Origin of the sequence: Campylobacter blaseri (assembly GCF_013201895.1) — a bacterium.
GTDB lineage: Bacteria > Campylobacterota > Campylobacteria > Campylobacterales > Campylobacteraceae > Campylobacter_B > Campylobacter_B blaseri.
In genome coordinates this window covers 1038088-1095758 of record NZ_CP053841.1, presented here as the reverse complement: position 1 = coordinate 1095758, position 57671 = coordinate 1038088, and the positions used below count along the sequence as shown (strand labels likewise).

Annotated in this window: 56 protein-coding genes and 1 other RNA gene (2 of these 57 only partly in view); 43 read left to right on the top strand and 14 right to left on the bottom strand. The window is 29.5% G+C overall.

Going from position 1 to position 57671, the window contains the following annotated elements; genetic code table 11:
• Both metE and CBLAS_RS05630 read left to right on the top strand, forming a co-directional pair.
• Nucleotides 1–2130, top strand: the 3' portion of a protein-coding gene (gene metE, locus CBLAS_RS05635; RefSeq protein WP_106871726.1) for a 5-methyltetrahydropteroyltriglutamate--homocysteine S-methyltransferase. It extends 135 nt beyond the left edge of the window; 2130 of the gene's 2265 nt are visible here — the last part of the coding sequence; its start codon lies beyond the left edge, outside the window; the stop codon is at nt 2128–2130.
• A gap of 10 nt (nt 2131–2140) precedes the next feature.
• A complete protein-coding gene (locus CBLAS_RS05630) occupies nt 2141–3058 on the top strand; it encodes a methylenetetrahydrofolate reductase (protein ID WP_106871724.1) in 918 nt (305 codons plus the stop codon).
• A 26-nt stretch (nt 3059–3084) separates the two neighbouring features.
• Here the strand turns inward: CBLAS_RS05630 and CBLAS_RS05625 are convergent, their stop codons facing one another.
• From CBLAS_RS05625 to CBLAS_RS05615, 3 genes are all read right to left on the bottom strand, one after another.
• Nucleotides 3085–4335, bottom strand: a complete 1251-nt coding sequence (locus CBLAS_RS05625) for an ArsS family sensor histidine kinase (protein WP_106871722.1) — start codon at nt 4333–4335, stop codon at nt 3085–3087.
• Entirely contained in the window at nt 4332–5024 is a 693-nt protein-coding gene (locus tag CBLAS_RS05620; protein ID WP_106871720.1) for a response regulator transcription factor, read from the bottom strand. The genes CBLAS_RS05625 and CBLAS_RS05620 overlap by 4 nt, the downstream gene beginning before the upstream one ends.
• A gap of 93 nt (nt 5025–5117) precedes the next feature.
• Nucleotides 5118–6536, bottom strand: coding sequence for a Do family serine endopeptidase (locus CBLAS_RS05615; RefSeq protein ID WP_106871718.1), 1419 nt, complete (start codon nt 6534–6536; stop codon nt 5118–5120).
• Nucleotides 6537–6707: 171 nt separating this feature from the next.
• On the opposite strand from CBLAS_RS05615, the gene CBLAS_RS05610 reads away from it, so the two are divergent.
• The 3 genes from CBLAS_RS05610 to CBLAS_RS05600 are packed head-to-tail and all read left to right on the top strand — an operon-like array spanning nt 6708 to nt 9583.
• Complete coding sequence (locus CBLAS_RS05610) at nt 6708–7568, top strand: DnaJ C-terminal domain-containing protein (protein ID WP_106871716.1); 861 nt, start codon at nt 6708–6710, stop codon at nt 7566–7568.
• Between the two features lie 12 nt (nt 7569–7580).
• The gene (locus CBLAS_RS05605) at nt 7581–7958 is read left to right on the top strand and encodes a heat shock protein transcriptional repressor HspR (RefSeq protein WP_106871714.1); all 378 of its coding nucleotides are present in this window, start codon (nt 7581–7583) and stop codon (nt 7956–7958) included.
• Nucleotides 7958–9583 (top strand): cation:proton antiporter, encoded by a 1626-nt coding sequence (locus CBLAS_RS05600; RefSeq protein ID WP_106871712.1) that lies wholly within the window; start codon nt 7958–7960, stop codon nt 9581–9583. The genes CBLAS_RS05605 and CBLAS_RS05600 overlap by 1 nt, the downstream gene beginning before the upstream one ends.
• Before the next feature lie 35 nt (nt 9584–9618).
• Here the strand turns inward: CBLAS_RS05600 and CBLAS_RS05595 are convergent, their stop codons facing one another.
• The gene (locus tag CBLAS_RS05595; RefSeq protein ID WP_106871710.1) at nt 9619–10266 is read right to left on the bottom strand and encodes a class I SAM-dependent methyltransferase; all 648 of its coding nucleotides are present in this window, start codon (nt 10264–10266) and stop codon (nt 9619–9621) included.
• 151 nt (nt 10267–10417) lie between these two features.
• Here CBLAS_RS05595 and CBLAS_RS05590 point away from each other — a divergent pair, with 151 nt between their 5' ends.
• From CBLAS_RS05590 to CBLAS_RS05580, 3 genes are read left to right on the top strand one after another with little or no spacing between them, the layout of a single operon-like run.
• Nucleotides 10418–11872 carry a potassium/proton antiporter gene (locus CBLAS_RS05590; RefSeq protein WP_106871708.1) on the top strand — a complete coding sequence of 485 codons (1455 nt, stop codon included), beginning with the start codon at nt 10418–10420 and terminating at the stop codon, nt 11870–11872.
• Nucleotides 11873–11913: 41 nt separating this feature from the next.
• Nucleotides 11914–13251 (top strand): sodium-dependent transporter, encoded by a 1338-nt coding sequence (locus tag CBLAS_RS05585; protein ID WP_106871706.1) that lies wholly within the window; start codon nt 11914–11916, stop codon nt 13249–13251.
• A gap of 4 nt (nt 13252–13255) precedes the next feature.
• The gene (locus tag CBLAS_RS05580) at nt 13256–14599 is read left to right on the top strand and encodes a sodium-dependent transporter (protein WP_106871704.1); all 1344 of its coding nucleotides are present in this window, start codon (nt 13256–13258) and stop codon (nt 14597–14599) included.
• Nucleotides 14600–14617: 18 nt separating this feature from the next.
• Here the strand turns inward: CBLAS_RS05580 and cysK are convergent, their stop codons facing one another.
• Nucleotides 14618–15532 (bottom strand): cysteine synthase A, encoded by a 915-nt coding sequence (gene cysK, locus CBLAS_RS05575; protein ID WP_106871702.1) that lies wholly within the window; start codon nt 15530–15532, stop codon nt 14618–14620.
• Nucleotides 15532–16809 carry an O-acetylhomoserine aminocarboxypropyltransferase/cysteine synthase family protein gene (locus CBLAS_RS05570; protein ID WP_106871701.1) on the bottom strand — a complete coding sequence of 426 codons (1278 nt, stop codon included), beginning with the start codon at nt 16807–16809 and terminating at the stop codon, nt 15532–15534. The genes cysK and CBLAS_RS05570 overlap by 1 nt, the downstream gene beginning before the upstream one ends.
• A 110-nt stretch (nt 16810–16919) precedes the next feature.
• Between CBLAS_RS05570 and CBLAS_RS05565 the strand changes: the two genes are divergently transcribed.
• The 14 genes from CBLAS_RS05565 (at nt 16920) to hemC (ending at nt 30154) form a co-directional block, all read left to right on the top strand.
• Nucleotides 16920–17615 (top strand): aspartate/glutamate racemase family protein, encoded by a 696-nt coding sequence (locus CBLAS_RS05565; protein WP_106871699.1) that lies wholly within the window; start codon nt 16920–16922, stop codon nt 17613–17615.
• A 114-nt stretch (nt 17616–17729) separates the two neighbouring features.
• Complete coding sequence (locus CBLAS_RS05560; RefSeq protein WP_106871697.1) at nt 17730–18065, top strand: hypothetical protein; 336 nt, start codon at nt 17730–17732, stop codon at nt 18063–18065.
• Nucleotides 18066–18188: 123 nt separating this feature from the next.
• Nucleotides 18189–19289 (top strand): chorismate-binding protein, encoded by a 1101-nt coding sequence (locus tag CBLAS_RS05555; protein WP_106871695.1) that lies wholly within the window; start codon nt 18189–18191, stop codon nt 19287–19289.
• Nucleotides 19286–20977, top strand: coding sequence for a 2-succinyl-5-enolpyruvyl-6-hydroxy-3-cyclohexene-1-carboxylic-acid synthase (menD, locus tag CBLAS_RS05550; protein WP_106871693.1), 1692 nt, complete (start codon nt 19286–19288; stop codon nt 20975–20977). The genes CBLAS_RS05555 and menD overlap by 4 nt, the downstream gene beginning before the upstream one ends.
• Nucleotides 20970–21791 carry a 1,4-dihydroxy-2-naphthoyl-CoA synthase gene (gene menB / locus CBLAS_RS05545; protein WP_106871691.1) on the top strand — a complete coding sequence of 274 codons (822 nt, stop codon included), beginning with the start codon at nt 20970–20972 and terminating at the stop codon, nt 21789–21791. Before menD ends, menB begins: the two co-directional genes overlap by 8 nt.
• 20 nt (nt 21792–21811) lie before the next feature.
• Nucleotides 21812–22867: an o-succinylbenzoate synthase gene (locus CBLAS_RS05540; RefSeq protein WP_106871689.1), complete on the top strand. Its 1056-nt coding sequence runs from the start codon at nt 21812–21814 to the stop codon at nt 22865–22867.
• Entirely contained in the window at nt 22851–23888 is a 1038-nt protein-coding gene (locus CBLAS_RS05535; RefSeq protein ID WP_106871687.1) for an AMP-binding protein, read from the top strand. Before CBLAS_RS05540 ends, CBLAS_RS05535 begins: the two co-directional genes overlap by 17 nt.
• 18 nt (nt 23889–23906) lie before the next feature.
• Nucleotides 23907–24548, top strand: coding sequence for an HAD family hydrolase (locus CBLAS_RS05530; protein WP_106871685.1), 642 nt, complete (start codon nt 23907–23909; stop codon nt 24546–24548).
• 60 nt (nt 24549–24608) lie between these two features.
• Nucleotides 24609–24860: a DUF2018 family protein gene (locus CBLAS_RS05525; protein WP_106871683.1), complete on the top strand. Its 252-nt coding sequence runs from the start codon at nt 24609–24611 to the stop codon at nt 24858–24860.
• Nucleotides 24861–24866: 6 nt separating this feature from the next.
• Complete coding sequence (locus CBLAS_RS05520) at nt 24867–25769, top strand: polyprenyl synthetase family protein (RefSeq protein WP_106871681.1); 903 nt, start codon at nt 24867–24869, stop codon at nt 25767–25769.
• The gene (hemA, locus tag CBLAS_RS05515) at nt 25769–27070 is read left to right on the top strand and encodes a glutamyl-tRNA reductase (RefSeq protein ID WP_106871679.1); all 1302 of its coding nucleotides are present in this window, start codon (nt 25769–25771) and stop codon (nt 27068–27070) included. Before CBLAS_RS05520 ends, hemA begins: the two co-directional genes overlap by 1 nt.
• Nucleotides 27060–28766: a proline--tRNA ligase gene (locus CBLAS_RS05510; protein ID WP_106871677.1), complete on the top strand. Its 1707-nt coding sequence runs from the start codon at nt 27060–27062 to the stop codon at nt 28764–28766. The genes hemA and CBLAS_RS05510 overlap by 11 nt, the downstream gene beginning before the upstream one ends.
• Entirely contained in the window at nt 28766–29215 is a 450-nt protein-coding gene (locus CBLAS_RS05505; RefSeq protein ID WP_106871675.1) for an FxsA family protein, read from the top strand. The genes CBLAS_RS05510 and CBLAS_RS05505 overlap by 1 nt, the downstream gene beginning before the upstream one ends.
• Nucleotides 29216–30154 (top strand): hydroxymethylbilane synthase, encoded by a 939-nt coding sequence (gene hemC / locus CBLAS_RS05500; RefSeq protein WP_106871673.1) that lies wholly within the window; start codon nt 29216–29218, stop codon nt 30152–30154. It abuts the gene before it with no gap.
• 248 nt (nt 30155–30402) lie between these two features.
• On the opposite strand, the gene CBLAS_RS05495 is transcribed toward hemC, so the two are convergent.
• Both CBLAS_RS05495 and CBLAS_RS05490 read right to left on the bottom strand, forming a co-directional pair.
• The gene (locus CBLAS_RS05495; protein WP_106871671.1) at nt 30403–30735 is read right to left on the bottom strand and encodes a hypothetical protein; all 333 of its coding nucleotides are present in this window, start codon (nt 30733–30735) and stop codon (nt 30403–30405) included.
• Between the two features lie 275 nt (nt 30736–31010).
• Nucleotides 31011–32054 carry a hypothetical protein gene (locus tag CBLAS_RS05490; protein ID WP_106871669.1) on the bottom strand — a complete coding sequence of 348 codons (1044 nt, stop codon included), beginning with the start codon at nt 32052–32054 and terminating at the stop codon, nt 31011–31013.
• A 137-nt stretch (nt 32055–32191) separates the two neighbouring features.
• Here CBLAS_RS05490 and CBLAS_RS05485 point away from each other — a divergent pair, with 137 nt between their 5' ends.
• The 3 genes from CBLAS_RS05485 (at nt 32192) to hemG (ending at nt 35490) form a co-directional block, all read left to right on the top strand.
• Complete coding sequence (locus tag CBLAS_RS05485; RefSeq protein ID WP_106871667.1) at nt 32192–33004, top strand: thiamine-phosphate kinase; 813 nt, start codon at nt 32192–32194, stop codon at nt 33002–33004.
• Nucleotides 32982–34091 (top strand): tRNA pseudouridine(13) synthase TruD, encoded by a 1110-nt coding sequence (gene truD, locus CBLAS_RS05480; RefSeq protein ID WP_106871665.1) that lies wholly within the window; start codon nt 32982–32984, stop codon nt 34089–34091. Before CBLAS_RS05485 ends, truD begins: the two co-directional genes overlap by 23 nt.
• A gap of 67 nt (nt 34092–34158) precedes the next feature.
• On the top strand, nt 34159–35490 hold the full coding sequence (hemG, locus tag CBLAS_RS05475) for a protoporphyrinogen oxidase (RefSeq protein WP_106871663.1): 1332 nt from the start codon (nt 34159–34161) through the stop codon (nt 35488–35490).
• Nucleotides 35491–35693: 203 nt separating this feature from the next.
• Here the strand turns inward: hemG and CBLAS_RS05470 are convergent, their stop codons facing one another.
• From CBLAS_RS05470 to CBLAS_RS05455, 4 genes are all read right to left on the bottom strand, one after another.
• Entirely contained in the window at nt 35694–36914 is a 1221-nt protein-coding gene (locus CBLAS_RS05470; protein ID WP_172658187.1) for an ankyrin repeat domain-containing protein, read from the bottom strand.
• A 67-nt stretch (nt 36915–36981) separates the two neighbouring features.
• Nucleotides 36982–38181: an ankyrin repeat domain-containing protein gene (locus CBLAS_RS05465; protein ID WP_172658186.1), complete on the bottom strand. Its 1200-nt coding sequence runs from the start codon at nt 38179–38181 to the stop codon at nt 36982–36984.
• Between the two features lie 3 nt (nt 38182–38184).
• Complete coding sequence (locus CBLAS_RS05460) at nt 38185–39423, bottom strand: ankyrin repeat domain-containing protein (RefSeq protein ID WP_133169636.1); 1239 nt, start codon at nt 39421–39423, stop codon at nt 38185–38187.
• The gene (locus CBLAS_RS05455) at nt 39420–39575 is read right to left on the bottom strand and encodes a hypothetical protein (protein WP_157940040.1); all 156 of its coding nucleotides are present in this window, start codon (nt 39573–39575) and stop codon (nt 39420–39422) included. Before CBLAS_RS05455 ends, CBLAS_RS05460 begins: the two co-directional genes overlap by 4 nt.
• A gap of 100 nt (nt 39576–39675) precedes the next feature.
• Between CBLAS_RS05455 and rnpB the strand changes: the two genes are divergently transcribed.
• Nucleotides 39676–39994, top strand: an RNA gene (rnpB, locus tag CBLAS_RS05450) — RNase P RNA component class A.
• Nucleotides 39995–40003: 9 nt separating this feature from the next.
• On the opposite strand, the gene CBLAS_RS05445 is transcribed toward rnpB, so the two are convergent.
• Complete coding sequence (locus CBLAS_RS05445; RefSeq protein ID WP_241517641.1) at nt 40004–40702, bottom strand: hypothetical protein; 699 nt, start codon at nt 40700–40702, stop codon at nt 40004–40006.
• A 114-nt stretch (nt 40703–40816) separates the two neighbouring features.
• Here CBLAS_RS05445 and CBLAS_RS05440 point away from each other — a divergent pair, with 114 nt between their 5' ends.
• Nucleotides 40817–43204 carry a molybdopterin-dependent oxidoreductase gene (locus tag CBLAS_RS05440; protein WP_106872704.1) on the top strand — a complete coding sequence of 796 codons (2388 nt, stop codon included), beginning with the start codon at nt 40817–40819 and terminating at the stop codon, nt 43202–43204.
• A 2-nt stretch (nt 43205–43206) separates the two neighbouring features.
• Nucleotides 43207–43743 (top strand): hypothetical protein, encoded by a 537-nt coding sequence (locus tag CBLAS_RS05435; protein ID WP_106872706.1) that lies wholly within the window; start codon nt 43207–43209, stop codon nt 43741–43743.
• 145 nt (nt 43744–43888) lie between these two features.
• Here CBLAS_RS05435 and CBLAS_RS05430 read toward each other — a convergent pair whose 3' ends face one another.
• Entirely contained in the window at nt 43889–45124 is a 1236-nt protein-coding gene (locus CBLAS_RS05430) for a glutamate-5-semialdehyde dehydrogenase (protein WP_106872708.1), read from the bottom strand.
• Nucleotides 45125–45202: 78 nt separating this feature from the next.
• On the opposite strand from CBLAS_RS05430, the gene CBLAS_RS05425 reads away from it, so the two are divergent.
• The 15 genes from CBLAS_RS05425 to CBLAS_RS05355 form a co-directional block, all read left to right on the top strand.
• The gene (locus CBLAS_RS05425; RefSeq protein WP_106872710.1) at nt 45203–46162 is read left to right on the top strand and encodes an NAD(P)-binding domain-containing protein; all 960 of its coding nucleotides are present in this window, start codon (nt 45203–45205) and stop codon (nt 46160–46162) included.
• Complete coding sequence (locus CBLAS_RS05420) at nt 46159–46848, top strand: tRNA1(Val) (adenine(37)-N6)-methyltransferase (RefSeq protein ID WP_106872712.1); 690 nt, start codon at nt 46159–46161, stop codon at nt 46846–46848. Before CBLAS_RS05425 ends, CBLAS_RS05420 begins: the two co-directional genes overlap by 4 nt.
• Nucleotides 46845–47216 (top strand): YkgJ family cysteine cluster protein, encoded by a 372-nt coding sequence (locus CBLAS_RS05415; RefSeq protein WP_420913002.1) that lies wholly within the window; start codon nt 46845–46847, stop codon nt 47214–47216. Before CBLAS_RS05420 ends, CBLAS_RS05415 begins: the two co-directional genes overlap by 4 nt.
• On the top strand, nt 47192–48445 hold the full coding sequence (locus tag CBLAS_RS05410) for a tetratricopeptide repeat protein (protein WP_133169629.1): 1254 nt from the start codon (nt 47192–47194) through the stop codon (nt 48443–48445). Before CBLAS_RS05415 ends, CBLAS_RS05410 begins: the two co-directional genes overlap by 25 nt.
• On the top strand, nt 48442–49227 hold the full coding sequence (trpC, locus tag CBLAS_RS05405) for an indole-3-glycerol phosphate synthase TrpC (protein WP_106872718.1): 786 nt from the start codon (nt 48442–48444) through the stop codon (nt 49225–49227). The genes CBLAS_RS05410 and trpC overlap by 4 nt, the downstream gene beginning before the upstream one ends.
• Nucleotide 49228: 1 nt before the next feature.
• Entirely contained in the window at nt 49229–49729 is a 501-nt protein-coding gene (locus CBLAS_RS05400) for an HIT family protein (protein ID WP_106872720.1), read from the top strand.
• Complete coding sequence (locus tag CBLAS_RS05395; protein ID WP_106872722.1) at nt 49713–50024, top strand: thiamine-binding protein; 312 nt, start codon at nt 49713–49715, stop codon at nt 50022–50024. The genes CBLAS_RS05400 and CBLAS_RS05395 overlap by 17 nt, the downstream gene beginning before the upstream one ends.
• Nucleotides 50011–51036: a bifunctional 3,4-dihydroxy-2-butanone 4-phosphate synthase/GTP cyclohydrolase II gene (locus CBLAS_RS05390; RefSeq protein ID WP_106872724.1), complete on the top strand. Its 1026-nt coding sequence runs from the start codon at nt 50011–50013 to the stop codon at nt 51034–51036. Before CBLAS_RS05395 ends, CBLAS_RS05390 begins: the two co-directional genes overlap by 14 nt.
• Nucleotides 51033–52199, top strand: coding sequence for a DNA polymerase Y family protein (locus tag CBLAS_RS05385; protein WP_106872726.1), 1167 nt, complete (start codon nt 51033–51035; stop codon nt 52197–52199). The genes CBLAS_RS05390 and CBLAS_RS05385 overlap by 4 nt, the downstream gene beginning before the upstream one ends.
• 9 nt (nt 52200–52208) lie before the next feature.
• The gene (locus CBLAS_RS05380) at nt 52209–52748 is read left to right on the top strand and encodes a hypothetical protein (protein ID WP_106872728.1); all 540 of its coding nucleotides are present in this window, start codon (nt 52209–52211) and stop codon (nt 52746–52748) included.
• Entirely contained in the window at nt 52748–53569 is an 822-nt protein-coding gene (gene lgt, locus CBLAS_RS05375) for a prolipoprotein diacylglyceryl transferase (protein WP_106872730.1), read from the top strand. The genes CBLAS_RS05380 and lgt overlap by 1 nt, the downstream gene beginning before the upstream one ends.
• Nucleotides 53570–53628: 59 nt before the next feature.
• Complete coding sequence (locus CBLAS_RS05370) at nt 53629–54312, top strand: fumarate reductase cytochrome b subunit (protein ID WP_106872732.1); 684 nt, start codon at nt 53629–53631, stop codon at nt 54310–54312.
• Nucleotides 54313–54324: 12 nt separating this feature from the next.
• Nucleotides 54325–56313, top strand: a complete 1989-nt coding sequence (locus tag CBLAS_RS05365; protein ID WP_106872734.1) for a fumarate reductase flavoprotein subunit — start codon at nt 54325–54327, stop codon at nt 56311–56313.
• Nucleotides 56306–57025: a fumarate reductase iron-sulfur subunit gene (locus CBLAS_RS05360; RefSeq protein WP_106872736.1), complete on the top strand. Its 720-nt coding sequence runs from the start codon at nt 56306–56308 to the stop codon at nt 57023–57025. Before CBLAS_RS05365 ends, CBLAS_RS05360 begins: the two co-directional genes overlap by 8 nt.
• 168 nt (nt 57026–57193) lie before the next feature.
• Nucleotides 57194–57671, top strand: the 5' end (the start) of a protein-coding gene (locus CBLAS_RS05355) for a dynamin family protein (RefSeq protein WP_106872738.1). Its footprint extends 1586 nt past the window's final position; 478 of the gene's 2064 nt are visible here — the first part of the coding sequence; its start codon is at nt 57194–57196; the stop codon falls past the right edge of the window.

The window sequence follows — 57671 nt, the reverse complement described above, 5'->3', positions numbered from 1 at the left end:
CATTGGAAATATCAAAAAGATGCACAAATTGATTTTATTTCCAGTAATGATTTTTCATTTTATGATTTAGTTTTAGATACCATTATAACTCTTGGTTGTATACCTGATAGATTTAAGGGATTAGATGGACTTGAGCTTTATTTTGCTTTAGCTAGAGGGCAAAAGGATATTAAAGCTCTTGAAATGACAAAATGGTTTAATACAAACTACCACTACATAGTGCCTGAGCTTAATAAAAATACAAAATTTAAGTTAAATTCTCAAAAAATTATTAATGAGTATAAAGAGGCAAAAGAAAATGGCATAAAAACTAAAATTAATCTAATAGGACCTATAACATTTTTAGCTCTATCAAAAACTAATGATGGTAGTTGTAGTTTTGAATTACTCAATGATATCTTGGTTGTTTATGAGGAGTTATTGGAGGAAATTTCTAAACTTGATGATGAGATTTTTGTTCAATTTGATGAGCCTATTTTTGTTACAGATTTTGGCGATAAAATAGTAGATAAAATTTTGCCTGTTTATGAAAAATTAAATAGTGTTTCAAAAAATATAAAAATTATATTTGCAACCTATTTTGAAGAGGCACTAAAAGCCGTTGATGAATTAGTTAAGAGTTCAATTTATGGCTTAGAGCTTGATTTTGTATATGGACAAAAAAATGAATTAGCTTTAGAAAAAATAGCTAAAACTGATTTAACACTATTTGCTGGTATTATAGATGGGAGAAATGTTTGGAAAAGTGACATTGATGAGAGATTAGAGTTTGTAAATAAAATTAGCACTATAATACCAAAAGATAGGCTAGTTTTGGGTACAAGTTGCTCTTTATTGCATGTTCCTTTTAGTTTAAAATATGAAGATAAATTAAATAAAGATATAAAAAGTTGGCTTAGTTTTGCATTGGAAAAACTTGAAGAAATTGCTATTATAACAAAACTTGCAAACAATCAAGAGCTAAATGAAACTGAAAATAAAATTTATCAAGAGAATAAAAACAGCTTAAAAACTAAATCAACTTCAACTCTGATTCATGATAAAAATGTTCAACAAAGGGTTAAAAGTATTAGCAAATTTCAGCGAGAAAAAGATTTTGCAGAGCGTATAAAAATTCAAAGACAAATTTTAAACTATGGTATTCTCCCTACTACGACAATTGGTTCTTTTCCTCAAACTTCTGAGCTAAGACAGGTAAGAAATGCTTACAAAAAAGGTTTGATTAGTAAAGAAGTATATGAAGATGATATTAAAGATTATATAGATAATTGTATAAAATTTCAAGAAGAATGTGGAATTGATGTTTTAGTCCATGGAGAACCTGAAAGAAATGATATGGTTGAGTATTTTGGTGAGCAACTTAAAGGATATGCATTTTCCAAAAATGGTTGGGTGCAAAGTTATGGAAGTCGTTGTGTAAAACCACCTTTGTTGTTTGGTGATGTAAGCAGACCAGAGCCAATGACGGTAAAATGGATAACTTATGCCCAAAACAAAACTAAAAAAATAGTAAAAGGTATGTTAACTGGTCCTGTTACTATATTAAACTGGTCTTTTGTGCGTAACGACATACCAAGAGGCGAAATTGCAAAACAATTAGCTCTTTGTATAAATGATGAAATAGCTGATTTACAAAACTCAGGTATAAAAATCATACAAGTAGATGAGGCAGCATTTAAAGAGGGCTATCCTCTAAGAGAAGTTAATGTAGCAGAGTATGAAAAATTCGCTGTTGATTGTTTCAAGCTTAGTGTTAGTAGTGCTAAAGCAAGTACACAAATACATACACATATGTGTTATTCTGAATTTAATGACATCATCAAAACAATAGAAGCAATGGATGCAGATGTTATCTCCATTGAAACTACTAGAAGTGGAAATGAGTTGCTTAAAATTTTTGCCAAAGTTGGCTACAAGCAAGAGGTTGGTCCTGGAGTTTATGATATACATAGTCCAAGAATTCCAAATACCAAAGAGATACTAAATCAAATAAAAGCTTTGCTTGAAGTGCTTCCAAAAGAGCGTTTGTGGATTAATCCTGATTGTGGATTAAAGACAAGAAAATGGGAAGAGGTTAAACCAAGTCTCATTAATTTGGTAAAAGCGACTAAATTAGCAAGAGAGTTATAGAAGAATTGTTATGCTAAAAGATAAAATTTTAAATAATGAACCAGGAATTTTACTCTATGGAATCACTCCTCCAAGGATGAATTTGCCAAACAGTGAATATGAAAGGATTGGCAAAATACATAAGCAAAGGTTTGAAGAAATCGGAGTTGATGGTATTATTATATATGATTTACAAGATGAAAAAAGTAGAAATAGTAGCGAAAGAATTTTTGATTTTGTGCAGACATTGGATCCGCAAAAGTACTATGAAGATTTTTTACACACCAGCATTGAGCCTATAATATATAAGGCTGTATCAAAATATGATACAGCCACTTTTTATGATTTTTTGCAAAAAGAAAAAGATTATATATATGTCTTTGTTGGCTCAAGCTCCTCAAAGGTAGTTCCTAAACTGACTTTGGATGAGGCTTATAGGCTAACTAAAAATTCTAACTTTAATTCGGTTTTGGGAGGTATTTGTATACCTGAAAGACATGTTATAAAAAAAGATGAACATATTAGAATGATAGAAAAAAGTAAAAATGGTTGTAAATTTTTTATATCTCAAGCTATTTATAATGTAGAAAATGCTAAAAAATTTATTGATGATTATGCTCAAACAAATTTTGCAAATATTCCGATAATTTTTACATTTATCCCTTGTGGAAGTAAAAAGACACTTGATTTTATAAAATGGCTTGGAATTTTTGTTGAAGATAGATTTGAAAAAAAATTAATAGATTCCAATGATATGATTCAAACATCTATAAATTTAAGTTTAGAATTTTTTAATTTTATTTACAAGTACTCTTTATCAAAAGGCATTAGTGTCGGTGCAAATGTTGAAAGCATTTCAAAACAAAGAGATGAAATACAGGCTTCATTAACTCTTTTAGATGAAATAAAAAAAATAATCAAACGCGCATCTTATTCATACAGAAGTTAGTTTGATTTCTGTATGAATTATAATATTTACTCATACTCTTTTTTTACAGTTATTTTTTCTAAATTTTCAAAACTAAATATATTTTTTTCATTTTCATATCGGTATGATAGTGTTAGGTTATGCGATTTTAATATGTTATCAACTATATATAGACCAAGTCCAAAGCTATTTTTTGCATTTTTTCCTTTTGAAAATGGCTCTATGTAAACGCTTAGCTCTTGTTCCATTGGTTTTCCCGGTGTTATAAAGTCTATTTTGTTTTTATCTACGACGATTTCTATTTTTTTATTGGCAGAATACTTCATTCCGTTATCAATAATATTTTTTATAGCCACTGAAAACATCTTTTCTTCAGCATAAATTTCAATATCATTTTCTATATTTACTTTTACATTTTTTCGTTCGATCATTGCTATTTCTATAGCTTTTTCAATAAGAGTACTAATTTTACATTTGCTCGTATCAGTTAGGGTTATACCAGCAGTAGCACGCTCAACTGCTGCAAACTCATTTATAAGATCCTCTAGTTTTTCAAAAACAGATATTAGCCTATCTCTATTTTTAGTTTGTTCTATCATTTCAACTGTAATCATACCTTTTGTAATTGGAGTTTTAAGCTCATGCATAATATTTCTTAAAAAGAGTTGTCTTGATTCGTTTAATTTTTTTATCTCCATAACTGCATTATAGAATGCCTCACCAACTTCGCTTATCTCATCATTTCCTGTGCTTATTTTTGCTATATCTAAATCCCCATTGGCAAATTTATTAATCTGCCTTTTTATTTTTCTTAAAGGTTTAATTTTGCGTATTATAAATAGATAGGTTAAAAGTATAATCAAAGCAACTAGTCCAAATATAAATTTGATTATATCATATCTATATGGCTGATATTCTGCATCTTTAAGAAGAAGTATGCTATCTAAATGACGAATTCTTAAATAATGACTTTTTTTATAAAACAATATAGCAGATGAACCTATATCGGCATTAATTTCCTCAACTATAGTAGCACCAGCAATGATTTCTTCTTTTTTATCTTTATCACTAACTTCAGGCATGTTAAAATTTCTTACTTGCATACTGTATTCACTATCGTCAATAAGATTTGCCATTTTGAAAAGAGTTGCACGAGAAACTATTGAGTATTTTGTATTTAACTCTTTTGTATAGTTTTGTTTGTCATAACTCATAAGCCATAAAAAAGCTAAAGATATGCTAGTTATGGCTAGTATAAAAATAAAAGTTATGGTGTAAAATATAGATGATTTTCTCATTGCATTAGCTTATATCCAACACCTCTTATAGCGTGAATATATTTTGGATTTTTTGGATTTTCTCCAAGCTTGTTTCTTATCCTTCCTATTATAACATCTATGCTTTTATTTGTTGAATCTTCGCTTATCGCATCACAATTATATATTAACTCTTCTCTTGATATTGCACCGCCCTCTTTTTTAATCAAATAGCTTAATATGTCATATTCAGCTACTGTTAAATTTAGAGGCTTGCCTTTTAAAGTGATAATATGTTCAAATTCATTTAAAACTAAATCTTTATTTTTATTATCTGCTTTAGAGTCTTTAGCTGTATTTTGTTCCATACCTTGATTTCTTCTTATTAGGCTTCTTATCCTAGCAAGAAGCTCTTGAGGATTATATGGTTTTGGTAAGTAATCATCAGCACCAAAATCAAAAGCATTTATCTTATCAGTTAAATCATGTCTTGCTGAAGATATTATGATAGGAACATTGTTTGTTTTTCTTATCTCTTTGCACACTTCAAGCCCGTCAAGCCCAGGAAGAGTAAGGTCTAAAATTACTAAATTATAATCTTCTAAATTTACTTTAGAAATTCCTAGAAACGGATCATCAGATACTGTTATTTGCATATCATATTGTTCTAAAAATTCAGTTAAAATTTCAGCAAGTTCTAAATCATCTTCTATCATTAAAATTTTTTTCATATCAATTCCTTAAATTTAGATGATTATATCAAATTGGTAGTTTTATTTCAATAAAAAAGAAGGGAGGCTACCTAGTTTGGTAGCCTAAAGGGTTTATTTTATAACAAGTCCTTGAGGAACTCCGCGCCTCATAACCCATACTAACATTTTTTCATCTTTATTTTCTTTTATAGCTTTATTTAGTTCAGCTATATTTGAAATCTCTTTATCACCAACTTGTATTATAATATCATTTATCATAAATCCCGCTTCATAGGCTTTGGAATTGACCTCAACATCAGTAACTATAACACCTTTTAACTCAGGATTCATATTATATTTTTGTCTAATATCGCTTGTTATCTCTTTTACACTTAATCCCTTAAGGGCATTGTTATAGCTTGAGCTTGTTGCACTAAAAGATTTGTCCATATTTGCAAGCTCTAGCTCTGTTTTAGCTGTTTTTCCACCTCTTTCATAGGTAATTTTTAACTTAGTTCCAGGTTTTAATGAGCCTATTAAATTTTTAAGCTCATTTGATGATTTAATATCTTTATCATTGGCTTTTATGATTAAATCACCTCTTTTTAGGCCCGCTTTATCCGCTGGTAAGCCACTTTCTACACTTACAACAAGTGCACCTTGTTCATTTTTATAAACAACTTTTTGATCATTTGTAAGATCTGATATCATAACACCTATATAACCTCTTTCTATTTTACCGTCAGTTATTAGTTTTTGTGCTATATCTTTTACCATGTTCGATGGTATGGCAAAGCCTATCCCATTGTTTCCACCACCTCTACTTAAAATGGCTGAGTTTATACCAACTAACGCACCACGACTATCAACTAACGCACCGCCTGAATTTCCAGGGTTTATTGAAGCGTCTGTTTGGATGAAATTTTCATATTGATTAAGCCCAATATTGCTTTTATTTAAAGCTGAAACTATACCTTGTGTGATTGTGCTTCCAACGCCAAAAGGATTTCCTATAGCAAAGACTATATCTCCTTCAAGAAGTATACTAGAATCGGCAAATTTAATCTCATCCAAACCCTTTTTTTCAATTTTAATTATAGCTATATCAGTTTTAGGGTCACTGCCTATTATTTTTGCTTCATACTCTTTGTTGCTATCAGCTAGAGTAACTGTAATTTTATCAGCATCTTCTACAACATGGTTGTTTGTAACTATATAACCATCTTTTGAGATTATTACACCTGAACCAAGAGAGCTAAGTTGTCTAGTTTTTTCTTGTGGAATTCCAAAATTAAATCCAAAGAACTGTTTAAAAAACGGGTCGTCAAAAAACTCGTTTATATTTCCTTGAGGGGTTTTTATATTTTTTGTAGTTGAGATATTAACAACCGATTTTTTAGCTTCACTAACTGAGCTATGATAAGATAATATAGTTCTATCACTAAACTCAGGGTTTATTCTTTTATAGTTATCATCTGCATTTTGAAAATTTATATTTGCAGAAAAAAGAGAAGTTGCAACAATTGCAGAAATAATAATTGATTTTTTCAATTTAAACTCCTTAGATGTATTTAAAAAAATTATAAGTCAAGCTACTTAATATTTTTTTAACAGAAATATAACTATAAAAAACTATAAGTTGATTGACATAGACTAAAGTTTTTGATATAATATAACTTAAAAATATTAATATAATAATTATAAAATTTAAGGAATTTAAAGATGAGTGATAGTCTATATGAAACTTTGGGTGTAAGCAAAGATGCAAGTACTGATGAGATAAAAAAAGCGTATAGAAGACTTGCAAGAAAATACCACCCAGATATCAACAAAGAACCAGAAGCAGAAGCTAAATTTAAAGAGATTAATGGTGCATATGAAATTTTAAGCGATGAAAACAAAAGAAGACAATACGATATGCACGGAGATAGCATGTTTGGTGGTCAAAATTTTGAAGACTTTGCTAGAAATACACAAAGTATGGGGGATTTAAACGATATCCTTAGGAGTATTTTTGGTGGTGGCTTTAGTAGCGGTGGCTTTAGTAGCGGAGGTTTCTCTACAGGATTTGGTGGATTTTCTGAAAATTTAGACATAAATGCAAGACTATCTATTGATTTTGATTTTGCAGTACTTGGCGGTGAAAAAGAGATAAATATAAGTGGCCAAAGAATTAAAATTAAAATTCCAGCTGGCATTAGAGATGGTGAAAAGTTGCGCATTAAAGGAAAAGGAAAAAAATCACAACAAAGTAGTGAAGTTGGTGATATAATGCTTAATATAGTTGTTGAGCCAAGTAGTGTTTATACAGCAGATGGAGATGATCTTTATAAAGATATTGATATACCTTTGAAAACCGCTTGGTTTGGTGGAACTATTGGTGTAGATACATATAAAAAAGATGTAAATATCAAAATCGTACCAAATACAAAAAATGGACAAAGAATTAGATTAAAAGGGTATGGGATTCAAAACAGAAAAACAAAAATCTATGGCGATTTGTATTTAAAAACGAATGTAGTACTTCCAGATATTAAAGAACTTGACAGTGAGCTAGTTAAAATTCTTAAAGAAAAATTATAAAAAGGATTAAAATTGAAAAATTATGAAGAACCCGTTTATTTGATAAGTGTAGTTGCTAAAGTTTTAGAAATTCATCCACAAACATTAAGACAATATGAAAGAGAGGGTCTTGTTGAACCTGGTAGAACCGAAGGTAGGATGAGACTATATTCTCAAAAAGATGTTGATAGAATTAAGATGATTTTAAGACTAACAAGAGATTTAGGTGTAAACTTAGCTGGTGTTGATGTGATTTTACAACTTAAAGAGCAGATAGAGGAGCATATAAGAGAGATTGACGAATTAAAGGAGGAGCTATCAAAATTAAATCAAAGCTCAACAAAAAGATCACTAGTAAAAAGAAGAACTAATTTTGATTTAATTTTTTATGATGACAGTAAGGCTAATTAGTGGAACTGTTTTTAGAAATTTTCTTAGTTATAACCGCCCTTGCTATTGTTTTAAATGTTATATTTAAACTATTTGATATACCAACTATTATAGGATATATCGTAACAGGTATAGCTATTTCTCATATGTATGATATGGGAAATAGAGAAGAGATAGCCCATGTTGCTGAGTTTGGTATAGTGTTTTTAATGTTTACTATAGGGCTTGAGTTTAGCTTTAAACATCTAATGAGTATGAAAAAAGAGGTTTTTATCAATGGTGGGTTACAGTTTTTAATAACCTCGGCTTTCATAACACTGCTTGTGCTTAGGGCATTTGATACTATGAGCTTAGAGATTAGTATAATTATAGCTTGCTCATTAGCCCTTTCTTCAACTGCCATTGTTCTTAAAATTTTAAATGATACTGGTAAAATAAGTCAAGCTTATGGAAAAAAGACACTTGGCATACTTTTATTTCAGGATTTAGCAGTTATTCCTATACTTTTAATGGTTGATTTTTTCGCATCATCTGGCGATGTAGAGATCGAGATACTTGTTTTAAAAACATTAGTTAGTGTTGTTATTGTTGTATCGTTGCTCTTTTTTATAGGAAAATATGTTTTTAATAGTTTTTTTCATACTATTTTAAAGACCGATTCTCATGAAATTTTTATAGCTTCTGTTTTGTTTATAGTTATAGGCTCTAGCTTTTTATCTCACTCTTTTGGATTTTCATACTCTCTTGGTGCATTTATAGCAGGAATGCTAATAGCAGAAACTAGCCATAAACATGCTATTGAAGCGGATTTGATTCCATTTAGAGATATTCTTTTAGGACTGTTTTTTATAACTATTGGTATGCAAATTGATTTTGAGATTATAGCTAACAATTGGGGGTTAGTTTTATTTTTACTAATAGGGGTTATGACTTTAAAAGCAGTTGTGGTTTATGTAATTATTAAATTTCAAGTAAGAAGAAGGATAGCCATTAAAACATCGCTATCTCTATGTCAGGTTGGTGAGTTTGCACTTGCTATTTTAGCTCTTATGGGCACAAAAGATTTATTAGATAGAGAAACTAGTGGGATTTTAATAGCTGTTATTGTTATATCTATGTTTTTAACCCCATTTATATTAAATAATTTAAATAGAATAGCTAACAAATTTGAAAACGAAATGCCAACTGAAAACGAAGATGTGTATATACAACCTCAAACTATAAAAGATCACTTTATAATAGCTGGATATGGTAGACTTGGGCAGATGATCGTCCAAGAGTTAAAGCAGAAAAATTTAAAATATGTTGTTCTTGAGAGTGATCTTAGCTTGGTTGAACTTGGAAGAAGTAGAGGAGAGAATGTGTATCTAGGAAATATAATAGATAAACAAACTCTAAAAGAAGCAGGCATTGATAATGCTTATTCTATTATTGTAGCAATAGCAAATGAGCAAAAACTTGAAATTGTTGCTGAGCTTTTAAAATCTATGAAACTTGGGATTGATATATTTATAAGGTACACAGGAAGCGAAAAGAAAGATTTATTTAAGAATTTTGATAACAACTTCCATTTTATAAAAGAAGAAAGAGCTATCGCTCAACTTATGTTAAGTAGGGCATTAAAAGAAAAAGATAAAATAAGTTAAGCTTGGAATAGTTGCTTAGCTGTTAAGCTAGGCAATTAACTTTTTAGTTTAAAAGTTGTGTATCTTTTTTTATCTGAAAATACTATTTCAAGGTCAAATTTATCAGCTATATACTGCATTGTTTGTAGTGAATAAAATGATATATGTGTTTTATCTCTTATATAGTACCAAGATTTAAAATCCTCATATGAATTTGGATGATATGATGTCATAATTGCTAAAATGCTATCTTTATCCATAAGGCTTTTAAATATTAAAAAAGCCTCAATTGGGTTTTTTATATGTTCTAAAACCTCTGTGGATGTGATTAGTGAGTATTTTTTACCTAAATAAACTTTTTTTGGAGAGTAAAATTTATCATATATATCTACATTAAAATTATGATATGTTTTTAAGATAGTAGCTAATACTGGGCTTGGACCACTTCCAAAATCAAAAGCAGTTTTACCCTCTTTATAAAAAGGAAATACAGCTTTGTTTAAAAAATCATAAAAATACTCAACATAGGATTTATCATAAAAAGAGTTATTGTGGTTATTGTATACATTTAACTCATTATCTAGGCTTAGCATCTCTTTTCTATCTTTAAATATAAAATTGCAGTTTTTACAGTGATAGCAGATTCCAAAATTCGTTTTTATAAAAAATAGCTTTTCACTGCCACAAACTATACAACTATCCATACTTTTCCATTTAAAATAATTTTATTTTAATAATAAAGCAAAATTTTTAATCCAATATAAATATTGTATTTGATAGACTACATATGATAAAAATATCAAGACTAAAATATCTGTATTAGTAGCATTTTATAGGCCATTACAAAGGAAAGTATTGACAACTCATTTTATTATAGTAGGCATACTCTTTATTGTTAGTGTTTTTTCAAGTAAACTATCTGATAAGTATGGAATTCCTGCTTTGTTGATATTTTTAATAGTAGGAATGCTTGCTGGAAGCGATGGAATTTTAAAACTTGATTTTGATAATGCAAAATTAGCAGGTGATTTAGGAACAGTGGCTTTAGTATTTATACTATTTGCTGGAGGGCTTGATACATCATATAAAGCAATTAAGCCCATAATGAAATCAGGGTTTATTTTGGCTACTTTAGGGGTTTTAATTACCGCTTTTGTTTTAAGTTTTTTTATATATTTTGTTTTAGATTTTACATTCTTAGAGAGCTTTTTACTAGCTTGTATTATAAGCTCAACCGATGCTGCTGCTGTTTTTGCCATACTTCGTTCAAAAGGAATTGTTTTAAAAAACAACATAGGCGAACTTTTAGAATTTGAAAGCGGTAGTAACGACCCTATGGCAATTTTTCTTACTATGACTGTAATTAGCATTATAGCTGCTCCTAAATTTCCTGAAACTTCTGATTTGATAAAAAGTTTGGCTTTGCAGTTTATTATAGGCGGGCTTTTGGGATATCTTTTTGGGGTTATTTTGCCAAGTTTAATAAACAAGATAAAGCTTAGTGCATGGGGATTGTATCCAGTTCTTATAATGGCTATGGTTATATTTTTATTTGGCATAACTGAGGAACTAGGTGGAAATGGCTATATAGCTGTTTATACAGCTGGAATTATTACAAATAAAAGAGAGTTTGTTCATAAAAGAAATTTAATAGGCTTTTTTGATGGAATTTCATGGCTTATGCAGGTTTTAATATTTTTAACATTAGGACTCTTAGTATTTCCAACACATCTTCCAGAAGTGGCACTAATAGGTGTTGTTATAGCTCTTTTTTTAATGTTTGTTGCAAGACCAGTTAGTGTTTTTATAGGACTTGCTTTTTCAAAATTTAACTATAAAGAGAAACTTTTTACATCTTGGGTTGGGCTTAGAGGAGTTGTTCCAATCATTCTTGCAACATATCCAATAGCAGAAGGCATAAACAATGCACATATGATGTTTAATATTGTTTTTGTTATGGTTTTGGTTTCTGTTATGTTTCAAGGAGGGACATTAGGATGGGCTGCTTCGTTTTTTGATATAAAAGATGAGAATTATAATCCAAATTTCCATCTTCCAAATAAGCCTATTTTTTATGGAGGCTTAAGGCAATTTACCATACCAAAAGGGTCTAAATTTATAGGACATAACCTTGCTGAAATGGATATAGATGATGATTTTTTAATACTTTTAATAAAAAGGGATAACGAGAGTTTTAAACCAGGTGGTTCATATATTTTTGAAGAAAATGATCTGCTATTAATACATTGTACAGATATTAATAAATATAATAACATTATATCTTTACTTAGAAAAAAAAAGTTAGCATAATATATGCTTATATTAGTAAAATTATTTTAAAAGGATTTTGTTTGAATAGTAAATTTTCTAAAATAGGGTTTATTTTAGCAGTTGTAGGAAGTGCTGTTGGGCTTGGAAATTCATGGAAATTTCCAACATTGGTTGGACAAAATGGGGGTTCTGCTTTTATACTTTTATATATCATTTTAACTATTTGTGTGGGTTTTACTATATTTTTAGCAGAGCTTTATATAGGTAAAGCTAGTGAAAAAGATCCTATAAATGCATATAAAACTCTTGCACCAAAATATAAAAAATCGTGGTCAATGGTTGGATTTACATCAATTGGTGCACTTTTAATAGTTTCATTTTATAGCATAATAATAGGCTGGATAGTAAAGTATTTTTATCTAAGTTTTTCAGCATTGCCAAAAGATATACAAACTAGCAAAGAAGTATTTGAAAATCTTTTATTTAATGACTATATAAGTCAAATTTTGTGCTTTACTATAACCTTTTTAATCTCATTTTTTATTGTTTCAAAAGGCATTATAAATGGTATAGAAAAATTAAATGTTTGGATTATGCCAACTCTATTTTTGATTTTATTTGGAATGCTTTGTTATTCTGCTAGTATGAGTGGATTTAATGATGCTTTTAAATTTCTATTTTTCCCAGATTTTTCAGCTATAACTACAAACTCAGTTTTGTATGCTCTTGGAATGGCATTTTTTAGTCTTTCCATTGGTGCTGGTTCTATTATAACTTACTCAGCAAGTTTGTCTGATGATACAAATTTTGTAACAAGTACGATTTCAATTATAATCATAAATGTAATCATAGGTTTAATGATGGGTTTAATAGTATTTACTTTTATATTTGAATTTGGAGCAGACCCTTCACAGCAAGGTCCGGGGCTTATATTTATCTCATTAACTACTCTTTTTTCAAATTTGGGAGTTTTGGGAAATATTTTAGCGGTTTTATTTTTTATATCGCTGTTTTTTGCTGGGCTTACAAGTGCAGTTTCTATGATAGAGCCATTTGCTTTTTATCTTATAAATCAATATGGTTTTAGTAGAAAAAAATCTTTAATTTTAATTGGAAGTGTTGTATATATCTTAGGAACTATTTGCATTTTATCTTACATTGGCTATACAAAAGAGTATTTTACATTTTTCGGAAAAAGCTTTTTTGATATACTTGATTATCTAGCTTCTAATATAATTATGCCGCTTGGTGGACTTTTTGCAGCAATTTTTGTTGGATATATTTTAAATAGAAGAGATTTGGAAGAGTTTTTTTACAAATATATGAGCAAAAAAATGTTTAAACTATGGTATTTTTTCTTAAGATATGTTTCAATAATCGCTGTTATAGTAATTATGTTTAATTTATTGGTAGGTTGATTTTATGAAAGAAAATTTTACAAAAATAGGCTTTATACTCTCAGTTGCAGGTGGTGCAGTTGGACTTGGTAATGCTTGGAAATTTCCAACACTTGTTGGACAAAATGGTGGTTTTGCATTTATAATTTTGTATTTGGCAATCACATTAACCATTGGTTTTGCTATATTTTTAGGCGAAATTTTAATGGGAAGGCTTAGTCAAAGTGATCCAGTAAATGCATATAGAACTTTAGCTGTGAAAAATAAGGAGAGATGGAAAAATGCTGGATTTTTAGCTATTGGCGGAATACTTGTTTTATCTTTTTATTTAGTCATTCTTGGCTGGGTTGCTAGATATGTTTATGTATCTTTTTTGCCACTTCCTGCTGACATAAATGAAGCAAAAGCATTTTTTGGAAATGTTGTATTAGGAGATATTAAAGGTAGTCTGTTTTTCTTTTTTATTGCTTTTATTTTAACGCTTTTTGTAGTATCAAGAGGGGTCAAAAGTGGGATTGAAAGACTAAATATCTATATGATGCCAACTCTGTTTGTAATGCTTTTAGCTATGCTTTTATTTTCTATGAGTATTAATGGTTTTGGTGATGCTTTTAAGTTTTTATTTTATATTGATTTTAGTAAAATTGGTATGCACTCTGTTTTAGATGCTTTGGGATTATCTTTTTTTACATTGTGCTTAGGAATTGGCTGTATATTAACATATGCTGCTTCACTTGATGATGATACAAATGTCATAACAAGCTCTTTTTATATCGTTATAATCAACATCTTAATTGGTATTATGATGGGGCTTATAGTTTTTACATTTATATTTGAGTTTGGAGCAGATCCTTCACAACAAGGGGCGGGGCTAGTCTTTTTCTCGCTTATAACTTTGTTTGCTAAATTTGGTATAGTTGGAAATATTTTGGCTTTTGTATTCTTTTTATCACTATTTTTTGCAGGAATTACCTCAGCTATCTCCATGATAGAGCCTTTTACATTTTATCTTGTAAATGAGTATAAAATTTCAAGGGTAAAAGCACTGAGTGTCATAGGGGTTTTTATTTTAATATTAAGTGTATCTTGTATAATATCTCTAAACCCAAGCTATGGACATTATATGACTTTTAGCAAAAAAAGCTTTTTTGATATACTAGACTACCTTACTTCAAATATAATGCTTCCAGTTGGTTCTATACTTAGTGCGATATTTGTTGGCTTTTTTATACCAAAAATTAAAGTTGAAAATTTCTTTAAACAATATGTAAAAAGTAAAAAAGTATTTGAAATTTGGTATTTTACACTTAGATTTATTGCCCCAATTGCAATAGTTGTGATAATGGTAAGGCAGATGTTTTTTAGTTAGCCAAGAAGGCTAACTAAATTATTCAAAAAGTCCTGTTGAAAGATATCTTTCACCACTATCGCACAATATTGTAACTATAGTTTTATCTTTATTTTCATCTTTAGAGGCTACTAAATTTGCAGCAAATACATTTGCCCCACTTGAAATTCCAACTAAAACTCCCTCATCTGTTGCAAGTTTTCTAGCTGTGTTAAATGCATCTTCATTGCTTACGGTTATAACTTCATCTATGGCATTTTTATCAAAGTTTTTAGGTATGAAATTTGCACCTATACCTTGAATTTTATGTGGACCAGCTTTTCCTTCACTTACTAAAGGAGAACTTGCAGGTTCAACTGCTATAATTTTTATATTTGGATTATGCTCTTTTAAAATTTTTCCAACACCACTTATAGTTCCACCAGTTCCAAACCCAGCTACAAAAATATCAACCTTGCCATCTGTATCTTTTAAAATCTCTCTTGCTGTTGTTTTTTTATGGATATCTGGGTTTGCAGGATTTTCAAATTGTGATGGTATGAATGAATTTAAAGTTTCATTTTTTAGTTTTATACTCTCATCAACCGCCCCTTGCATTCCAAGACTAGGCTCAGTTAAAACAAGTTTTGCACCATAGGCTTTTAAAAGCATTCTTCTTTCCATACTCATAGAGCTTGGCATAGTTAAAATAAGTTTAAGCCCAAGTTTTGCACAAACCATTGCAAGTCCAACACCTGTGTTTCCACTTGTTGGCTCAATTAAAGTTGAGTTTTTATCTATTGACCCTTTATCCAATGCATCTTTTATCATAGCATATGCAGCTCTATCTTTTACCGAACCTGATGGGTTCATAAACTCAGCTTTTGCTAAAATTGTTGCATTTTTTGAAAAGCTATTTATCTTAATTAATGGTGTATTGCCAATTAATTCAACTATGTTATTTGCTATATTCATTATATCTCCTCCAAAGCTTGTTCTAAATCTTTTATCAAATCTTTTGCATTTTCTAAACCAATGCTAAGTCTTATAAGACCCTGTGAAATTCCACTATTTTCTAACTCCTCTTTGCTAAGTTGAGAGTGAGTTGTGCTTGCAGGGTGGGTTATTATTGATTTTGTATCGCCTATGTTTACAACAACTGAAAAAATTTCTACCTTGTTTGAAACTTTTTTTGCACTTTCAAAATCTTCAAGTTCAAATGCCAAAAGCCCACTTGCCATACCATCTTTAAATTTGCTTTTTACTATATCATACCCATTTTGCTCTTTAAGTGCTGGGTAAATTACCCTTTTTACTTTTGGGTGATTTTGTAAGAACTTAGCCACTTTTTTGGCATTTTTAGAGTGTTTTTTAACTCTTATGCTAAGTGTCTCAAGTCCTTGAATTAGCTGAAAAGCATTAAATGGAGAAAGAGTCATACCAAAGTCTCTTAAAATTCCAAATTTAGCCCTTAAAATAAATATATCAAAACTATCAACCAAATCAGCATAAACTAGTCCATGATAACTCTCATCAGGAGTGTTAAAGTGTTCGTATCTAGGGTTAGCTTTTAGTTTTTGGTTTAGCTCTTTACTTGCAACAACAGCTCCAGCTATGCTAAGTCCTTGTCCGCTTATGTATTTGCTTGCACTATGAACCACAACATCAACACCATCTTTTAAAGGGTTGTATAAAATAGGAGTTGCAACTGTGTTATCAGCTATGGTTACAATATTAAACTCTTTTGCTATTTTAACTATCTCATCAATATTTGCGATTGAAATTTGAGGATTTGAAATAGTCTCAAAAAAGATACATTTTGTTTTTTCATCTATCAAATCTCTTAAATTCTGAGGATTTTCACTATCAAAAAGCCTTGCTTCAATGCCAAACCTTTTTAAACTATGCATTGTAAGAGTTGCAGTTCCTCCATAAACTTTTTCTGCAACTATGATGTTATCTCCAGCTCCAGCTAGGTTAATGATTGCTGTAAAAGTTGCTGCTTGACCGCTTGATACAGCAAGTGCTGCACTTCCGCCTTCTAACTTGGCTAGTCTACTTTCTAAAACATCAACAGTTGGATTTGTAAGTCTTGAATATATTGGACCCAAATCTTTAAGGCAAAATCTATCAGCAGCTCGCTCGCTTGTTCCAAAGTCAAATGCAGTTGTTAGATAAATTGGAACTGCCATTGCACCGATATCATTTTTTTGATTATACCCATAATGGGTTGCTATAGTCTCTTTTTTCATATTTTTCCTTATTATAAAATATCAATATTATATCTGATTTTTTAAAATTTGGTATAATCTAAATTTAATACAATACAAACTAAAATATATACTTTAAGGAGAGTTGCAATATGAAAATAATAGGGCTAATAGGCGGAATGAGTTGGCAATCATCACTTGAGTATTATAAGATTATCAATAAAACCGTAGAAGAGAGATTAGGGGGACTTCACTCTGCAAAATGCATTATGCATTCGGTAGATTTTGAAGAGATAGAAATTTTGCAACATCAAGGAAATTGGGAAGAGTTAAGTAAGATTATGGTTGAGATTGCAAAAAAACTAAAAAATAGTGGTGCGGATTTTATCTTGATATGCACAAATACAATGCATAAATTAGCCAGCGATATAGAAAATTTAGCAAAAATAGATGTTTTACATATTGCAGAAGCTATTGGTAGAGCTATTAGCCAAAAGAAAATTACAAAAGTTGGACTTTTAGGAACTAAATTTACCATGGAAGGTGATTTTTATCTAAAAATACTAAACGAGAAATTTAATATAGAAGTTATCATTCCTACAAAAGAGCAAAGGGATATTGTTCATAATATCATATATAACGAGCTTTGCAAAGGTATCATAAAACAATCATCAAAAGATGAGTACATAAAGATAATAAAAGATTTAGCTTTAAATGGAGCTAATGGCATAGTGCTTGGTTGCACTGAAATTCCACTACTGATAAAACAAGAAGATGTTGATACTTTGGTTTTTGATACAACGACACTGCACGCTATTGAAGCTGTAAATTTTGCTATATCAAAATAATAATTATATTTTACATTAAAATTGAAATTAGTAGCACAGCATAACTTTCATTATAATTAAAATTTAAAGTAATATAAAATAAAATATAAGTTTAAAAAAATCAAAAGGTTTATTTTGGGAAAAATAGATGAAAAATCACAAAGAGTTAAATATATAAGAGCCTTGGAAAGATTTGTAAAATCAGCTATAAATTTACTAAAAAGAGAGGATTTTGATAAAGAACTTTTTGAGGCGAGAGTTTTTAAAAATTTAGAAGTTTTAAAAAAGGTTGAACCAGCACATTTAGATCAGCCATATACTAAAGCACTTGAGAATTTTGCAAGTTCAATTAGCCTTTTAAAAAGTAAAGATGAACTTATAAAAGAGGCAAATTTGCTAGAAAAGTTAAAAACTAAAAAATCATACAAGAAAGAAAAACATAAAAAACGAGATTTTAATGATGGATATTGATTAAGTTGTTACTTAAATTTCTTTTTATTTATAAACTTAAATTTTGATTTAATAAAATTTTGGTAAACTCTATATCTTGTAATATTTTAAAAATGATTATATGATAATTGAAAGATGTAAAAAATGGATATAAACAATTTTATAGATAGACTTTTAGAAAAAAATCTCCCATTTGTTTGTTATTTTGAACCAAATAGCAATGTCCCAAAATCTGTTTTAAATATAGATAAAAAACCAGAAATTTTAGACTCTTTTGAGGAGTTAAATAGTAAAAAAGGTTTTGTTTTTGCACCATTTGAAAACAAAAAAAGTTCACCTATAATTGTTATAGAAGATGAAATTTTTTTACAAGGATATGATGAGATAGGAAATTTTGACTTAAAACTCTTAAAGAAAAATGAAAATTTCAATGACTTTTTTTGTGGTGAAAATGAGATAAATTTAGAAGATTATACTAAACAAATAAGTGAAGCTATATCTAGTATAAAGAGTAAAAAAGCAAACAAAATCGTTATATCAAAGTTTAAAAATATAAAGAGAAAAGATGAAAAATTAAGCGATTTATTTGTGGAATTAAAAAAAAGAAACCCAAAAGTTTTTGTATATATTATAAATATTCCTAACATTGGTTTATGGCTTGGAGCAACTCCTGAAATGCTTTTAATAGCCGATAAAAATACAGCTAACACCGTATCTTTAGCATCTACACAAACCTTAAAAACTGATAAAAACTATAGTTGGGGAGTAAAAGAGATAGAAGAACAAGCATTTGTTTCAAGATATATAGTTGATACTTTAAATAAATTTAATATCCCAAACTATGATACAATAGGACCTGAGACATTTGAAACTAGCGTTGTAGCTCACTTAAAAACCTCTTTTAGTTTTAATATGGAGCCAATTAGGGATAAAGTTGGAAGTTTTATATCACATCTTGCACCAACACCAGCAGTTTGTGGAATGCCAAAAAAAGAGGCAAAAGAGTTGATTTTAAAAATTGAAAAATATGACCGCAAATACTATGCGGGATTTTTAGGAGCTTTTAAATTAGAAAAAGATGATATAAAGCTTTTTGTAAACATAAGATGTATGGAAGTTTTAAAAGAGCATTATAAGTTATATGTTGGTGGTGGGATAACTGCTAAATCAATTGCAAAAGATGAGTGGGACGAGACTGAAAACAAAGCTCAAACTTTGCTTAATACAATTAAGAGCATTCAATGATTTCTGATAAAAAACAAGCCACTTTGTTAGTAGGGTTACTTAGAGCATATGATATAAAAGATGTTGTAATCTCATCTGGCTCAAGAAATGGACCTTTCATTCATACTTTTAGTGGGTGTGATTTTTTTGATTGTAAAACTATAGTAGATGAAAGAAGTGCAGGATATTTTGCACTTGGTTTGGCAAGAGCTAGTAAAAAACCAGTTGTTTTAGTTTGTAGTTCAGGAACTGCTACTTTAAATTACGCACCTAGCATTGCTGAAGCGTATTATCAAAAAGTGCCATTGATAGTAATAACAGCCGATCGCCCAAACTACTATATCTCTCAAATGGAAAATCAATGCTTAAATCAAGATGGAATTTACAATAATTTCATTTTAAAAAGTGTTGTTTTGCCATTACAAGATGATGATAAAGCACTTTGGTATTCAAGAAGAAAGATAAATGAGCTTCTAAGTTTAGCGATTTTAAAAAACTCCCCTGTGCATTTTAATGTTCCTTTTGAAGAGCCACTTCATAATTTAATAAACGAACCATTGTCAGTTCAAAATAGAGTAAATTTAGCAAGAATTGATGCTAAATTAGATGAGAATGAACTTGCTAAATTTAGAGATAATCTTAATAAAAGTAGTAAAATTTTAATAATAGCAGGGCAAAATTTACAAGAGAAATCTTTTGAAAGTTTAAAAGAATTTGCTAAAAACACAAATGCTATAATTCTTGGTGAACATTTGGCAAATTTAGAAAAAAATGATAATACAATTTGGCAAGTTGATTTAGTTGTTGCTAAAATTTTAAATACAACCCCAAATGAGTTTAAACCAGATTTGCTTATAACTTTTGAAGGTCAAGTTATATCAAAAAATATCAAAAAATATCTTAAAACTTTTAAGCCAAAATTTCACTATCATATAAGCAATGATGATAACAATTTTATAGATACTTATGAGGCTTTAAGTGATGTTTTGCCACTAAGTGTTAGTTGCTTTTTTAGACAAATTAAGGAGTTTAAAAAAGATGATAAAAGTTATTTAGAAATTTGGAAAAAGACTGCCAATTTAGTAGAAAAAACATATCAAAACTATTTAAAAGAGCTTCCGTTTTGTGATATGAGTGTTTATAGTGAAATTTCTAAAATGCTTCCAAAAAACTCTATAGTTCATTTAGGAAACTCTTCACCTATTCGTTATATGATTTTAAATAAACCAAAAGATGGCTGTAAATATCTTTCAAATAGAGGTGTTAGTGGGATTGATGGTTCTTTTTCTAGTGCGGTTGGATATGCAAGCAAAGATGAGAAGATAAATACCGTAATTTTAGGAGATTTGTCTTTTTTATATGATTCTAATGCTATGTGGAATGGGTATTTAAAAGAGAACTTAAAGATAATTTTAGTAAATAATGGCGGTGGAAATATTTTTGGTTTTTTAGAACAGCTTGAAAACTCACCTAGTTATGAAAAACATTTTTTTGCCAAACATAACATTGAAGCTAGCGGGTTTGCCAAAACTTTTGGACTAAGTTATGCTAAAGCTACAAATTTACAAGAGTTAAAAGAAAATTTATATAAAATGTATAATTGTAAATGTGAAAAACCACAAATTTTAGAAGTTTTTACTAATCCAAATTTAAATACAAAAAGTTATAAAAATTTATATAAAAAAATTAAAGGAGAAAAGTATGAGTAAGAGAGAATGGAAAAAAATAAAAGATTATGAAGATATATTTTTTGACTACTTTGAAGGCATTGGGAAAATTACAATAAATAGAGAGCACAAAAGAAATGCTTTTCGCCCAAAAACAGTTAATGAAATAACTGATGCACTTAGAATTTGCCGCGAAGATATGAGTATAAATGTTATAGTTTTAACAGGTGCTGGAGACAAAGCATTTTGCTCAGGTGGAGATCAAAGTGTAAAAGGAGAAGGCGGTTATATAGATGATGGCGGTGTCCCAAGATTAAATATATTAGAAGTTCAAAGACAAATTCGCTCAATGCCAAAACCAGTAATTGCTATGGTTAATGGTTATGCCATTGGTGGAGGGCATGTTTTGCATGTAGTTTGTGATATATCAATAGCAAGTGAGAATGCTATTTTTGGTCAAACAGGTCCAAAAGTGGGAAGTTTTGATGCGGGGCTTGGGTCTTCATATTTAGCTAGTATAGTAGGGCAAAAAAAGGCTCGTGAAATTTGGTTTATGTGTAGGCAATATAGTGCCAAAGAGGCTTTGGAAATGGGGCTTGTAAACAAGGTTGTGCCTTTTGATGAGTTGGAAGATGAAGTTGTTTCTTGGGCTAAAAAAATGCAAGAACATAGTCCTTTAGCACTTAGAATGCTAAAACTTGGGTTGAATGCTGAACTTGATGGACAGGTTGGAATTCAAGAGTTTGCAGGAAATGCAACAATGCTTTACTATCTTACACAAGAGGCTCAAGAGGGTAAAAATGCATTTTTACAAAAAAGAAAACCAGACTTTTCAAAATTTCCTAAATTTCCTTAATAGAGGTTTTAAGGATAGTTTTGAAAGTAAAAGTTATTAGTAGGAATTTGCAATTTAAAAGAGTAGCAAAAACTTCAAGAAAAAGTTTTAATGAACGCCTAGTTTGGTATGTAGTTTTACAAGATGACGAAAAAATAGGGGTTGGTGAGTGTGCTCCAATTGAAGGTCTTAGTGCTGAAAGTGAAAAAGAAGTTGAAATTTGGCTTAAAAAAGTAAGTGATGACCCTATTTATTATATAAAAAATTTGCCATATATTAAAGGTATGCCATCTTCTGTAAAATTTGCTTTAGAGGTTGCAAATTTGGATTTAAATAGCCAAAAAAATGGAGTTTTGTTTCCATCTAAATTTAGCGATGGAAAAGATAGTATAAAAATAAATGGTTTAATTTGGATGGGCGATTTAAAATATATGCAAGAGCAAATTCAAACAAAGCTAGAAAATGGATATAAATGTATAAAACTCAAAATTGGTGCTTTAAATTTTAATGATGAGTTAAATCTTATAAAAGAGATTAGAAAAAATTTTAATAAAGATGAGCTAATTATAAGAGTTGATGCTAATGGCGGGTTTAGTTATAAAGATGCTATAGTAAATTTAGAAAAATTAGCAAAGCTTGATGTGCATTCTATTGAACAACCAATACCAAAAGATAATTGGACACATATGAGAAGTTTGTGTGATTATTCTGTTTTGGATATTGCTTTAGATGAAGAGTTAATTGGTGTAAATAGTTTAAGAGAAAAAGAGATTTTACTTGATAGCATAAAACCAAAATATTTAGTTTTAAAACCTAGTTTACATGGAGGGCTTATGGGCTGTGATGAGTGGATAAATTTGTCTAAAAGAAGAGGTATTAAATGGTGGATAACATCATATTTGGAGTCAAATTTAGCTTTAAATGCCATATCTCAATGGGCTTATATGAAAAACCCTAAAATTCATCAAGGTCTTGGAACTGGTGGGCTTTTTTTAAACAATATCTCTTCGCCTTTATATTTAGATAGTGAAAATTTACATTTTGATAGTAGTAAGGCTATGGATTATAAGGAGCTTTTTGATGCAGATTTTTCCTAAAGAGATTATTTTAAATGGTAAAAATTATGAGATTGATAAGCTTTTAAATAATGAGTTTTTAGATGAAATTCAAAATGAAGTTTTGGAGTTTTTAAAAAATTGGTATGATGAAAAAGATTATTTAGTTGTTCATACCTCAGGCAGCACAGGAACTCCAAAAGAGATAAAACTTGAAAAAAGTTTTATTGCTAAAAGTGCAAAAAGAACATTAAAGTTTTTTAATTTGCAAAAATTTGATAAAGTTTTGTTGTGCTTGAGCTTGGATTATATAGCAGGTAAGTTGATGGTAGTTAGAGCTTTGATTGGTGGATTAAATTTGTGCGTAGCAAAGCCAAATAGTGATTTTGCTTTTTTAAAATATGAAAAAGAGTCTTTTAAGTTTGTGGCTATGGTGCCAAACCAAGTTTACAAACTCTTAGACACTCCATCTAATTTTTCAAAAATTGATACTTTGCTTTTAGGTGGTCAGGCTTTGTCTTCTTCTTTAAAAGATGAGCTTCTAAAAGTTAAAACAAAATGTTATATCGGTTATGGTATGACAGAAACTGCAACACATATAGCTTTGAAAAGAGTAAATTTAAAAGATGCAAATGAAAACTATAAAGTGCTTGAAGGTATTAAAATTTGGCTTGAAAATGGTTGTTTAGCTATAAAAATGCCAGGACTTGAAAAGCCACTTATAACCAATGATTTAGCAAATATTATAAATGAAAATGAGTTTGAAATTTTAGGAAGAGCTGATAATATAATAATCTCAGGTGGGCTAAAATTTATACCAGAAGTTATAGAAAAAAAGCTTGAAAGCTACATTGATAAACCATTTTTTATAAGCTCAAAAATAGATGAAAAGCTAGGACATAAAATCGTTTTGGTAATTGAAACAAAAAAAGATGAAAGTTATAAAAAACAGATACAAAAGGTATTTGAGGAACATTTAAGTCGGTATGAAAGACCAAAGGAAATTTATTTTAAAGATGAATTTAAAAGAACAAAAACTGGTAAAATTATAAGAAAATTATAAAATTAATAAAGGTAGGATATGAAAGCTATTATATTTGATATGGATGGAACCTTAATAGATAGTAAAAAGGCAATTGAGGCTACCATTAATGAGATGAGAAAAAGCATTGGGCTAGAGCCAAATTTAGATAGTGATTTTATAGTAGAGATTATAAATAATCCAGAAAAAAATTATATTAAAGAGTTTTATGGCTTAGATTCCATTACAATTGAACAAAAAATTAACTTTGAAAAGAGCTTTAGAAAAAACTATGATCTATATGCTAAAGCCTATGATGGCATTAAAGAAATGCTTGAAAAATGCAGAGAAAAAGGTTATTTAATAACACTAGCCTCAAATGCACCAAAGGACTCATTGCAAGCCATTTTGAAAAAAACAGGGATTATAGAGTATTTTGATTTAATAGAAGGCGCTAGTAAAGATACACCGCAAAAACCAGATCCTACAATGCTTAATTTAGTTATGAAAGAACTAAAAAATGAATATGGTAATAATGTAAAGGGCTGTTTTGTAGGAGATAGTATAAAAGATGAAGAGGCAGCTATAAATGCTAAAATGCCTTATATTCAAGTAACGTGGGGGTTTGGAAGAGATTCTAATAAATATCAAAACGTATCAGAAGTTGATAAATTAGTAGATGAAATATCAGCTATTTTTTAGGATAGATAAATATTTTTTAGATATAATGAATATTAAAATATAAATAGTTTAAGGTATAATTTGGATATTTTTGAAGGAACCCCAAAAGAGAAATTTTTTGATATAATTTTTAACGCAAATAGAAATTTAGTTGAAGAAAATTTAGAAGAGTTAGTTTTTAATTTTATAACTTTAACTAAGATATGTGAGCAAAATGGCATTGATATATCATCTCCTAGCGCTGTTTTGATTGAGAGTTTAGATGATATGGAAGATGCTATAAATGATTATTATATTGAATTTACTAGCAATGTATTATCAAATAATGAGTAGGATTTAATGGATAGTTTAGAAAAAATTGACGAGATTATGTTAAACCACATAAAAAGTTTTAAATATGAACCTGTGAAATTAATGTATAAAGAGATAAGTTCTGGTAAAAAACTTCGCTCAAAGCTTATTTTAAAAATAGCAGGCGATACGCAAGAAGCGATTGAGTTATGTGCAATAGTTGAGCTTATACATGCAGCTAGTTTGCTTCATGATGACGTAATAGATGGAAGTGATACTAGAAGAGGGAAGCCATCCATAAACTACTCTTATGGCGCTAAAAATGCTGTTATGCTTGGGGATGTTTTATACTCAAAGGGCTATTACGAACTTAGTAAATTTGATAATTTTATAGCTAAAACTATCTCAGATGCTGTAAGTAAGCTTAGCATTGGTGAGCTTATGGATGTGAGGCTTGGTGAAAGCTTCAATGAAGATATTAAGATGTATGAAAGTATGATTTATAACAAAACAGCTGTTTTGATTGAAGCTAGTGCAAAATGTGCTGCATTTTTGGCTGGTTTTGATGTTGATAAGTTTGGTATATATGGTAGAAATTTAGGTATTGCTTTTCAGATAGTTGATGATTTACTTGACATAACTCAAGATAGTAAAACTCTCGGAAAGCCTGCCCTTAGCGACTTTAAAGATGGAAAAACAACTCTTCCATATATATATTTATATAAAGCTTTAGATAAAGAAGGAAAAAGTATTTTAAAAAGCTACTTTAAAAAAGAGCTAAATGATAATGAGATATTTTGGATAAATTCCAAATTTGAAGAGTATAAGATTATGGAAAAATGCGCTAAAGAGGTAGAGGTTATAGCAGATAAAGCCTTAAAGAGCATAGAAGAGTACGAAAATAAAGATTTAATAAAAATAATGCAAAATATGATTGATAGGAAATTTTAGTGAATTATCTAAATATAAGTTTTACACATAAAAACACAGATATATCAACAAGGGAAAAGCTATCTTTTGGAAATGATGAGAAAAAAGAAGAGGCTTTAAAGCTTGTTTGTTCAAATGTGAGTATTTCAGAGTGTGTGCTTCTTAGTACTTGTAATAGAGTAGAGGTTATAGCTTTTGTAAATGACCTTGAAGTAGCAAAAAACTATATATTAAAGGCGATTTCTATACTAAGTGGAGTTGCTTTGATTGAACTTGAAGATAGAGCAGATATTTATTATGGAAGTGGGGCGATACACCATCTTTTTTCAGTAGCAAGCTCTCTTGATAGTTTAGTGGTTGGAGAAACTCAAATAGTAGGTCAGCTTAAAAATGCCTTTTTGTTTTCTTTAGATCGCAATTATTGTGATATTAATATTAAAAGAGCAGTTGAAGCATCTTTCAAGTGTGCAGCACAAGTTAGAAACAAAACCCTTATATCAAAAAACCCTGTATCTGTTGCGAGTGTAGCTGTTGTAAAGGCAAAAGAAATCTTTGGAAACTTAGATGGTATGAATGCAGTTGTAATTGGTGCAGGAGATATGGGCGAGCTTGCTTGTAGGCATCTTGTAGCTAGTGGAGCTAGTCTTGTCATAGTAAATAGAAGCAAAGAAAGAGCACAAAATGTAATGAGGTGTTTAAATGGAAATGTTAAATACGAACCATATAAAAATTTAGAAAAATGCATAAACTCACACCAAATTATCTTTAGTGCAACTTCATCACCTGATACTGTCATTGATGATAGTTTAATTGCAGAGCAAAATTTCGATAGATATTTTTTTGATATAGCTGTTCCAAGAGATATAGATATAACAGAGTCTGATAAGATAAAAGTATATAGTGTTGATGATTTGCAAGAGATTGTTAAAGTTAATCTTGCCATGAGAGAAGAACAGGCTCAAGCTGCTTATTCTATCGTTGGTAAAAGTACAAATGATTTTTTAAAATGGCTCAAAACACTTGCAACAACACCTATTATCAAAGCTTTAAGACTTAAAGCAAAAGAAACAGCTGAGTTTGAGATAGAGAAAGCCATTAAAAAAGGCTATCTTAAAAACTCAGACAAAGAGGAGGCTAGAAGGCTAATACATCAAGTTTTCAAATCCTTTTTGCACACTCCAACTATAAATTTAAAGAATATCGGAGATGATGAGGATGCTGATAGTATTGTTAGCTCAATCCAAGATATATTTGATATAAGAGATGAATTTGAAGAGTACAGTATGGGTATAGAAAAACTGGAGATGATAGATGAGATTTAGCAAATTTTTTGCACCAACACATAAAGAGGCACCAAAAGATGCAACTCTTCCAAGCCATTCATTTTTAATAAGAGCAGGTTTTATAGAGCAGTTAGGTAGCGGACTTTATAACTTTTTGCCTATGGGAAAAATGGTTCATGATAAGATAAAAAATATAGTCAAAGAAGAGATGGATAAAACAGGAGCCCAAGAGGTTTCATTTAGCTTTGTGACTCCGGCTGAGTTTTGGAAACAGAGTGGAAGATATGATGTGTTTGGCAAAGAGCTGTTGAGATTTAAAGATAGAAAAGATAATGATTTTGTATTAAGCCCTACAAACGAAGAATCCGTTGTTAATATGGTTAAAAACAAAATAACAAGTTACAAACAACTCCCTTTGCATCTCTATCAGATAAATACAAAATTTAGAGATGAAGCAAGACCTAGATTTGGACTTTTAAGGGGCCGTGAGTTTACTATGAAAGATGGTTATAGTTTTCATAGTAGCGAAGAGGACTTAAAAAGAGAATTTGATGTTATGGAGAAAACATACTCAAATATATTTACTAGATTAGGGCTTAATTTTAGAGCTGTTGAGGCTGATAGTGGTGCTATTGGAGGAAGCGGAAGTAAAGAGTTTATGGTTTTGGCTGATAATGGAGAAGATGATATCGTAATTTGTACAAATTGTTCATATTCTGCAAATATAGAAGCAGCAAGAAGAAAACCTAAAACAACTAATGCCGAAGCACCTGAGGCTAATATGATGAGCAAATTTCACACTCCAAATATGAGTACCATTGAGGATGTTGCAAATTTTTTTAAAATTGATAAATTTTATACTATAAAAGCTGTTATTAAAAAAGCAATTTATGAAAAAGAGGAAAAAGTTGTTGTATTTTTTATAAGAGGAGATGACGAGCTTCAAGAGGTAAAAGCCTTAAACGCTTGTAATGCACTAGAACTTGATGATGCTAATGAACAAGAGATAGAAAAAGCAAATTTGGTTGCTGGATATTGTGGTCCAAAGGATTTGCCTGAAGGTATTGATTTTTATATAGACAATGAGTTAAAAGATGCAAAGCAGATGATTTGTGGGGCAAATGAAAAAGACTATCATATCATAGGTTTTAATGTTACAAGCTTCAAAGAAGAAAGATTTAAAGATTTAATAAGTGTAAACAAAGGCGATAAATGCCCTTGTTGTGGCGGAGAGCTAGATATAACAAAAGGTATAGAAGTTGGGCATATATTTCAACTTGGACAAAAATACTCATCTGCTATGAATGCTACTTTTTTAGATGAAAATGGAAAAGCACAACCTTTTTATATGGGGTGTTATGGGATAGGTGTTAGTAGATTGGTAGCGGCTACTATAGAGGCAAGCCATGATGAAAAAGGATGTATATGGAACAAACAGATATCTCCTTTTGAGCTAGAAATCATAATTTCAAATACCAAAAAAGATGAGCAAGTTGAGTTTGCAAACAACCTATACGAAAAAGCAAGAGATCTAGGGATAAATGTATTATTAGATGATAGAAATGAGCGCTTTGGAGTTAAGATGAGTGAGTTTGAACTTATGGGATTTCCATATGCAATACTTGTTGGCAAAGGCTTAGAAGATGATGAAGTTGAGATAGTAGCTAGAGATGGGTTAGAAAAAACTAAAATTAAATTAGAAAAACTAGAAGAAAAAATTAAAGAAATATTTTAATGAAAAGAACATTTCGGTTTAAAAATTTAACTCCTATATATTTTGTTTTAGAAACAATGATAAGCTTTTATTTTATATTTAAGCATGGTGGATTTTTGTTTCTTCTTGAGGTTGTTATAACTGCACTTATAGGTGTGAAGATAATCTCCAAATTTGGATTTTTAAATTTTGCAACCCACATACAAAGACTTACACCTCTTTCAATGCTTAAAAATTTTGGGATTGCAATAGGTGGACTTCTTATGTTATTTCCAGGTATTTTAACAGATTTAATGGGAATTTTACTCTTAATATCAGCATTTATAACATCTTTTAAAGAAAAAAGAAAAGAGAAGAAAAATTATAGAAATACACAAAATAATACATACAATTATACAGAAAAAGAAGATACAAAGAAAAAAGAAGCTTACGATATAATTGATGTAGAAATCATAGATGAAGGAAAATAGATGAAAAAAATGACAATAGCAACAAGGGGAAGTGCTTTGGCACTTTGGCAAAGTGAACACATTAAAAGTGAGATTGAAAAAGAGCATGGTATTGAAGTTGAGTTGAAGGTTATGAAAACAAAAGGGGATATAATACTAGATACTCCTTTAGCCAAAATAGGTGGAAAAGGGCTTTTTACAAAAGAGCTTGAGGTTGATATGTTAAATGGCAACTCTGAACTAGCAGTTCATAGCTTAAAAGATGTTCCTATGCATTTGCCAGAGGGGCTAAATTTTGTAGCTGTTACTAAAAGAGAGACTGAAAATGATGCGCTAGTTAGTGAAAAATATGCAAGTATTGAGGAGCTTCCAAAAGGCTCAAAGATAGGAACAACTTCACTTAGAAGAAGAATGCAACTTTTGATTTTAAGGCCAGATTTAGAAATACTTTCATTAAGAGGTAATGTAAATACAAGACTTAGAAAGTTAAAAGAAGGTGAGTTTGATGCTATTATATTGGCAAGTGCAGGACTTAAAAGACTTGGTCTTGATAAAGATGTTAAGTATGTAACAAATATTGATAAAGATGTTATGATTCCAGCAGCAGGTCAAGGGGTTTTAGGGGTTGAGTGTATAGATAAACCTGAGATAGTGGAAAAACTTAGTTTTTTAAACGATGAAAGATCTATGATAGAAACTACTATTGAGCGAGATTTTGTTAGAGTTTTAGAGGGTGGTTGCCAAGTTCCAATCGGTATGAATGCAGAGCTTGATGGAGACAAAGTTATCATAAAAGCGATCATAGGTATGCCAGATGGTAGTGAGTATTTAAAAGAAGAGCTAATAATTAGCAAAGATGAGTATAAAGATTTTGGCGTAAAACTTGCTAATAATATGATAGAAAAAGGGGCAAAAGAGCTTTTAAAAAGAGCTGAAGAAATGGCTAATCACATACTTTAATACAATTAAATATAAAAACCATTAAGCTAAATACTGGACTTAATGAACATGGGTTATAATATCGGCTTTAAGCCAAATTTACGTATTTTATAAGATTGATTTTATAGCTTTATAAATTATGATTTAAAAATAAGTATAAATTAAAAGTTATATTTTTGTTATTTTTATTTAATATAAAATATTATGTTGATATTATTTTTTAAGACTTTTAATAATAAACATTATGCTTTTTATATATTTTGTCTTGGCTATGGATTGTTATTTTTTAGTTTTTCACAATAGAATTCTTTTTTAAATTCTTCACATAAAATTTTATTATATTCTTTTGCTTTTTCTGGATTCTTCTTAATTTCTTTACCTTTAAATAGCCCCCCATTTCCATATAAAAAAGAAAGGGATTCACAAAAATAATACTTTTTGTTTGTAACGCACTCATAGTGATCTGATTCTAGAGTTGCTTCTTCAATGGATTTAGCTATATCTTTGTAGAACAGATCTTCTCTTTTAGATGAGTTATTTGTATCAGAGCTACATCCTGTAAAAAATAGCAAAATAACTATGCAAAAATAAAGTTTATTCATATGAAGATATCCTTTTTTTGAAAGGATATCTAATCAAAGCTTATTATATTATTAAGCCAACCATAATACCATATAGATGACTTTTCCACTTTACTTTTGCAGTATTTTAAATAAATTTTGGTATTAAAATTACCATATAAAAACATTATAAAAATTAAATTATAAAAATTATCTCTAAGCTTAAAACTCAATAATATAAAATATTTATTTTAGTTTTTAAGTAGTTTTACGATTATAATGATAAAAACTTACCTGTTATTAGAAAATGCTATTTTTTAATCAACTAAATGAACCTTTAAGCTGTGTTTTTTTAATGATTCTACGGTTTTTCCTTTAGTTATGGATACAAACTCATCAGCACTTAGCACATAGTAGTTATGAAGACTTCTATTAGTATAGTTTTCTATCTCTTTATAGTGTGTATCAAAAATCATAAAAGCATCTTTATCATTTACAACTAAAAAATCACTTCCACTATCAAAAGCATCAAACAAAATTTCACTTGCTAAAGCTATAGCACAATCTTTATCAAAATTATAGAATTTTCCGCCGTGGTAATTGTTTTTTAATCTAAAGTTTATAAGTCTAGCACCTATATTTTTTACAAAATTTTCAACCTCTTGATCATCATATACTGCAATATTAAATTTACTAAAATTTGCAGGGTATTCATTTTTATCAAATTTGCTTAAAAGCTCTGTAAAATACTTAAATTTCTCTTTAGATTTTGTTTTAATACCCAATTTTTCTTTTAAAAAACTAACTTTTTCATCTGTTTTAAAAGGGTCATCTAATAAAAATCTAGGTTTTATATAGTATTTAAGTTCATCTTTTATAATACTAAGAATTTCATCAGTTTTTTCTGGAAATTTCTCTATCATATGATATGCAAATACAAAGGCACTATTTCCTATAAATTCTTTTTTATACTCTAATACCCTGTTTGCATAAAAGAGTGGCTCAAGTGTTAAGTAATACTCTTTTTCATCTTTAAAATTTTGAAATTTACCAAAAGCTTTTATAAAATCATCATTGTTTATAATAAAATCTTTAATAACTCTTTTTTCTATAATTGGAGATATTATAAAATGTTTACCGGTTTTTTCTAAAATTTTAGAAAAATCATCTTCTGCACTAACTAAAAAATCATTAACATATACAAATTTAACATTGCCAAATTTAAAATAAGGATCATTTTTTTCTATATCTATAAAAAGTTCGTTTAAGTTTTTAAAGTTAAAATTTTCATAGCAATAGGGCTTATAGTAGCTTCCAAGATCTATCTTGACATCGTATCTAAAAACTTCTATCTCTACCATAATACCGTCCTTATGTAAAATTTCTTTAATTCTATCAAAAATTTACTTATAAGTAGTTTTGCAAAACATATGAATTATGCATTTTATAGAAATCCTTTTCAAGCAACTTTTAAAGCGGTTTTATATAAAATATTTTTATGGATAAAGAAAAATTTATAATCTCTAAATTTCAAAATAAATTTATAGGAGATGATGGAGCCGTAGTTGGCAGTTATGTTTATAGTAAAGATCTTTTTATAGAAAATTCTCACTTTAAAAAAGAGTGGCTTAGTTTTTACGAGATAGGGCGTAAAGCTATGATGGTAAACATTAGTGATGCTATCGTTATGAATGCATATCCAAAATACGCTCTCATAGGACTTATGCTACCTAAAAATACAAGTTTAAGTGATATAGTTGAACTTAATAAAGGGATAAAAGATAGTTGCTTAAAATACGGCATTGAGATTATTGGAGGCGATACCATAAGTTCAAATTTAATAGGACTTAGTGTTACTATAATTGCAAAAACAAAAAGACCTATATATAGAAAAGCCTTAAAAGATGGTGAAATTTTAGCTTTTACAGGAAATTTAGGCGGAAGTTTAAAAGGCTTAAAAGCTCTTTTAAATGGTGGTAAAATAGGTAAAAACTCAAGGTTTAAAAATATTATATTAAGAGATAAGTTTTTTTACAAAGCTTCTAGATATATAAACTCAGCTATGGATATAAGCGATGGATTAAAGAGTGATTTACCTAAATTTTTAAAAAACAAAGATATAAAATTAAGATATAATTTTAACAAATTTGAGTTTAATAGTGGCGAAGAGTATGAGATACTTTTTAGCTGTTATAAGAAAAATATAAAAGCTTTAAAAAATATAGCAAAAAAGACAAGAACAAAAGTTACTTTTTTTGCAGAAGTTAAACGAGGAAGATATAGAAAATATGGAAAAAGCGAACATTTTTAAACCACTTTATTGGCTAGATCATACACCGATAAATGCACATTTTAGTAAAAATTCAAGTGATTTTGTGGTAAGAGAAATTCCACTTTATGAATTTAGCGGTGAAGGCGAACATCTAATTTTACACATTCAAAAAAAGGATCTTACAACAACACAAGCACTTAGTATTTTAAGTGAGCATAGCGGTTGTAAGATTAGAGATTTTGGATATGCAGGGTTAAAAGATAAAGAGGGAATGACAACACAGTATATCTCACTTCCTAAGAAATTTGAGAGTAGTTTGGAGTCATTTTCCCATGAGAAGTTAAAAATAACAGAAAAAACATACCATAATAATAAAATCAAAATAGGGCATTTAAAGGGAAACAACTTTTTTATAAGGTTAAAAAAGGTTTTAAGTGTTGATGCCATTAAGATAGAACAAGCTATTAAAACACTTGAAAAAGAGGGTTTTTCTAACTATTTTGGTTATCAAAGATTTGGCAAATTTGGCGATAATGCTATGCAAGGTTTAGAAATTTTAGAAAACAAAAGAAAGATGAAAAATCCAAAGATGAAAAATTTCTTAATCTCAGCTTATCAAAGCGAACTTTTCAACAGATGGCTTAGTAAAAGAGTTGAGATGAGTAAATTTATAAGAGATTTTACCATTGCAGAGATTACAGAGCTTTATAAAATAACAAAAAATGAGGCAAAAAGTTTTAAATCACAAGAGCAGTTTTTTAAAATTTTTAAAGGCGATGTTTTGGGGCATTTTCCTTATGGAAAACTTTTTTTATGTGAAGATGTTCAAAGTGAAGTTGAAAGATTTGCTAAAAAAGATATAAGTGTTTGTGGTTTGATTGTAGGTAAAAAAGCCTTTGAAAGCAGTGGTTTTGCAAAAGAGATAGAAGATGAAATTTTTAATGAAAGTTATAAATTTAATGAACTTATAAATGGTAGTAGGCGATATGGATGGAGCTTTTTAAATGATGTTAAATATAGCTATAATAGTGACTTAGCTCAATTTAATATCTCATTTAGTCTAGATAAAGGCTCGTACGCAACTGTTGTTTTAGAAGAAATCCTACATAGAGATATCTTAGAGTAGAATTAAGCAAGTTATACATGTTTTTATTGTAATATAATTTTTATTTATTAGATAGCAAGGAGTGTTGATGAGGGTAGCTATAATTGGCGGTGGAATAAGTGGTTTAACAACAGCTTTTTATCTAAATTTTTATAGAAAAGATGTAGATGTTACTGTTTTTGAAAGCAATGAGTATCTTGGTGGCAAGATGAGAACTAAAGAAAAAGATGGTTTTTTGATGGAAGAGGGAACTAATGGTTTTTTATCCAACAAGCCAGACACTTTAGAACTTGTAAAAGATGTGGATTGTGAAGATATTTTACTAAGAAGCGATGATAATGCTAGAATTAGATATATCTATAAAGACAAGCTTCATCTTTTGCCAGAAAGCCCCAAAGCATTTGCTTCAACAAAGCTTTTAAGCACACTAGGAAAACTTAGGGTTTTGTGTGAATTTATAGTCCCTACTAAAACAGATGATAAAGAAGAAACACTTCAAGAATTTGGATATAGACGAGTTGGAAAAGAGATGACCGATGTCTTTTTAGATGCTATGAGTGCTGGAGTTTATGGCTCAACTCCTAAAAAACTATCTGTCAATGCATCTTTTGGAAAGGTTGTAGCTCTTGAAAAGCATTTTGGTGGACTTTTTAAAGGAATGCTAGCTCAAAGAAAGAAAGAAGCTGGACCTGGTGGGATACTTATGAGTTTTCAAGGTGGATGTAGTACTTTTGTTGAAAGAGTAGCAAAAGCCTCAAAAGCAGATATAAAAACAAATTTTAAAATAGAAAAAATAGAAAAAATAGATGATAAATTTATCCTAAATGGAGATAAAAAATTAATCTTTGATAAAGTTATTTTATCAACTCCTGCTTATGTTACAGCTAAGTTACTAGAAGACATTATCCCAAGTATATACGATAGATTAAATGAGATAGAGTATTCTCCTATATCTGTTGTTGGTTTGGGGTATGATGATTTAGAAGATGATTTAAAAGGTTTTGGGCTTTTAACAACTACTTCATCAAAACAACCTGTTTTGGGTGTTTTGTGGGATAGTTCCATCTTTTTTGACAGAGCAAAACATGGTAAAAAACTTCTTAGAGTTATGATAGGTGGTCAAAGAAACAAAGAGTTAGCTATGAAAAGTGAAGAAGTTTTGGTTGAGTTTGCTAAGCTAGGTATTAAAAATACAATGGGCGTAGATGCAAACCCATCTACTGTTTATGTTAAAAGATGGGAAAAAGGCATACCAAACTATGGTGTTGGGCATATGGATAATGTAAATGAGATATTTAAAAGAGTAAAAACAGTTGATAATGTTTATCTTAGCTCAAACGCCTATTATGGTGTTGCTTTAAATGATTGTGTTAGCAATGCTAAAAAATGTGCTAAAGAGGTGTTAGGTATAGATATGTAGGTTTTACTAGGAATTTTCCTAGTAAATCTGTTTATATTAGTTTGGTTTAAATATATATTTTATTATTTAAATTTAATTTTTTAATTTATATCTGAAAGACTTAAAATAAATTTATAAACTACGAAAATATGTTTATAAATATAGTTCAAATACTAACTTTTAAACTCTCTCTAAAATTTGGCTTTATCAAATTTCGCTACCTTTTACTCCTTGTTAGTTGATTTATTATTAATTTTATTACTATTTTTATAGATTACTTTTTCTGGGTTATCTCTTCCTAAAATTGAATATAGATAATAATCCATTTCATAAGAATTAGCCCAAGCTAAAAACTCTTTAACACTTTTAAAGGTTGAATTACCATCTGAACAATGTTTAATATAAGATGAAAGTGTTCCATTTAAACTTTTTTGTTCATTGATAGTTAAAGTTATCTTTCCACTTTTAAATTCTTTTTCTGTGTTTAGAAAATAAAGATAATCATCATAACATCTATCATAAGCCATTTTAAGTTGCTCTTTTGTAAGCTCTCCACCATAAACATTATATTTGAGTAGTAAATCTAGCATTGGTTCATGGTTTGGGATGTTATCTAAAATAGCATATACTGAATGTCTTATTGGTAAATCTTCTTCAATTCTATGTAAACCTTGTATACCACTTTTACGCTCTAATCTTTGTGGGATATACCCACTCTCTAAAACTATCTTAGCTAGTTCTATATAGTTTCTAGACACTAAATATCCAAATGGTTCAGTTTCATCTTTAGAATGCTCATCTGTATTCCATTTACCTTTGTATATGATAGCAATATCATCTCCATCAACTATAATTTTTTCAATTAAGTTATAATATGGTGGTTTTAAATAAGATTGAATTTTGATTAACTCATCAAATTTAACCCCACTATCAAGTAGTAGTTTAGCTGTTAGGGTTGAGTTGTTTTCAACTGCATAAGCTAAAGGTGAGAGCTTATAACTATCTTTTGCTCTTATGTTAGCTCCAAGTTTTATAAGTTCTTTTGAAGTGTTTAAATCATTATAAAAACTTGAATACATTAAAGGTGTTAGTCTATGTAAAAACTTAGTATCTACACTTAAGTTATGCTCTTTTAGGAAATTTAATACTTTGTTTGTATCTTTTTGTTTTAAATAGTGTCTTAAAGTAGTTAAAGTTTTATTTTCATCTCTATATTCTCTTTCATCATCTATATCCCAATATCTAAATGAAAAGCTATCTACCTCTTCTTGTGTTACATATTTACTTAGTCCTGGAACTTTTGAAACATTTGTATCTTGAGTTATAGTGTAAGATGATTTATTATTATCACAACCTATAAGAGTGAGTGTTAAAAGCAAGGGTATGGTTAAAAGAAATGTTTTAAATGTTGTTTTATTTGGTTTAGATAGTTTAGTGAATTTCAAAGGAATTCCTTTATGATTATTTGGTTTATCTTTGCATTTTTATAGCTTGCTTTAAAACTTGGCATTTTTACTCCTTGTTGTTTGGTTTATTATTAAATTTATTATTACTATTTTTATAAATTACTTTGTCTGTTTTTCCAATCCACATAATTTCATCAATTTTATTTTTTCCATTGGAATATCTAAAAAATTCTTTTATATCTTTAAAAGTTGAATTTTCAATAGGACAATGTTTTTCTAAATGTTCTTTGTACGGCTTAATATAAAAAATATTACCCATTTTATCTCTATGTCTTAAATAAGAGCTATAATAATAATAGCAATCATCATAAGCCTTTTTAAGTTGCTCTTTTGTAAGCTCTCCACCATAGACATTGTATTTAAGTAGTAAATCTAGCATTGGTTCATAGTTTGGGATGTCATCTAGTCTTGAAAAAACAGAGTTTTCTATATCTAAATTTCTATCATATCCTTCAGATATACCTTGTATTCTATCTGGATATGCTTTTAATCTTTGAGGCTTATATCCACTCTCTAATACCATTTTAGTTAATTCTAAAAAATTACCAGTTACTATATATTTAAATGGCTCAACTTCATCTTTAGAGTGGTCATCTGTTTTCCATTTACCTTTGTATATGATAGTAATATTATCACCATCAACTATAATTTTTTCAATACCTCTATAAACTGGAGGTGTTAAATAAGTTTGTATCTGTGTTAGTTCATCAAATTTAACTCCACTATCAAGTAGTAGTTTAGCTGTTAGGGTTGAGTTATTTTCAACTGCATAAGCTAAAGGACTTAGTTTATATCTATCTTTTGCTCTTATATTAGCTCCAAGTTTTATAAGTTCTTTTGAAGTGTTTAAATCATTATAAAAGCTTGAATACATTAAAGGTGTTGTTTTATCTTCTATATCTACATCTACACTTAAGTTATGTTCTTTTAAAAAGTTAAGTATCTTGTTTGTATCTTTTGTTCTTAATACTCTTTTAAATTTCATCATTAATGGATCTCTGTTTTTTGTAAAGTTATGGTCTATATCCCAATATCTAAATGCAAAGCTATCTACCTCTTCTTGGGTTACATATTTAGATAATCCTGGGACTTTACTTACATTTGTATCAGCTGTTACTACAAAGTCTGCTTTTGATTTATTATTATCACAACCTGTAAAAAGTAGAGTTAGGAGTAAAGTAGTAGTTAGTATAAAAGAGGCTTTTTTAAACTCTTCCCAAAATTTAGCTCTGTCAAATTTAGCCACTTTTTACTCCTTGTTTTTTAGTTTATGCTCTATATGATTTATTTTATTATAGATTGTATCTGTTTGGTTTTTATAGATTACTTTTTTATTTTTATTTATTTTTTTACTCAAATTTCTTTCAAATTCATCAGCACCTATATTTGTTAATTCAATCATTAGAGTATTTTGATTTTTAAATTTAATATACTCTTTAGTATTTTTAAATGTTGAATTTCTATCACTACAAGTTTTATTTAAAAATTTAATATGTAAATCATCAAAAAATAGTTTTTCATCTTTGTTTAGTTCTTTTTCATTCCATCCATGCTCATGTAGAAATAGGCAATGATCATAAGCCTTTTTAAGCTCTTCTTCATTAGGTTGTCCTGATACATTATGTTCTAGCATTAACTCTAACATTGGTTCGTAGTTTGGCATCTTGGTAAGCTCTTTAAAACAATTCTTACCTAGGGTGTTATCAAATTTACAATCAGGCTTATAACCACTCTCTAAAATTAGTTTAGCTATCTCTATAAAATTTCTTCTTACTACATAGTAAAATAGATTAACTTTCCCACTCCAATAATCTTTAAAAGGTTCACCTGTTTCTGAGTTGTTTCTAGTGCTATAATACTTTTCACCAATATATAAATCATAGTTAATAGTTAAAGTATCTTTATCTATAATTATTGAACCTATGCTCCCTTTATACTCTGGAGAGATTAAATACCCTTGCACCCTAGGAACCTCTTCAAATTTAACTCCATTATCAATTAATAATTTTACTACATCTATAGAGTTATGTGATATAGCATAGGCTAGTGGAGCTAAAGAGTATCTATCTTTTGCTCTTATGTTAGCACCAAGCTTTATAAGCTCTTTTGAAGTATTTAAATCATTGTAAAAGCTTGAATACATTAGTGGTGTTGTATTGTATTGAAGTCTTACATCTACACTTAAGTTATTATCTTTTAAAAAGTTTAATACCTTGTTTGTGTCTTTATCTTTTAGATACTGTCTTAATGGTTTTAGAGTTTGGTTTTTTTCAGGATATTTTTCAAACTCATCTATATCCCAACTTTCAAATCCTATTCTATCTAACTCTTCTTGAAATACAATGCCTTTTAGTTCTGGGTGATTTGATAAATTCATATCAGTATGAACTGATATCTTAGTTGTGTTTAGTGAAGTATAAAAGTTATAACCTAATACTAAAACTGTAGCTGCTAACATAGTTAATGCAAGCTCTTTGAATGTTTTCAAGGAAGTTCCTTTATAGTAGTCTTGCTAGCTTGGTTGTTTGTTTTGCCAATATCTGTGTTATCTTTGTTAAAATTTGTATTATAGATGTTGTAGGCTATTGTAAAAAGTATCACTAGTATTATTATTAATATATTTTCTTTTATAAATTTCAAAGCAAATCCTTTTTGTTTGTTTAAATTTTAACTATTTTATACTTAGGGCTTAATTTAAAAGATTTATTTTGTAATTATAGATTTTAAGATATAATAACACTTGGCGTGATGAGTGATCGCGAGAAATCGAGGAAAGTCCGAGCTGTGCTAAGACAAGGCTCCATCTAACAGATGGCTATGGTAACATAAGGGATAGTGCAACAGAAAGAAGACTTCCACATTTGTGGTAAAGGTGAAACGGTAGAGTAAGAGCCTACCAGTGTTTATGGTAACATAAACAGCTATGTAAACCCAGCTTGCAGCAAGAAGGGGTGGTAAAGTCTTAGAATGATACCCTTCGCTTGAGCTAAATTGCAAAATTTAGTCTAGATAAATGATCACTTGAAAAACAGAACTCGGCTTATAGTCACGCCAATTTATTTTATAATTTAGGTATTCTTATCTTTATTATCGTATAAAATATAACCTTTGCCATATATGTTTTTTATATTTAAGTTTAATTCTCTTTTTAATAATCCAACTAAATTTTGTATCACATATCTATTTACAGTTTTACCATCATAAACAATATCCTCAATTGCATAAAAAGTTGTAATTTTATTTAAATTTACCAAAAATAATAAAAATAGTTTGTGCATGGTATGAGTAAGATATATTATTTCATTATTTTTATATACTACCTCTTTTTTCATATCTATTTTAATATTGTCATTTATTTTTAAAATTTCATTATTTTTTACATTTTTTATAAGCATAGAGATATTATCTAAAATTGCACTAAATTTAATGGGTTTAAATAAGATAACAGAATTTCCACAATTAAAATTTTTCAATATATCAATATAATTTTTTCTTTTATATGCTAAAAATATAAACTGCTGATTTGAACAAATTGCTGATATTTTTTCAAAATTTACATTTTTAAAACTATCAATATCTAATAAAACTATATCAATTTTATTATAGTTGTCTATATAAAACTTTAGAAAATCTTTGCAATTAACAGTATTTATTGTATTAAATAAACTAGTATATTTAATAGCATTTTTATTTTGCCTATCATCATCGCTAACTATAAGTATATTTACATTTTTTAACCTCTTGTATATTTCAATTCCTTTATGCATTGTTTTAAGATTTATTTATTCTAATCTAAATAAGCTGAATTTAATTTTAATAATGAAGTTTAAATGATATCTTTTTATATAATGGTAATTATTTTAAATATAAGGAGTTAAATAATGGCAATAACAAGAAGAAAATTTTTGCAATCATCTGTTGCTACAACAGCACTTGCAGTTTCTGCAAATCCATTACTTGCTAATGAAAAAGGCCTAAAGAGCATACCTCACGCTTCAAATATAGGAGCATTTTATGCCGATGTTAACAAAGACGGAGAGATAGTAAAAATTAGACCACAAGAATCTGATAAAGATCCAAAGGTTCCTTGGAGTGAGGCTTGGAAAGATAGAGTTTATAGTGATACAAGAATAAAATATCCTTGCGTTAGAAAAAGCTATCTTGAAGGTAAAAAAAGCCCCGAACTACGTGGTAAAGAGGAATTTGTACGTGTTAGCTGGGATAAAGCTATGGAATTAATTTTAGATAAATTAAAAAGCGTTAAGATTGATGAAATTTATAATGCAAGCTATGGCTCTTGGGGGCATCCTGGAATGCTTCATAGTTGTTCAGCTGTTGCAGGAAGATTTTTTAACACTGTTTTTGGTGGAGCTGTTGGAACTGATGGAGAGTATAGTAATGGTGCAGCAGGTAAGGTAAATACAACTGTGATGGGAGATTTGGAAGTATACTCTTTGCAAACCGCACATGAAGTAATTTTAGAAAATACACAAGTTTATGTAATGTGGGGTGCTGATATTTTAAAATGTAATCAAGTTGATTATAAAGTTCCTAGTAGAGCAAACAATGACTACTATAAAAAATATGCAAAATCAAATATAAAATTTATTACAATTGATCCACAATACACAGAAATAGCAAAAGATTTAAATGCACAATGGATTAAAATTCGCCCAAATACCGATGTAGCTTTAATGCTTGGAATGATGCATTATTTATACACTACAAAACAATATGATAAAAATTTCATAGAAAAATACACAGATGGGTTTGATAAGTTTTTGCCATATTTACTAGGTAAAACAGAAGATAAAGTTGAAAAAACAGCATCTTGGGCTTCAAAAATTACAGGTGTTGATGAAGATATTATAAAACAACTAGCTGATACTTTTGTTAAAAATAGAACTTTTTTAGCAGGAAACTGGGCTATGCAAAGAGCTCATCATGGAGAGCAAGCTGATTGGACTTTAATGGTTCTTTCTGCATTCATTGGTCAAATAGGTCTTCCTGGCGGTGGGTTTGGTTTTTCTATGCATTATGCTGGTGGTGGTCAAGCATTTAGTGGGGTTATGCTTCCTGTTGGTCTCCCACAAGGTAAAAATAAAGTTGATGTAAATATTCCAGCTTCAAGAATTAGTGAAGCGCTTTTAAATCCTGGTAAAAAGATTAATTTTAAAGGTGGAAAACTAACTTATCCTAACATAAAAGTTATGTATGCTGTTGGTTCAAGTGTTTTAGGACATCATCCAAATGCAAATGAGCTAATAAAAGCTATTAGAACGCTTGATACTGTTGTAGTGCATGAGCCTTGGTGGACACCTATGGCAAAAATGGCTGATATAGTTTTACCTTCTACAACACCGCTTGAAAGAGATGATATGTCATATGGCGGTTCATATTCTCAAGATTATGTTTATGCTATGAAAAAAGTTATTGAGCCACTTTGGGAATCAAGAAATGATTATGATGTATTTGAAGAAATGGCAAAAAGAGTTGGAGAAAGAGAGCATAGGAAATTTACAGGCAATAGAACAAAAATGGAGAGAATAAAAGGATTTTATGAAAGAAGTGATTGTCCAAATTATGTTTCATTTGAGGATTTTTGGGAAAAGGGTTATGTTTACTTTGAACCAAGCGAAGATGCTTATAAATATGTTAGACATGCGGAATTTAGAGCTGATCCTGAAGCAAATAAACTAAGAACAGAATCAGGTAAATTCCAAATATTTTCTCAAAAATTTGCTGATTTGAAATTAAAAGACTTCAAAGGACATCCTACTTGGTTTGAGCCTGCAGAGTGGCTAGGAGATGAGGAAAAAACTAAAAAATATCCATTCCATGTATTAAGTCCACATCCTAAATACAGAATTCACTCTCAATTAGATAACTGCTTTATGAGAAAACTTTATAAAGTAGGAAATAGAGAACCTGTTATGATAAATAGTGAAGATGCTAAAAAATATAATATCAAAGATGGAGACACTGTTGAGGTATTTAATGAAAGAGGAAAACTTCTAGCTGGAGCTGTAGTAACTGATAAAATTATGAGTGGAGTTATATCTATTTGCGAAGGTACATGGTATGATCCTGAGAATACAACTGATGAAAAACCAAGATGTATCGCAGGACATGTGAATGTTTTAACACCATCAATTCCAACATCAACAATGGCACAATCAACCTCAGCAAATACTTGCTTGGCTTCTATTAAAAAAGTAGATGAAAAAGCATATGTTGGCATAAAAGCACCGGTAGTAAAAGGAGTATAAGTATGAAAAAAACATTAGTATTATTAACGATATTATCAAGTTTTGCTTTTGCTAAAACAATGTATGTTTTTGATATAAAATCAAAGCTATTTGACCCAACAAATAAAAGTGAAGTTGGCGAAATTTATGAAGGAACACCTGTAAAAGTTATAAAACAAGATGGAAATTTAACTTTAATTGAGGTAGTTGGTGAAGTTACGGCTGATAATGAATCAATGGTGGCTTATAAGAAAGATCCACTTGTAACTTTTTATAATCTTAAAAATACAAAAGCACAACCAAAAGCTAAATTCTTTATAGATTCAGAAGATTTAACAGATGGAGAGTATGCTTCTTGGGAAGAGATTGAGCTTATGTATTATGACTCTTGTAGTTCTTGCCATGCTGCACATAAACCAAAAGAGCATAAGATGAATGAGTGGGATGCTTATCTATCTGCTATGCAGTTTTTTGCAAAAATAACAGACGAAGAAAGAGATAGAATTCTTAGATTCTTACAAGCATATGCTAGTGATGGTATAGCAAAAGAAGAAGAGTAATCTTCATATATTTGAATTTGGAGTAATTAAATACTCCAAATTCAATCTTAGATGTTTATATTTTTAACAAATTTTTTATATTATTGCAAATATACATATATTCATAGTGGTGCATTTATTTATGATTAGTAAAGTAATGCGTTATCTATTTTCTAACTTGACCATTTCCTATAATTTTATATTTATAAGTAACTAAACTATCAAGTCCCATAGGTCCTCTTGCATGAAGTTTATTAGTGCTAATCCCAATCTCTGCACCAAATCCTAGCTCATAACCATCACTAAATCTAGTTGAAGCATTGGCATATAGACAAGCACTATTTAACTCATTTAAAAATCTTTCTATATTTGTTATATTTTCACTTAAAATAGCCTCGCTATGATCTGAACTAAACTCTCTTATATGCGATAAAGCTTCATCTAAATTTTCAACAATTTTTATATTTACTTTTAGATCTAAGAATTCATTATCATATGTTTCATAGCTACTTTCTTTGCAATCTAAAATTTGAGCAGATTTTTTGCAACCATAAATCTCAACACCTAACTTCTTAAACTCATCTGTTAAATCTAAAAAGAATGAATCCACCAAAGACTCATGTATTAAAATTGTCTCAACAGCATTACATGCACTAGGGTTTTGAATCTTTGCATTTATGCATATTTGTAAAGAGCTATCAAGTTTTGCACTCTCATCAACAAATATATGACAAACCCCTTTATCATGCTTTATAACAGGGATTGTTGAGTTTTTTGATATAAGATTTATTAATGAACTGCCACCTCTTGGGATGATTACATCTATGTATTTATCCATTTTAATTAAATCCATCATATCATCTCTATGGAAATTTTCTAAAAATGTCACAACATTTTTATTAATTTTATTTTTATCCAAAGCTTTATGAATGCATTTTACTAGAGCTAAATTTGAGTTTTGTGCCTCTTTTCCACCTTTTAAAACAACAGCATTTGAGCTTTTAAAACACAAGCTTGCCACCTCAACTGTTACATTTGGGCGAGACTCATATATTACACAAATTACACCTATAGGAATTGCTACTTTTTGAACGCCAAGCCCTGCATGGTTAGTCCATCCATCAAGTATTTTTCCTGCTGGATCTTTAAGATTTGCTATATCTTGTAGTGATTTTAAAATTGATTCTATTTTTTCATCATTTAGTTTTAATCTTTCTATCATGGATCTACTTAGATTATTTTCTTTTGCAAATTTAATATCAAGTTCATTGGCTTTTAAAATTTCATATTTTGCATTTTTAATCTCACTTACCATATCTAGAATTGTCTTTTGTTTTTGATCTGGGGTTAGATTTAAAAGAGAATTTTGTGAATTTTTAGTTATATTTAATAATTTTTCCATCTTAAGCCTTAATATTTATCTTATTTTATAAAAATATAATTATAATATGATATAACAAATAAAACTTAAAGGTAGAGAATGGATAGTGTTTATGATATAGCTATAATAGGTGGAGGACCTTGCGGGATAGCTTCTGCTGTTGAGGCAAAGATAAGTGGAATAGAAAATATACTTCTTCTTGAAAAAGGAGATAACCACTCACAGACAATTAGGACTTTTTATAAAGATAACAAAAGAGTAGATAAAGAATACAAAGGTTTAGATAGTCAAACAAAAGGAAGAGTGGAGTTTGAAACTGGCTCAAAAGAGGATGTTTTAAACTATTTTGATGCGCTTTTAGATAATGAAACTATAGATGCTATCTTTGAAACAGAGGTTGAAAAAATTGTTAAAAATAGTGATGGAAATTTTGAAATTTTTACAGCACACAAACACTACTTTGCTAAAAATGTTATAGTTGCTGTTGGTAGAATGGGAAGACCAAATAAACCTAGCTATAAAATACCACCATCAATTACCCAAAGAGTTAATTTTAATCTTGATAAATGTAGCACAGGTGAAAAGATATTAGTAGTTGGTGGAGGTAACTCAGCTGTGGAATACGCTATGACACTTTCAAGAGAAAATATAGTTACATTATCATATAGAAAAGGCGAGTTTACAAGGATAAATGAGATAAATGCTAAAAACTTAGCATATGATGTTAAATATGGAAATATAATACTTCGTTTAAAAACTGATATTGAGAGCATTGAAAACGAAGAAGGTAAAGTTTTAGTAAACTATAAAGATGGTAGGGTTTTTGTCTATGATAGAGTTATTTATGCTATTGGAGGAACTACTCCTGTTGATTTTTTAAAAAGCTCTGATATAGAAGTAGATGAAAAAAAGATTCCAATTATAGATGAGAATTGTGAAACCAATATTAAAGGTCTTTATGTTGGTGGGGATTTAGCTACTAGAAGTGGTGCTTCTATCGTAGTCGCACTTAATCATTCAAATACTATAATAGAACATATAAATAGTAAAAATAGATGATAATATATCAATTTAAAGACGGATATAGATATAATAGTGACACTATAATGCTATATCACTTTACTAAAGATCTAAAACCAAAGGGTAAAATTTTAGAAGTTGGTGCTGGGAGTGGAGTTCTTGGTCTTTTACTTGCAAGGGATTTAAAAGATAGTAATGTTACTCTGCTTGATATACAAAAAGAAAATATCAATCTTTGTATCAAAAACTCAAAGGTTAATAATATAGAATGTGAGATTATAGAGGCTGATTATAAGAGTTTTAAAAGCAATGAAAGGTTTGATTTAATAGTTTCAAACCCACCATATTACCATGATGGCGTTAGAAAAAGTGAAAATGAGCATTTAAGTATAAGTAGATATTCTTCAAATTTAAGCCTTGAGAATTTGATAAAAAACTCAAGCTCTCACCTTAAATCACATGGTTCTTTAGTTTTTTGTTATGATGCAAAACAACTTATGTATATCTCACATTTGCTTTTAGAGAATAAATTTAGCATGACAAAACTAAAATTTATATATCCAAAAAAGGGTAAAAGTGCAAAAGTTGTTTTGGCTGAAGCTAAAAAAAGCTCAAAATCTCTTTGTAATGTTATGGAAAGTATATATTTGAGCGATGATAGTGGATACAGTAAAGAGGCCTATAGGATTTTTAAAGAAGCGAATTTAGAAAGCGTGGATGTATAGTGCAAAAAGAGGGATTTTGTTATAGTTTTAATCCTAAAAAGTGTGAAGTATGCAAAGGAAAATGTTGTACAGGTGAAAGTGGCTATATATGGATAACTCCTGCAGAAATGATAACGCTAGCTAACCATTTAGGAATTAATGTTGATGAATTTAGGTTAAAATACCTAGATAAATTCGGTACTAAATTTAGTATCAAAGAAAAGATATTTAAAGATGGATTTGCCTGTATATTTTTTAATGAGATGGATTTGAATTGTTCAGTTTATGATTACCGTCCAAAACAGTGCAGAACATTTCCATTTTGGGATTATTTTAAAGAAAATTATGAGGAGCTTGAAGAGGAATGCATAGGTGTAAAACGGTTATAAAATTACTTTTAATACTAATGATTTGTTATATTGAAGGATTGGCTTTTAAAGAAGAAAATGCAAAAGAAAACTTTTTAATCCTTAAGGGATTTGAAGAAAAAAAGAGCGACAGAGCAAGAGCCATTGATACTTTTGAATCACTTTATGATATGACTAAAAAAAGTGAGTATCTAAAAGAGGCAGTTCAACTTTCTTACATGTTTAGAAATGATAAAATTCATGAACTTATTAAAATAGAAGATAAAAACCTTAGTAAAGATACTAACTATTTAAGGGTTAAAACTGCATATTTTTTAGACATAGGAGATAATTTAAAAGCCTTAGAGGTAGCAAAAAAGCTAGTGGAATTAGAGCCTGTTTCTAGAAATTACTCTTTTTTAGCATTGGCACAAGAAAAATTAGGATTGTATAACGACTCTTTGCAAAGCTATAAAAAATCTTATGAATTAAATCCAAATGAAAATACGCTATTAGACCTTTCAAATATCTATATTGATAAACTAAATGATGAAGATTCAGCCATTAAAGAGCTTGAGACATATAGAAAACTAAAAGGCTGTACAGCAAATATATGTGTTAAGTTGGTTGATATATATGAAAAATATAGTAGATATTTAGAAATTATAGAAATTTATAAAGATTTATATGAACAAACAAAAAACCAAGTTTTTTTAGAAACGATTATTAATTTTTATCTATACACTAAAGATTATCAAAATGCAATAGATATATTAAAAAAATATGGCAATAATAATAAATTATTAGTTGAAATATATGGCTTTATAAAAGATTATGATAAGGCTATTGATACAGCAAAAAATTCATATGAATCTACTAAAGATATTGAGTTTTTGGCAATGAAAGCTATATATTTATATGAAAAATATGAATCAAATATATCCGATGAGGTACTTTATGAAATTTTACTAAATTTTGAAAAATCAGCTAACCAGCTAGACAATGATGTATATCAAAATTACTATGGATATTTACTAATAGATTATGATATCAATATAAAAAAAGGGCTTGAGCTTATAGAAAAAGCCATTTTGAAAGAGCCAGAATCCCCTTACTATCTAGACTCACTAGCCTGGGGATATTATAAGCTTAATGAGTGCGAAAAAGCAAACCAAATAATGCAAAAAATTAATGATGAAGAGTTCTTCAATAACAAAGAGGGTAAACTTCATATGAAAGCTATAGAAAAATGTTTAAAAGGTAAAAAATGATACTTGATGAGATTATAAAAAAAACCAAAGAAGATTTAAAAGATAAAAAGAAAAAACTACCTTTTGATATGCTAGGCAGAAGCCTTTCATCAAATCCTTTTTCGCCAAGAGATGTTAAAAGTGCTTTAAAAACTACAAAAGATGATCCATATAAGATAATAGCAGAGGTTAAAAAAGCAAGTCCTAGTAAAGGTATTATAAGAGAGAAATTTGACCCTGTTGATATAGCTATCGCTTATGAAAAAGGTGGAGCTAATGCCTTTTCAATCTTAACTGAACCACATTATTTTAAAGGAAATTTGGAGTATATAAGTCTAGTTCGTAAATATACACAAATTCCAATCTTAAGAAAAGAATTTATAGTTGATGAGTATCAAATTCTAGAAGCTTTTATATATGGAGCTGATTTTATACTGCTTATAGCAGCGGCTTTAAGTAGTAAAGAGCTTAAAAGCTTGCTTGAGTTTTCAAGAAGATTAGGACTTGAAGCCTTGGTTGAAACTCATGATAAAGAAGATATTAAAAAAGCAATATTTGCAGGGGCTGATATAATTGGCATAAACCATAGAAATCTGCAAACTTTTAATATGGATATGAGTCTTTGCGAGAGGTTAATTCCACTTTTGCCAAATGGTAAAATTATAGTAGCTGAAAGTGGCATTAGTGAGCATAAACAACTTGTTGAGTTGCATAAAATGGGCGTTGATGCATTTTTAATAGGTGAGAGTTTTATGCGTCAAGATGATGTAGAGTTGGCAGTAAGAAGTATTAAAGGAGCTTAGTATGGAGTATCTTTGTGCACCATGGAGAAGTGAGTATTTTTCAAATAAAACAAAGGGTTGTCCATTTTGCAATGCCCTAAAAGATATAAAAAATTATGAAAAGCATGGTCTGTTATTTAGAGCAAAACACTGTTTTGGGATAATGAATTTATATCCATATAGTCCAGGCGCTTTTATGGTTATACCAAATGAGCACACTAACAATATTGAAAACCTAGATGAAGAAGTTTGGCAAGAGATGAGTTTTTATGTTAGAAAAGGTGTTGAAATTTTAAAAGACAAAATCAAAGCAAATGGTGTTAATATCGGTATGAACTTAGGCGAAGCAGCAGGTGCTGGTATAGCTGAACATGTTCATTATCATTTAGTTCCAAGATGGGAAAGAGATACAAATTTTATAACAACTATCTCATCTGTTAGGGTTATTGGAGTTCCATTTGAGGATTTATATCAAAAAATAAAAGAGGGATTTTCGGAGCTAAAATATGAGTGTAGTTGTTAGTTTTAGTATTTTTTCACTTTATGGTGATAAAAGTAAAGCAGAAGAGATTGCAAAAGTTCACAAAGTCTTAAAAGAGTTAAATGTTAAGTGCGAACTAAATGCTATGAATTCTGTTTTTGAAACAGAAAGTTTAAAAGAGGCGTTTTTTATTTTAGAGAAATGCAATGAGGCTTTAAGTGATTATAAAAGAGTCTATTTAAATGCAAATTTTGATATAAAAAATAGCAATGAAAAACTGAGAATAAAACAAAAAGTAAAAAGCGTTGAGGAGATAATAAAAAATGAGTTTAATTAGCGTTAAAGAGGCCATTGAAGATATAAAAAATGGCAAGATGATAGTTATAGTTGATGATGAAGATAGAGAAAATGAAGGAGATTTGGTATTCGCTGGTGCTTTTTGCGATGTTGAAAAGGTAAATTTTGCCATAACTCACGCAAAAGGTATTTTATGTACTCCTGTTAGTAAAGAGATTGCAAAAAGATTAGGCTTTGATCTTATGGTTAGAGATAATACATCAAATCACGAAACTGCTTTTACTATAACAGTTGATGCCAAAGAGGCTACAACTGGAGTTAGTGCAGTAGAGCGTGATATGACTATAAAATTAATTTCAAATCCATCTACTAAGATGAGTGATTTTGTGGCACCAGGTCATATTTTTCCCTTAATTGCAAAGGCTGGTGGAGTTTTGGAAAGAATTGGACATACCGAAGGAAGTATTGATTTGTGTGTTATGGCTGGACTTGCACCTGTTTCTGTTATATGTGAGATAGTAAATGAAGATGGAACTATGGCAAGAAGAGATGATCTTGATGAGTTTTGCAAAAAACATAATTTAAATATGGTTTCAATCGCACAAATTGTAGAATATAGACTTCAACACGAGACACTAATAAGTTTTGGTGATAAGAAAGAGTGTGTTTTTGCAGGTTATAAAACTCTGTGTTATGATGTAAAAGATCATAGAGAAAATAGCCATAAAGTATTTGTTTTTGGAGATATAAAAGAAGAAACCAATGTTAAATTTCATAAAGTTTCAACTGATTTAAATTTTTTAACTTCAAAAAAATATGATGAGTTTATGAAATACATTGATATGCTTTCAAAAAAAGGCGGAGTTTTAATATTTTTAAATAATAGCTTTGATGATAGTGAAAATTTAATTAAAGAGTATGGAATAGGTGCTCAAATTTTAAGAGAATTAGGCATTAAAAAGATAAATATTTTAAGCTCAAACGAACAAGGGGATTTTGCTGGAATTAGCGGTTTTGGAATTGATATAATAGGGCAAACTACTTTAAAATGATACTTCATTTGGATCTTGATTGTTTTTTTGTAGCAGCTTTAAGACTTCAAAATCCTAATCTAAAAGGCAAGCCCGTTGCTGTTGTAGGTGGCAATAGCGCCACCATTTTTGGGGAAGAAGATAGGGTTGGAACCGTGATTTTAAGTGCTAGTTATGAAGCTAGAAAATATGGTGTAAGATCAGCAATGATACTTAAAAAAGCAAAAGCACTCTGTCCAAATTTGCTAATAGCAAAATCAGATATGAAATTTTATAAAGAACTTTCAAAAAAGCTTCATAATTTGTTGTATAGTTATACTCCAGACATTGAAAAATATAGCATTGATGAGTTTTTTATGGATTTAGAAGGAATTAGTGCTAAAAAAAATCCAATTGGCTTTGCAAAAAAACTACAATCTCAAATTTTAGATGAGCTAGGACTTCCTTGCAGTATTGGGCTTAGTGAGGGTAAATTTATAGCTAAATTTACAACTGATATGGTAAAGCCTTTTGGTATAGGACTTACAAAAGTTGATGAAGCAAAGCAAAAATTTAAAAATATAGATATAGGCAAATTTCCAGGCGTTGGAAGATCAGTTTTAAAAACTTTAAACAAAAATGGCGTTTTTACTATAGGTCAAACATGGGACGCTAAGTTTGTATTTGAAAAACTTGGAAAAAATGGAATAAAACTATACGAAAATATAACAGGTAGTGGCGGTAATGATTTGGAGATTTTATCTAGGAGAAAAAGCTTTTCTAGAGGTAGAACTTTTGATGCCTTAAAGGATAGGCAAGAGGTAAAAAGAAGAGTTTTGATTCTTTGTAGATACTTAAGTTTTGATATATTTAAATTTGGACAAAATCCAACTAAATTTGAGCTTAAAATTCGCTATTATGATAGACAGACTTTTTCACAAAGCGTAACTATAAAAGAGAAATTTTCAGAAAACTTGCTAGATAAAACAATGATGGAGCTTTTTGATAGATGTGATAAACTTAAGCAATTTTCTATAATGTATATAAGTGTTGGAGTAGGGGGTTTTGTAGATGAGGGGAGTATTGAAAAAAATCTTTTTAGCGGTGATGATAAAGATAAAAAGATTTATTTGAGTATTCAAAAAATTAGAGAAAAATATGGCATTGATTCTGTTTTGAGTGCTGCTGAAATTAAAAATAATTAAAGGAATTTTATGAAAGTAAAAGATTTATATGCAATGATAGCAATTATTTTTGCTACAAATTTTAAAGAGGCTATATCAGAGGATAAATTTAGTAAGCTTGCTCCAAATTGGATAGTAAAAAATGAGACAAAAGAGAATGAAAAAGGGCATGAATATTGGCATAAAGCTATAAAGGGAATTCAAAAAGATGTTGAGGAAGATTTTAAAAACTTAAAAGAATTTTTTGCAATGGATAGCTTTAAGCTCGTTAGTGAGATAGATGTTAAAATGTTGTTTGAAAAACAAAGATATCAAGCACCTTTTAAAGAGTTTAAAAATTCTCACTCTGTAAATATGCTAGCATTTCTAGCTGCTATATTTAAAAATGATAGTGATGAAAAAACTCATCTTTTCTTAGGGCTTTATCTAACAAAGTACTTCATGGAATCTTTTAGAGGCTTAGCAGAGCATTTAAAAGTTAATGCAAAAAGCGATTACTATAAAGCTCTTGGATGGTTTTTAGATGATTATTTAAAAATGATTAAAATAACTTTAGGTCTTAAAGCATAATGAATTGGTGGAACGAAATTTATAGTCATTTTGACCCTGTGGCTTTTAGTTTATTTGGGTTAAAAGTGCATTGGTATGGAATTATGTATGTTTTAGCACTATTAGTTGCACTTTTTATGGCTAAATATTTTGCTAAAAAAGATAAATTTCCATATTCTAATTCATTTTTAGAAAACTATTTTATATGGGTTGAAATCGGAGTTATTCTTGGTGCAAGGCTTGGGTATATCTTTATATATTCAAACAATCAGTTATTTTATTTAACTCATCCTTGGGAAATTTTTAATCCTTTTTATAACGGCGAGTTTGTTGGAATTAGTGGTATGAGTTACCATGGGGCTGTTGTTGGATTTGTGATTGCTACTTTACTATTTTGTAAAAAATACAAAACTGAAAAATGGCTTCTTTTAGATTTAGTTGCACTTAGTGTTCCTCTTGGGTATTTTTTTGGAAGAGTTGGAAACTTTTTAAATAAAGAGCTTATTGGAATTCCTACAACTATGCCATGGGGAATTAAAGTCGATGGTATTTTAAGACATCCATCTCAGTTATATGAAGGTTTATTAGAAGGAATTTTAATTTTTATAATTTTATTTATATATAGAAAATATAAAAAATTTGATGGAGAACTTATAGTTTTATATGCTATACTTTATTCTATTATGAGATTTATTAGTGAAATTTACAGAGAGCCAGATTATCAACTTGGTAAATATATATTCGGACTAAGTATGGGTCAGATACTCTCTTTTATAATGTTGTTTTTTAGTTTTTATGCTTATTATAAATATTTTAGTAAAAATAAAAATTTAAGTATATAAACAGCAAACTTAGTGTAATATTTAAATATAAATTAATATTTTATTTTAAGGAGGTTTAAATAATGGAAACAATCGAAGGTTTTTTAGGTAAATCAGTAGATAACAAAAAAAGTAGAATTCCAGCACTACAAGACAAGCTTCAAAGCTTAAGTGGTTTAATTCTTGCTGTATTCATGCTTTTTCATATGTTATTTACTGGAAGCATTGTTTTAGGTACGGGGGCGTTTGAATCAGTAGTTCATCTTGCTGAGCCAGGAGGAATATATCAAATAACAAATATAGCAGCTTTTGGTATTTTTGTTGTTTTTGTTGCCCATGCGTTTTTGGCTATGAGAAAATTTCCTGCAAATTATAGAGCTTATCAAGCATTCAAAGCTCATAAAATTAGAATGAAACATTTAGACACAACTATGTGGTGGTTTCAATTTTTAAGTGGATTTTTACTATTTTTCTTTGCAAGTGCACACCTTATAACTATAATTTTTGGCGAACAAGTTACTGCAGAGCTATCAATAGGAAGGTTTTCACAACTTCATATATTTTATTTGTTGCTTATAATTGTTACTGTTGTTCATGCATCAATTGGAACATATAGATTATATGTAAAATGGATAAGCATTGAAGGAACTAAGCACGAAGCAGAAGCAAAAAGAGCTAAAATTAAAAATATAAACTTTATAGTTTGGGGTGCGTTTTTAGCGTTTACTATTGTAGCAGATTTAGTTTGGTTAAGTTTAGGTTAAAAAGGAAATTTTATGAATATAATTTATTGTGATTCACTAATAATTGGTGGGGGATTAGCAGGTCTTAGAGCAGCGGTTGCAGCAGCAGAAGCTGGTAATAGTACTATTGTACTTAGTATGTGTCCTGTTCGCCGTTCTCACTCAGCAGCAGCACAAGGTGGTATGCAAGCAAGTGTTGGTAGTTCAAAAATGAGTGAAGGTGACAACGAAGATGTTCACTTTGCAGACACTGTTAAAGGTAGTGACTGGGGATGTGATCAAGAGGTTGCTAGAATGTTTACACAAACAGCTCCAAAAGCTATTCGTGAACTTGCTAGCTGGGGTGTTCCTTGGACTAGAATTACAAAAGGAAAAAGAACAGCTGTAATTAATGCTAAAAAAACTACTATTGAAGAAAAAGACGAAGTTCATGGTTTAATACACTCAAGAGACTTTGGTGGTACTAAAAAATGGAGAACCTGTTATACAGCCGATGCCACAGGTCATACAATGCTTTTTGCAGTTGCAAATGAGTGTGTTAAAAGAGATGTTGATATTAGAGATAGGAAAGAAGCTATTGCTTTAATCCATAAAGGCAATAGATGCTATGGGGCGATTGTAAGAGATTTAATTGATGGAAGAATTGAAGCCTATGTAGCACGCGGAACACTTATAGCAACAGGTGGTTATGGAAGAATCTATAAACACACAACAAATGCTGTAAACTGTGAAGGTATTGGTGCGGCAATTGCACTTGAAACAGGTATAGCACAACTTGGAAATATGGAAGCAGTGCAATTTCACCCAACACCAATTGTTCCAAGTGGAATTTTACTAACTGAAGGTTGTCGTGGTGATGGTGGTATATTAAGAGACGTTGATGGTTATCGCTTTATGCCTGATTATGAGCCTGAAAAGAAAGAACTTGCAAGTAGAGACGTTGTAAGTAGAAGAATGATGGAGCATATAAGAAAAGGTAAAGGTGTTAAAAGTCCATATGGCGAGCATGTTTGGCTTGATATATCAATATTAGGTAGAGAACATATTGAAACAAACCTTAGAGATGTTCAAGAAATTTGCCAAATATTTAATGGAATTGATCCAGCTGATGAGGGTCCAAAAGGATGGGCACCAGTTCTTCCTATGCAACACTATTCAATGGGTGGTATCAAAACAAATCCAAAAGGCGAAAGTCCAACTTTAAAAGGTCTATTTAGTTGCGGTGAAGCAGCTTGCTGGGATATGCACGGATTTAACAGACTTGGAGGAAACTCTGTTTCTGAAACTGTAGTTGCTGGTATGATTGTTGGTGATTATTTTGCACAACATTGTAGAAAACAAGAGATAGATATAAACTCAGAAGATATACAAAAATTTGTTGATGGACAAGAAAATTATATTGAAGAGCTTTTAAATAAAAAAGGTAAATATAACGTTTACGATATCAAAAACAAAATGAAAGATATCATGTGGGAACACGTTGCTATATTTAGAGATGGAAAAGGTCTTGAAACAGCAGTTAAAGAACTTGAACAGCTTTATAAAGACTCACTTGAAATTGAGATTAAAAATAAAGAAAAATATGGTAATGCTGAGCTAGAAGATGCATATAGAACACCTAAGATGATTAAACTTGCTTTATGTGTAGCATACGGAGCACTTTTAAGAACAGAAAGTAGGGGAGCTCACTATAGAGAAGACTACACTAAAAGAGATGATAAGAACTGGCTAAAAAGAACTCTTGCAAACTGGAAAGAGGGTGAAACTATGCCAATTATCTCTTATGAGCCACTTGATATTATGAAGATGGAAATTCCTCCTGCATTTAGAGGTTATGGTGCAAAAGGAAATATTATAGAGCATCCTGATAGCGCAAAGAGACAAAAAGAAGTTGATGAAATAAGAGAAAAAATGGAAAAAGAAGGCAAAGGCAGATATGAAATTCAAGACGCACTAATGCATTATGAATTACAAGAAAAGTATAAATTACCAAACGAAAGAGTAGGAGTAGGTGATGAGTAGAAAAATAACGATTAAAGCTTTTAAATATAACCCACTTAGCAAAATTTCAAAACCACATTTTGCTAGTTATGAATTAGAAGAAACTGACGGAATGACTCTTTTTATAGCTTTAAATGTTATAAGAGAAAAATATGATTCTGATTTAAGTTTTGACTTTGTATGTAGAGCTGGAATTTGTGGAAGTTGTGGAATGGTTGTAAATGGTGTTCCAAAACTGGCTTGTAGAACACTTACTAAAGATTATCCTGATGGAGTTATTGAGCTTATGCCTATGCCTGCATTTAAACTTATTAAAGATTTAAGTGTAAACACAGGAGAGTGGATGGCTTCAATGAATAAAAGAGTTGAAAGTTGGGTTCATACAAACGAAGAAGTTGATATATCAAGACTTGAAGAAAAAGTTGATCCAAAAGTAGCTGAAGAAACTTTTGAACTAGACCGCTGTGTTGAGTGTGGTATTTGTGTTGCAAGTTGCGGAACTGCTCTTATGAGAGAAGATTTCGTAGGTGCTGTTGGGTTAAATAGAATCGCAAGATTCAAAGTTGATCCACATGATAAAAGAACCGATGAAGACTTCTATGAATTAATTGGAGATGATAATGGGGTATTTGGATGTATGACTTTACTTGGATGTGAAGATAATTGTCCAAAACACTTACCGCTTCAAAGTAAAATAGCCTACTTAAGAAGAAAATTAGTTAACGTTAAATAAGGCTAAAAACAGGGCAAAATGCCCTGTTTTATCTTTTTATATAAGTTTTTAAATTAAAGATTTTTATAAAAAGATACAATCTACGACATTAGAAATAAATCAGAACTAAACATAATAACAAATCAAAATCATTTAATATTATTTAGTTAGTTTGTAAAAAGGGCGTTAATGGATGAATTTTTAGATGAAATTTGGGGTATTGATAGACTATGTATATCTTATGATATTAAGGTTGAAGCTGATTCAAAAATAGCTGCAATCATTTTACTAGTAGATAAAGACAACATAGATAGAATTTCAAATCTGAGTAGCTTTAAGGATATTTTAGACCATTTAAAATTAGAAAATTCACTTTATGGAATACAAGTAGCTCAAATAGGGGTCATAAATGGTATTAAAAATATTGAAATTTCAAAACTTGAGACACTAAATAACTTAAAAACATTAAAATTATCAAAAATTATAGATAGTAAAAAGTATGAACAGATACAAAGGTTTTTAAATACTATTGAGTTTTTAAAACAAGATATACCTTTTGAAGATATAAAACAAAATTTTAGCTTTTATAAAAGTTTAGATGAGTTAAACTCCTTAGCAGACGAACTTAGTAGATTTGATAAGCAGGCAAATGATGTAAAAGAAAAGT

Coding starts and splice junctions, on each gene's coding strand:
- CBLAS_RS05400 (WP_106872720.1), top strand. CDS start 49,229: ATGGAGTATCTTTGTGCACCATGGAGAAGTGAGTATTTTTCAAATAAA.
- CBLAS_RS05395 (WP_106872722.1), top strand. CDS start 49,713: ATGAGTGTAGTTGTTAGTTTTAGTATTTTTTCACTTTATGGTGATAAA.
- CBLAS_RS05565 (WP_106871699.1), top strand. CDS start 16,920: ATGAAAATAATAGGGCTAATAGGCGGAATGAGTTGGCAATCATCACTT.
- CBLAS_RS05595 (WP_106871710.1), bottom strand. CDS start 10,266: ATGGATAGTTGTATAGTTTGTGGCAGTGAAAAGCTATTTTTTATAAAA.
- truD (WP_106871665.1), top strand. CDS start 32,982: ATGGAAAAAGCGAACATTTTTAAACCACTTTATTGGCTAGATCATACA.
- menD (WP_106871693.1), top strand. CDS start 19,286: ATGATTTCTGATAAAAAACAAGCCACTTTGTTAGTAGGGTTACTTAGA.
- CBLAS_RS05630 (WP_106871724.1), top strand. CDS start 2,141: ATGCTAAAAGATAAAATTTTAAATAATGAACCAGGAATTTTACTCTAT.
- CBLAS_RS05610 (WP_106871716.1), top strand. CDS start 6,708: ATGAGTGATAGTCTATATGAAACTTTGGGTGTAAGCAAAGATGCAAGT.
- CBLAS_RS05555 (WP_106871695.1), top strand. CDS start 18,189: ATGGATATAAACAATTTTATAGATAGACTTTTAGAAAAAAATCTCCCA.
- CBLAS_RS05535 (WP_106871687.1), top strand. CDS start 22,851: ATGCAGATTTTTCCTAAAGAGATTATTTTAAATGGTAAAAATTATGAG.
- CBLAS_RS05385 (WP_106872726.1), top strand. CDS start 51,033: ATGATACTTCATTTGGATCTTGATTGTTTTTTTGTAGCAGCTTTAAGA.
- hemC (WP_106871673.1), top strand. CDS start 29,216: ATGAAAAAAATGACAATAGCAACAAGGGGAAGTGCTTTGGCACTTTGG.
- CBLAS_RS05495 (WP_106871671.1), bottom strand. CDS start 30,735: ATGAATAAACTTTATTTTTGCATAGTTATTTTGCTATTTTTTACAGGA.
- CBLAS_RS05505 (WP_106871675.1), top strand. CDS start 28,766: ATGAAAAGAACATTTCGGTTTAAAAATTTAACTCCTATATATTTTGTT.
- CBLAS_RS05360 (WP_106872736.1), top strand. CDS start 56,306: ATGAGTAGAAAAATAACGATTAAAGCTTTTAAATATAACCCACTTAGC.
- CBLAS_RS05625 (WP_106871722.1), bottom strand. CDS start 4,335: ATGAGAAAATCATCTATATTTTACACCATAACTTTTATTTTTATACTA.
- CBLAS_RS05570 (WP_106871701.1), bottom strand. CDS start 16,809: ATGAAAAAAGAGACTATAGCAACCCATTATGGGTATAATCAAAAAAAT.
- CBLAS_RS05390 (WP_106872724.1), top strand. CDS start 50,011: ATGAGTTTAATTAGCGTTAAAGAGGCCATTGAAGATATAAAAAATGGC.
- CBLAS_RS05490 (WP_106871669.1), bottom strand. CDS start 32,054: ATGGTAGAGATAGAAGTTTTTAGATACGATGTCAAGATAGATCTTGGA.
- CBLAS_RS05425 (WP_106872710.1), top strand. CDS start 45,203: ATGGATAGTGTTTATGATATAGCTATAATAGGTGGAGGACCTTGCGGG.
- CBLAS_RS05580 (WP_106871704.1), top strand. CDS start 13,256: ATGAAAGAAAATTTTACAAAAATAGGCTTTATACTCTCAGTTGCAGGT.
- trpC (WP_106872718.1), top strand. CDS start 48,442: ATGATACTTGATGAGATTATAAAAAAAACCAAAGAAGATTTAAAAGAT.
- cysK (WP_106871702.1), bottom strand. CDS start 15,532: ATGAATATAGCAAATAACATAGTTGAATTAATTGGCAATACACCATTA.
- CBLAS_RS05510 (WP_106871677.1), top strand. CDS start 27,060: ATGAGATTTAGCAAATTTTTTGCACCAACACATAAAGAGGCACCAAAA.
- CBLAS_RS05440 (WP_106872704.1), top strand. CDS start 40,817: ATGGCAATAACAAGAAGAAAATTTTTGCAATCATCTGTTGCTACAACA.
- lgt (WP_106872730.1), top strand. CDS start 52,748: ATGAATTGGTGGAACGAAATTTATAGTCATTTTGACCCTGTGGCTTTT.
- CBLAS_RS05520 (WP_106871681.1), top strand. CDS start 24,867: ATGGATAGTTTAGAAAAAATTGACGAGATTATGTTAAACCACATAAAA.
- menB (WP_106871691.1), top strand. CDS start 20,970: ATGAGTAAGAGAGAATGGAAAAAAATAAAAGATTATGAAGATATATTT.
- CBLAS_RS05410 (WP_133169629.1), top strand. CDS start 47,192: ATGCATAGGTGTAAAACGGTTATAAAATTACTTTTAATACTAATGATT.
- CBLAS_RS05380 (WP_106872728.1), top strand. CDS start 52,209: ATGAAAGTAAAAGATTTATATGCAATGATAGCAATTATTTTTGCTACA.
- hemG (WP_106871663.1), top strand. CDS start 34,159: ATGAGGGTAGCTATAATTGGCGGTGGAATAAGTGGTTTAACAACAGCT.
- CBLAS_RS05420 (WP_106872712.1), top strand. CDS start 46,159: ATGATAATATATCAATTTAAAGACGGATATAGATATAATAGTGACACT.
- CBLAS_RS05485 (WP_106871667.1), top strand. CDS start 32,192: ATGGATAAAGAAAAATTTATAATCTCTAAATTTCAAAATAAATTTATA.
- CBLAS_RS05530 (WP_106871685.1), top strand. CDS start 23,907: ATGAAAGCTATTATATTTGATATGGATGGAACCTTAATAGATAGTAAA.
- CBLAS_RS05445 (WP_241517641.1), bottom strand. CDS start 40,702: ATGCATAAAGGAATTGAAATATACAAGAGGTTAAAAAATGTAAATATA.
- CBLAS_RS05430 (WP_106872708.1), bottom strand. CDS start 45,124: ATGGAAAAATTATTAAATATAACTAAAAATTCACAAAATTCTCTTTTA.
- CBLAS_RS05435 (WP_106872706.1), top strand. CDS start 43,207: ATGAAAAAAACATTAGTATTATTAACGATATTATCAAGTTTTGCTTTT.
- CBLAS_RS05620 (WP_106871720.1), bottom strand. CDS start 5,024: ATGAAAAAAATTTTAATGATAGAAGATGATTTAGAACTTGCTGAAATT.
- CBLAS_RS05365 (WP_106872734.1), top strand. CDS start 54,325: ATGAATATAATTTATTGTGATTCACTAATAATTGGTGGGGGATTAGCA.